This is a genomic window from uncultured Cohaesibacter sp., from assembly GCF_963556055.3.
Classification (GTDB): Bacteria; Pseudomonadota; Alphaproteobacteria; order Rhizobiales; family Cohaesibacteraceae; genus Cohaesibacter.
Window position 1 is genome coordinate 1 of record NZ_CAUVYE020000012.1, and the last position, 57,172, is coordinate 57,172.

52 protein-coding genes, 2 tRNA genes and 3 pseudogenes (1 of these 57 cut by a window edge) are annotated in these 57,172 nt (G+C 52.1%); 22 read left to right on the top strand and 35 right to left on the bottom strand.

All coding sequences use genetic code 11. From position 1 onward, the window contains the following. From ACHZB8_RS06345 to ACHZB8_RS06370, 6 genes and pseudogenes are all read right to left on the bottom strand, one after another. Positions 1-474: ATP-binding cassette domain-containing protein (locus ACHZB8_RS06345; RefSeq protein WP_316859427.1), on the bottom strand; the 474-nt coding region annotated here is incomplete at its 3' end. Beyond that, positions 471-1,506: pseudogene (locus tag ACHZB8_RS06350) on the bottom strand (Gfo/Idh/MocA family protein). The gene ACHZB8_RS06345 and the pseudogene ACHZB8_RS06350, both read right to left, overlap by 4 nt. After that, positions 1,503-2,343 (bottom strand): annotated as a pseudogene (locus tag ACHZB8_RS06355) (carbohydrate ABC transporter permease). Before ACHZB8_RS06355 ends, ACHZB8_RS06350 begins: the two co-directional pseudogenes overlap by 4 nt. 12 nt (positions 2,344-2,355) lie before the next feature. Continuing rightward, entirely contained in the window at positions 2,356-3,270 is a 915-nt protein-coding gene (locus ACHZB8_RS06360) for a sugar ABC transporter permease (RefSeq protein ID WP_316859428.1), read from the bottom strand. Positions 3,271-3,475: 205 nt separating this feature from the next. Next, on the bottom strand, positions 3,476-4,729 hold the full coding sequence (locus tag ACHZB8_RS06365) for an ABC transporter substrate-binding protein (protein WP_316859429.1): 1,254 nt from the start codon (positions 4,727-4,729) through the stop codon (positions 3,476-3,478). Positions 4,730-4,788: 59 nt separating this feature from the next. Next, a complete protein-coding gene (locus ACHZB8_RS06370) occupies positions 4,789-5,688 on the bottom strand; it encodes an N-acetylmuramic acid 6-phosphate etherase (protein ID WP_316859430.1) in 900 nt (299 codons plus the stop codon). 269 nt (positions 5,689-5,957) lie between these two features. On the opposite strand from ACHZB8_RS06370, the gene ACHZB8_RS06375 reads away from it, so the two are divergent. Genes ACHZB8_RS06375 through ACHZB8_RS06395 form a run of 5 tightly spaced genes read left to right on the top strand, consistent with a single transcriptional unit; the run spans position 5,958 to position 10,621 of the window. Next, a complete protein-coding gene (locus ACHZB8_RS06375) occupies positions 5,958-6,713 on the top strand; it encodes a GntR family transcriptional regulator (protein WP_316859431.1) in 756 nt (251 codons plus the stop codon). A gap of 13 nt (positions 6,714-6,726) precedes the next feature. Next, a complete protein-coding gene (locus tag ACHZB8_RS06380) occupies positions 6,727-7,746 on the top strand; it encodes an SIS domain-containing protein (RefSeq protein ID WP_316859432.1) in 1,020 nt (339 codons plus the stop codon). After that, positions 7,743-8,906, top strand: coding sequence for an N-acetylglucosamine-6-phosphate deacetylase (gene nagA / locus ACHZB8_RS06385; RefSeq protein WP_316859433.1), 1,164 nt, complete (start codon positions 7,743-7,745; stop codon positions 8,904-8,906). The genes ACHZB8_RS06380 and nagA overlap by 4 nt, the downstream gene beginning before the upstream one ends. 11 nt (positions 8,907-8,917) lie before the next feature. Further along, positions 8,918-9,844 carry an ROK family protein gene (locus tag ACHZB8_RS06390; RefSeq protein ID WP_316859434.1) on the top strand — a complete coding sequence of 309 codons (927 nt, stop codon included), beginning with the start codon at positions 8,918-8,920 and terminating at the stop codon, positions 9,842-9,844. Positions 9,845-9,892: 48 nt separating this feature from the next. Beyond that, positions 9,893-10,621 (top strand): copper homeostasis protein CutC, encoded by a 729-nt coding sequence (locus tag ACHZB8_RS06395; RefSeq protein WP_316859435.1) that lies wholly within the window; start codon positions 9,893-9,895, stop codon positions 10,619-10,621. A 63-nt stretch (positions 10,622-10,684) separates the two neighbouring features. On the opposite strand, the gene ACHZB8_RS06400 is transcribed toward ACHZB8_RS06395, so the two are convergent. Both ACHZB8_RS06400 and ACHZB8_RS06405 read right to left on the bottom strand, forming a co-directional pair. Then, positions 10,685-11,254 carry an inositol monophosphatase family protein gene (locus ACHZB8_RS06400; protein ID WP_316859436.1) on the bottom strand — a complete coding sequence of 190 codons (570 nt, stop codon included), beginning with the start codon at positions 11,252-11,254 and terminating at the stop codon, positions 10,685-10,687. Next, a complete protein-coding gene (locus ACHZB8_RS06405) occupies positions 11,235-11,486 on the bottom strand; it encodes an inositol monophosphatase family protein (protein ID WP_316859437.1) in 252 nt (83 codons plus the stop codon). Before ACHZB8_RS06405 ends, ACHZB8_RS06400 begins: the two co-directional genes overlap by 20 nt. A 364-nt stretch (positions 11,487-11,850) precedes the next feature. Here ACHZB8_RS06405 and ACHZB8_RS06410 point away from each other — a divergent pair, with 364 nt between their 5' ends. After that, positions 11,851-12,915, top strand: a complete 1,065-nt coding sequence (locus ACHZB8_RS06410; protein WP_316859438.1) for a four-carbon acid sugar kinase family protein — start codon at positions 11,851-11,853, stop codon at positions 12,913-12,915. Continuing rightward, complete coding sequence (locus ACHZB8_RS06415) at positions 12,912-13,664, top strand: FadR/GntR family transcriptional regulator (RefSeq protein ID WP_316859439.1); 753 nt, start codon at positions 12,912-12,914, stop codon at positions 13,662-13,664. Before ACHZB8_RS06410 ends, ACHZB8_RS06415 begins: the two co-directional genes overlap by 4 nt. A 176-nt stretch (positions 13,665-13,840) precedes the next feature. Here ACHZB8_RS06415 and pdxA read toward each other — a convergent pair whose 3' ends face one another. The 3 genes from pdxA to ACHZB8_RS06430 form a co-directional block, all read right to left on the bottom strand. Then, entirely contained in the window at positions 13,841-14,830 is a 990-nt protein-coding gene (gene pdxA / locus ACHZB8_RS06420; protein ID WP_316859440.1) for a 4-hydroxythreonine-4-phosphate dehydrogenase PdxA, read from the bottom strand. 198 nt (positions 14,831-15,028) lie between these two features. Next, a complete protein-coding gene (locus tag ACHZB8_RS06425; protein ID WP_316859441.1) occupies positions 15,029-15,910 on the bottom strand; it encodes a dihydrodipicolinate synthase family protein in 882 nt (293 codons plus the stop codon). A gap of 157 nt (positions 15,911-16,067) precedes the next feature. Beyond that, positions 16,068-16,280, bottom strand: coding sequence for a hypothetical protein (locus tag ACHZB8_RS06430; protein ID WP_316859442.1), 213 nt, complete (start codon positions 16,278-16,280; stop codon positions 16,068-16,070). Between the two features lie 390 nt (positions 16,281-16,670). Here ACHZB8_RS06430 and ACHZB8_RS06435 point away from each other — a divergent pair, with 390 nt between their 5' ends. The 3 genes from ACHZB8_RS06435 (at position 16,671) to sseA (ending at position 19,516) form a co-directional block, all read left to right on the top strand. After that, positions 16,671-17,789 (top strand): iron-containing alcohol dehydrogenase, encoded by a 1,119-nt coding sequence (locus ACHZB8_RS06435; protein ID WP_316859844.1) that lies wholly within the window; start codon positions 16,671-16,673, stop codon positions 17,787-17,789. Between the two features lie 345 nt (positions 17,790-18,134). Beyond that, on the top strand, positions 18,135-18,482 hold the full coding sequence (locus ACHZB8_RS06440; protein ID WP_316859443.1) for a carboxymuconolactone decarboxylase family protein: 348 nt from the start codon (positions 18,135-18,137) through the stop codon (positions 18,480-18,482). A gap of 182 nt (positions 18,483-18,664) precedes the next feature. Continuing rightward, positions 18,665-19,516: a 3-mercaptopyruvate sulfurtransferase gene (gene sseA, locus ACHZB8_RS06445; protein ID WP_316859444.1), complete on the top strand. Its 852-nt coding sequence runs from the start codon at positions 18,665-18,667 to the stop codon at positions 19,514-19,516. A 100-nt stretch (positions 19,517-19,616) separates the two neighbouring features. Here sseA and ACHZB8_RS06450 read toward each other — a convergent pair. The 4 genes and pseudogenes from ACHZB8_RS06450 to ACHZB8_RS06465 form a co-directional block, all read right to left on the bottom strand. Next, positions 19,617-20,367, bottom strand: a pseudogene (locus tag ACHZB8_RS06450) (amino acid ABC transporter ATP-binding protein). A 69-nt stretch (positions 20,368-20,436) separates the two neighbouring features. Next, complete coding sequence (locus ACHZB8_RS06455) at positions 20,437-21,741, bottom strand: ABC transporter permease subunit (RefSeq protein ID WP_316859445.1); 1,305 nt, start codon at positions 21,739-21,741, stop codon at positions 20,437-20,439. Positions 21,742-21,750: 9 nt separating this feature from the next. Next, the gene (locus ACHZB8_RS06460) at positions 21,751-22,944 is read right to left on the bottom strand and encodes an amino acid ABC transporter permease (protein WP_316859446.1); all 1,194 of its coding nucleotides are present in this window, start codon (positions 22,942-22,944) and stop codon (positions 21,751-21,753) included. Between the two features lie 151 nt (positions 22,945-23,095). Then, positions 23,096-24,112 (bottom strand): amino acid ABC transporter substrate-binding protein, encoded by a 1,017-nt coding sequence (locus ACHZB8_RS06465; RefSeq protein WP_316859447.1) that lies wholly within the window; start codon positions 24,110-24,112, stop codon positions 23,096-23,098. 329 nt (positions 24,113-24,441) lie between these two features. Here ACHZB8_RS06465 and metC point away from each other — a divergent pair, with 329 nt between their 5' ends. Continuing rightward, complete coding sequence (gene metC / locus ACHZB8_RS06470) at positions 24,442-25,626, top strand: cystathionine beta-lyase (protein ID WP_316859448.1); 1,185 nt, start codon at positions 24,442-24,444, stop codon at positions 25,624-25,626. A 57-nt stretch (positions 25,627-25,683) separates the two neighbouring features. Here the strand turns inward: metC and ACHZB8_RS06475 are convergent, their stop codons facing one another. From ACHZB8_RS06475 to ACHZB8_RS06490, 4 genes are all read right to left on the bottom strand, one after another. Continuing rightward, positions 25,684-26,415, bottom strand: coding sequence for a VTT domain-containing protein (locus ACHZB8_RS06475; RefSeq protein WP_316859449.1), 732 nt, complete (start codon positions 26,413-26,415; stop codon positions 25,684-25,686). 28 nt (positions 26,416-26,443) lie between these two features. Further along, entirely contained in the window at positions 26,444-27,220 is a 777-nt protein-coding gene (locus tag ACHZB8_RS06480; RefSeq protein WP_316859450.1) for a glycosyltransferase family 2 protein, read from the bottom strand. Between the two features lie 180 nt (positions 27,221-27,400). Continuing rightward, positions 27,401-28,249 carry a phosphatase PAP2 family protein gene (locus tag ACHZB8_RS06485; RefSeq protein WP_316859451.1) on the bottom strand — a complete coding sequence of 283 codons (849 nt, stop codon included), beginning with the start codon at positions 28,247-28,249 and terminating at the stop codon, positions 27,401-27,403. 37 nt (positions 28,250-28,286) lie between these two features. After that, complete coding sequence (locus ACHZB8_RS06490; RefSeq protein ID WP_316859452.1) at positions 28,287-30,053, bottom strand: glycosyltransferase family 39 protein; 1,767 nt, start codon at positions 30,051-30,053, stop codon at positions 28,287-28,289. 482 nt (positions 30,054-30,535) lie between these two features. On the opposite strand from ACHZB8_RS06490, the gene ACHZB8_RS06495 reads away from it, so the two are divergent. Then, positions 30,536-31,417: a response regulator gene (locus tag ACHZB8_RS06495; protein ID WP_316859453.1), complete on the top strand. Its 882-nt coding sequence runs from the start codon at positions 30,536-30,538 to the stop codon at positions 31,415-31,417. A 63-nt stretch (positions 31,418-31,480) separates the two neighbouring features. Then, a complete protein-coding gene (locus tag ACHZB8_RS06500; RefSeq protein ID WP_316859454.1) occupies positions 31,481-32,251 on the top strand; it encodes an aspartate/glutamate racemase family protein in 771 nt (256 codons plus the stop codon). Between the two features lie 20 nt (positions 32,252-32,271). Here ACHZB8_RS06500 and ACHZB8_RS06505 read toward each other — a convergent pair. The 6 genes from ACHZB8_RS06505 to ACHZB8_RS06530 form a co-directional block, all read right to left on the bottom strand. Further along, positions 32,272-32,348 (bottom strand) — tRNA-Arg (locus ACHZB8_RS06505). A gap of 20 nt (positions 32,349-32,368) precedes the next feature. Next, entirely contained in the window at positions 32,369-32,680 is a 312-nt protein-coding gene (locus ACHZB8_RS06510; protein ID WP_316859455.1) for an NADH dehydrogenase ubiquinone Fe-S protein 4, read from the bottom strand. A 54-nt stretch (positions 32,681-32,734) separates the two neighbouring features. After that, a tRNA-Pro gene (locus tag ACHZB8_RS06515) sits at positions 32,735-32,811 on the bottom strand. Between the two features lie 102 nt (positions 32,812-32,913). Continuing rightward, complete coding sequence (locus tag ACHZB8_RS06520; RefSeq protein WP_316859456.1) at positions 32,914-33,450, bottom strand: DUF192 domain-containing protein; 537 nt, start codon at positions 33,448-33,450, stop codon at positions 32,914-32,916. A 188-nt stretch (positions 33,451-33,638) separates the two neighbouring features. Next, positions 33,639-34,220, bottom strand: coding sequence for a cold-shock protein (locus ACHZB8_RS06525; protein ID WP_316859457.1), 582 nt, complete (start codon positions 34,218-34,220; stop codon positions 33,639-33,641). A 301-nt stretch (positions 34,221-34,521) separates the two neighbouring features. Next, on the bottom strand, positions 34,522-35,277 hold the full coding sequence (locus tag ACHZB8_RS06530) for a Sir2 family NAD-dependent protein deacetylase (protein WP_316859458.1): 756 nt from the start codon (positions 35,275-35,277) through the stop codon (positions 34,522-34,524). A 57-nt stretch (positions 35,278-35,334) separates the two neighbouring features. On the opposite strand from ACHZB8_RS06530, the gene ACHZB8_RS06535 reads away from it, so the two are divergent. Further along, positions 35,335-35,754, top strand: coding sequence for a VOC family protein (locus ACHZB8_RS06535; RefSeq protein WP_316859459.1), 420 nt, complete (start codon positions 35,335-35,337; stop codon positions 35,752-35,754). A 252-nt stretch (positions 35,755-36,006) separates the two neighbouring features. Next, on the top strand, positions 36,007-37,803 hold the full coding sequence (locus ACHZB8_RS06540; RefSeq protein ID WP_316859460.1) for a monovalent cation:proton antiporter-2 (CPA2) family protein: 1,797 nt from the start codon (positions 36,007-36,009) through the stop codon (positions 37,801-37,803). Positions 37,804-37,907: 104 nt separating this feature from the next. Here ACHZB8_RS06540 and ACHZB8_RS06545 read toward each other — a convergent pair whose 3' ends face one another. Together ACHZB8_RS06545 and ACHZB8_RS06550 are read right to left on the bottom strand one after the other, a co-directional pair. Then, a complete protein-coding gene (locus tag ACHZB8_RS06545; protein ID WP_316859461.1) occupies positions 37,908-38,849 on the bottom strand; it encodes a rhodanese-like domain-containing protein in 942 nt (313 codons plus the stop codon). Positions 38,850-38,900: 51 nt separating this feature from the next. Further along, positions 38,901-39,521, bottom strand: a complete 621-nt coding sequence (locus tag ACHZB8_RS06550) for a hypothetical protein (protein WP_316859462.1) — start codon at positions 39,519-39,521, stop codon at positions 38,901-38,903. 247 nt (positions 39,522-39,768) lie between these two features. Here ACHZB8_RS06550 and ACHZB8_RS06555 point away from each other — a divergent pair, with 247 nt between their 5' ends. Beyond that, positions 39,769-41,505: a U32 family peptidase C-terminal domain-containing protein gene (locus tag ACHZB8_RS06555; protein WP_316859463.1), complete on the top strand. Its 1,737-nt coding sequence runs from the start codon at positions 39,769-39,771 to the stop codon at positions 41,503-41,505. A gap of 84 nt (positions 41,506-41,589) precedes the next feature. Here the strand turns inward: ACHZB8_RS06555 and ACHZB8_RS06560 are convergent, their stop codons facing one another. Together ACHZB8_RS06560 and ACHZB8_RS06565 are read right to left on the bottom strand one after the other, a co-directional pair. Continuing rightward, positions 41,590-42,780, bottom strand: coding sequence for a saccharopine dehydrogenase family protein (locus tag ACHZB8_RS06560; protein ID WP_316859464.1), 1,191 nt, complete (start codon positions 42,778-42,780; stop codon positions 41,590-41,592). A gap of 426 nt (positions 42,781-43,206) precedes the next feature. Continuing rightward, complete coding sequence (locus tag ACHZB8_RS06565) at positions 43,207-44,364, bottom strand: saccharopine dehydrogenase family protein (RefSeq protein WP_316859465.1); 1,158 nt, start codon at positions 44,362-44,364, stop codon at positions 43,207-43,209. Between the two features lie 181 nt (positions 44,365-44,545). Between ACHZB8_RS06565 and ACHZB8_RS06570 the strand changes: the two genes are divergently transcribed. The 4 genes from ACHZB8_RS06570 (at position 44,546) to ACHZB8_RS06585 (ending at position 48,519) form a co-directional block, all read left to right on the top strand. Further along, positions 44,546-46,234 carry a formate--tetrahydrofolate ligase gene (locus ACHZB8_RS06570; RefSeq protein ID WP_316859466.1) on the top strand — a complete coding sequence of 563 codons (1,689 nt, stop codon included), beginning with the start codon at positions 44,546-44,548 and terminating at the stop codon, positions 46,232-46,234. 48 nt (positions 46,235-46,282) lie between these two features. Further along, a complete protein-coding gene (folD, locus tag ACHZB8_RS06575; RefSeq protein WP_394706132.1) occupies positions 46,283-47,197 on the top strand; it encodes a bifunctional methylenetetrahydrofolate dehydrogenase/methenyltetrahydrofolate cyclohydrolase FolD in 915 nt (304 codons plus the stop codon). 115 nt (positions 47,198-47,312) lie between these two features. Continuing rightward, complete coding sequence (locus ACHZB8_RS06580; protein ID WP_316859467.1) at positions 47,313-47,633, top strand: hypothetical protein; 321 nt, start codon at positions 47,313-47,315, stop codon at positions 47,631-47,633. 676 nt (positions 47,634-48,309) lie between these two features. Further along, entirely contained in the window at positions 48,310-48,519 is a 210-nt protein-coding gene (locus tag ACHZB8_RS06585; RefSeq protein ID WP_114011246.1) for a cold-shock protein, read from the top strand. Between the two features lie 200 nt (positions 48,520-48,719). On the opposite strand, the gene ACHZB8_RS06590 is transcribed toward ACHZB8_RS06585, so the two are convergent. From ACHZB8_RS06590 to ACHZB8_RS06615, 6 genes are all read right to left on the bottom strand, one after another. After that, on the bottom strand, positions 48,720-49,952 hold the full coding sequence (locus ACHZB8_RS06590) for an anaerobic sulfatase maturase (protein ID WP_316859468.1): 1,233 nt from the start codon (positions 49,950-49,952) through the stop codon (positions 48,720-48,722). 343 nt (positions 49,953-50,295) lie between these two features. Beyond that, on the bottom strand, positions 50,296-51,546 hold the full coding sequence (locus tag ACHZB8_RS06595) for an MFS transporter (RefSeq protein WP_316859469.1): 1,251 nt from the start codon (positions 51,544-51,546) through the stop codon (positions 50,296-50,298). 353 nt (positions 51,547-51,899) lie between these two features. Then, positions 51,900-52,970 (bottom strand): fumarylacetoacetate hydrolase family protein, encoded by a 1,071-nt coding sequence (locus tag ACHZB8_RS06600; protein WP_316859470.1) that lies wholly within the window; start codon positions 52,968-52,970, stop codon positions 51,900-51,902. A 51-nt stretch (positions 52,971-53,021) separates the two neighbouring features. Then, on the bottom strand, positions 53,022-53,894 hold the full coding sequence (locus ACHZB8_RS06605; RefSeq protein ID WP_316859471.1) for a hypothetical protein: 873 nt from the start codon (positions 53,892-53,894) through the stop codon (positions 53,022-53,024). A 1-nt stretch (position 53,895) separates the two neighbouring features. Then, positions 53,896-54,720 (bottom strand): enoyl-CoA hydratase/isomerase family protein, encoded by an 825-nt coding sequence (locus ACHZB8_RS06610; protein WP_316859472.1) that lies wholly within the window; start codon positions 54,718-54,720, stop codon positions 53,896-53,898. Positions 54,721-54,794: 74 nt separating this feature from the next. Continuing rightward, positions 54,795-56,072 (bottom strand): multidrug effflux MFS transporter, encoded by a 1,278-nt coding sequence (locus tag ACHZB8_RS06615; RefSeq protein ID WP_316859473.1) that lies wholly within the window; start codon positions 56,070-56,072, stop codon positions 54,795-54,797. Between the two features lie 483 nt (positions 56,073-56,555). On the opposite strand from ACHZB8_RS06615, the gene ACHZB8_RS06620 reads away from it, so the two are divergent. Together ACHZB8_RS06620 and atoD are read left to right on the top strand one after the other, a co-directional pair. Beyond that, the gene (locus tag ACHZB8_RS06620) at positions 56,556-56,690 is read left to right on the top strand and encodes a CoA-transferase (protein WP_394706134.1); all 135 of its coding nucleotides are present in this window, start codon (positions 56,556-56,558) and stop codon (positions 56,688-56,690) included. A 60-nt stretch (positions 56,691-56,750) separates the two neighbouring features. Continuing rightward, positions 56,751-57,172: the 5' portion of an acetate CoA-transferase subunit alpha gene (atoD, locus tag ACHZB8_RS06625; RefSeq protein WP_316859474.1), read on the top strand. 229 nt of this gene lie beyond the right edge of the window; only the first 422 of its 651 coding nucleotides appear in the window; its start codon is at positions 56,751-56,753; the stop codon falls past the right edge of the window.

Consider the following 57,172-nt stretch of genomic DNA (forward strand, 5'->3'; position numbering starts at 1 on the left):
ATCCAGCAGGAACAGTTTGGGTTGACGCACTACGGCTCGGCCAATGGCAACGCGCTGGCGCTGTCCGCCTGACAACTCGGACGGGAAGCGCTTGAGATAGTCGTCGAGCTGCAACATGCGGCTGGCTTCAGCGACGCGGGCCTCGATCTCCGCTTTCGGGACACCCTCCTGCTTCAAGGCAAGAGACATGTTGTTGGACACATTGAGATGCGGATAAAGCGCGTAACTCTGAAAGACCATCGCAATGCCGCGTTTGGATGGCGGAATGTTGTTGACGGTCTGCTCGCCGATTTTTACTTCACCGGCCGTTGCATCCTCAAGCCCGGCCACCACACGCAGAAGCGTTGACTTGCCGCAGCCCGAGGGGCCGACGAACACGACGAACTCGCCTTCTTGCACTTCGATATTGATGTCTTTGAGCACTTCGGTCTTGTCAAAAGACTTGCAAATATTGGTCAGGGTCAGCGCCGTCATTGCGTTGGCTCCTCTAAATAGACTGTTTTACCATTACGGATGCTTTCGTCTGCCGCAAGGCAAATTGAAAGAGAGAGAACCGCATCCTGCATGTGACGTGAAAGATCGATGTCTTCGGCGATCGCCTTGAGCATATAGGCTTGTTCGGCATCGCAAAGTTCCTGATGGCCAGGCTCGCCTGCGAGGTTGATATATTCATCTCCCCCGGACCTGTGGACCAGAATGCCGCCCACCTTAGTGTGGCCTCCGACATCTGCCGAGGCCCCCTTGTTGCCATCGACGATGGAAACGGGACCCGTTTGGCGACACGATGTCTTTGACGAAGAAGGCTGTCTCGGACATCATCGGCCCCCACCCTGCTTCGTACCATCCGACAGAACCGTCCGAAAAGGTGACCTGCAATTGTCCATAGTTATACATGTCCGGGGCGATTTCATCGGAAAGTCTCAGCCCGATGCCATTGACCATGACGGGTTTGGCGTCGGTGATCTGGCACATCACATCAACATAATGAACACCGCAATCAACAATTGGGCTCGTGGTCTGCATCAGGTTCTTATGGGTCTCCCACTCGGAACCGGTTGACTGCTGGTTGAGATTGAGACGGAAAACATAGGGACCGCCCAGATTACGGGCTTCGTCTACAAACCGCATCCAGGATGGATGGTGGCGCAGAATATAGCCAATAACCAGCTTGCGTCCCGTCTCGATTGCGGTCTGAACCACCCTCTTTGCATCTGCTACTGTGGTGGAAAGCGGCTTTTCGACGAAGACATGGCAGCCGGCCTTCATGGCCGCGATAGCAAAGTCGGTGTGACTGTCGGAGTAGGTTGCGATCACAACGAGATCCGGTTTGACCTTTCCGAGGGCTTCATGAAAATCGGTGTAGAGCGGATATTGATCCAGTTCCGACTGTGGGAAAGATTTGGAGCGATTGACGAGCGCAACAATCTGACTGTCGGGATGATTGTGATGGGCCATCGCGTGGCTGAAGCCCATATTGCCGAGACCGGCGATAAGAACCTTGATCATTTCACGGCTCCTGACGTAATGCCTCGAATGAGTTGGCGTGAGAAAATGATATAGAGAATGAGCACCGGCAGGATGGCCATGGAAAGCGCCGAAAGCACTGCGTTTCCAGTCGGTGACAAACTGCCCGATAAAGACCTGGCTGCCCAGGGTCAGGGTTTTGGTCTCTTCGGCTGGAGCCAGAATGAGCGGAAACCAGAGGTCATTCCAAATCGGGATCATGTTGAAGACCGCGACCGTTGCCATGGCTGGCCGGACCAGCGGCACGACAATGCGGGCGAAAATGGTGTATTCACTAAGGCCATCCACTCGACCGGCATTCTTGAGGTCGTCGGAGACCTGTCGCATGAACTCGCTGAGAATGAAGATCGCCAGCGGCAGACCTTGCGCCGTGTAGACAAGGATCAGGGCCCAGAGGCTGTTGACCAGCCCGGTCGCGACCATCATTTCAAGGATGGCAACGGTGCCGATGCGGATCGGGATCATGATGCCGAGTGCGAGATAGAGCCCCATGATCGTGTTGCCCTTGAAACGGTATTCGCTCAAGGCAAAGGCGGCCATGGCACCGAACAGCAAGATGAAAAACAGAGAAGCCACTGTAACAATCATCGAGTTCTGGAAATAGAGGAAGAAGTCCCCCTGCTGCATCACCGTTTCATAGCCGATCATGGAAAAGCTGTCGCTGTTTGGAAGCGACAGCGGTTCGCGGAAGATGGCCTTGCGGCTTTTGAAACTGTTGATCAGGATGACAAAGACCGGAAACATCGCGATCAGGGTGTATATGATCAGCGCACCATGCATGGCGAGGGCGCTGACAGGATTGGAGCGTGCCTTGTTCATCGTCTGGCTCTCCTATAGCTGGTAGCGGCGCATGCGCGTCTGGATGGCAAACAGGTAAAAACAGACCCCGATCAGGATGATCGCGAACATGGCGCTCGCAATGGCTGAACCCATATTGGGATCTCCGAGCTGAAGCTGGAAGCCAAAGAAGGTGCGATACATGAAGGTGCCCAGAATGTCGGTCGAGAAATCCGGTCCGGCCAAGGCCCCTTGTGCAGTATAGATCAGGTCAAACGCGTTGAAGTTGCCGACGAAGGTCAGGATCGAAATGATACCGATGGAGGGCAGGATCAGCGGCAGTTTGATTTTCCAGAAAGAGGACATGCCGGTAATGCCGTCTATCTCACCGGCTTCAAGAATTTCATCAGGAATGGATAACAGCGCCGCGTAGATCAGCATCATGGGAATGCCGACAAACTGCCAGACCGAGACCAACGACAGGGCCGTCAGTGCATAGTCTTCCTTGCCAAGCCACGGAGCGAACAGGGACCTGAGACCGACGGCCTTTAGCATGGATGGTGCGATACCCCAGATCGGAGAAAGGATCAGCTTCCAGGCAAAACCGACAATCACAAAGGACAGGATGGTCGGGATGAAAATGGCTGAGCGGTATAGGGCGGCAAAGCGAAGCCGGGGATGGCTCAACATGGCCGCAAGCGCGATACCAATGGGATTTTGCACCAGCATGTGAATGCAGAAAAACCAGAAGTTGTTACCAAGGGCATTCCAGAACTGTTTTGACCAGAGCGGATCGCCAAACAGGGATTTGAAATTATCGAGCCCCACAAAGACACGCACATTCTCGATTTCGCTGTAAAGAGCGAGGCGCAGCGTATTGAAGAGGGGGAAAATCATGACCGCCGTATAGACCAGCACGGCTGGTGCAAGAAAAACGACGATATGCCAACGAAAACGAGGGGCTTGCATCAGGATCTCCAGATAGAGAGCATTTCACGCCTCACCATGTGGGGCGGACATGTTCCATGCTTTGGTTCAAGACCAATCATAAAAAAACGGAACGATTGGCCGAACATCAAAGCCCAAAAGGCAATTCCTTACAGGATGGGCTCCAGCATCGGCCGGGCAGAGACTGCCCGGCCAAGAGACATGGGTTAGGCTTCAAACACCAGGTCTATTTCTGAGGATCGTACCAGCTGGCAAGACCGTCCTGAAGTTTTTTGCCAAGCTCTTCCGGAGTTGACGTGCCCTTGATCGCAGCAACCGAAGCGCCCCAGGTTTCGTTTTCGAGGTTTGGCGTGCCGCGAGACAGGATCTGATAGGTTGACCGGATGGTGGTTTCACACTCGCCACGCCAGCTGACGAATTCCTGAGCCAGCGGATCGGACATTTCAACTGGCGTCTTGGAAAGCGGGAAGAAGCCAGGCAAAGCGTTGCCGAAGATCGATGCGAATTCCGGAGAAGCCACCCAGCTGAGGAAGGTTTTTGCAGCTTCCGCATTTGGGGTTTTCGCATTCATGCCGATACCGATATCGGTGTGGTCGGAAATGTAGCAGGTATCGCCGGCTTTCTGTACGGGTGGTTTGAATGCACCCATTTCGAAGTCAGCCTGAGCATTGAAGCCGGAGATTTCCCAAGAGCCGGCAGGATAAATCGCAGCGCGACCAAGGGTAAAGAGGTTCTGGCTGTCAGGATAGGTCTGTGCTTCATAGCCGTCGCCAAGATAAGGAGCCCATTTTGCCAATACGGCATATGGTTCTACCCACTGAGGATCGGTCAGTTTCTGCTCACCCTTGATCAGAGCCAGACGGCCTTCTTCGCCTTTCCAGTAGGTTGGGCCGATATTCTGATAGCCCATGGTGGCAGCTTCCCACTGATCGTTGGTGCCCATTGCCATTGGGATATAGGTGCCATCTTCCTTGAATTTTTCGAGCGCTGCGAAGAATTCGTCAACAGTGGTCGGAACCTCTACGCCGACTTCATCGAAGGCGTCTTTGTTGTAGATGAAGCCGTGGATCACGGACGCCATTGGCACACAGAAGGTTGCTGCGCCATCATCGGTCTGCCATGCAGCCTTTGCAACGTCAGAGAAGTTGTCCATGGCTTCCATGTCGCTGAGGTCGGTCAGGAGACCTGCCTGATAAAGTGCAAGGGAAGCATCGAACGGACGACAAGTGATGATATCACCGGCGGAGCCCGCTTCGAGTTTGGAGTTGATGGCAGAGTTATATTCGGTTGGGGCCATCGGGGAGAATTTCAGCTTGATGCCCGGATGGTCTTTTTCAAAAGCGGGGATGATTTTTTCCTGCCACAATTTCAGGTCGTCATTCCGCCAGCTTTCGATGGTCAATGTGACATCGGCTGCATAGGCAGCACTGCTCAGCAGGGTCGCTGCGAGGATAGAAATCGAAGTAAGTGTTCTTTTCATATTAACCTCTCTGTATTGGGTTGCTTGACTTCAGGTTCTCGATGATTTTCTTTTTTTTATTATGTGTTTAAACTGGATTTTACGCGCCCGAGCGCGTTTCGCAAAAGCCCCTTTTCCTCCAGGATCAGTTCGTGCGCGAGATCTTTGCTCAGAGTTCCGGCAGCAATGAGGCTGGCGACCTTGACATTGCCCTCTGCCAGGACAAGCGCCTCTTCGGCGGCCTCCTCTGAAACGGAGGTGATCGAGCGGACCATCATGCGCGCGCGATGACGCAGCTTTGCATTGTCGGCCTTGAGATTGACCATCATGCCATCATAGACATGTCCCAAATGCACGGCCATCACGGTGGAGAGCATGTTGAGCGCGATTTTTTGCGCCGTGGCCGCTCCCATGCGGGTAGATCCTGCGATGACTTCGGCTTCTGTGGGCAGATGAATGGCCACATCGGCAATCTCGAGCAAGGGTGTCTTGTCGTTATTGGCGATGGCGATGACTTTGGCACCTGCCCGCCGGGCAATATTGGCGGCTTCAAGCGTATAGGGTGTGCGTCCGCTGGCAGAAATGGCAATCAGGGTATCCTTTGCGCCAATGGCGGCAAGGTCTGCTGAGAGAGTGCCGGTTTCATCTTCGGTATCGCCGGGCATTTCTGCCTTGCGCGGGATGCCTCCTGCCATCAAAAGCTGGATCTGCTCCGATCCGATCCCGAATGAGCCGCCCAGTTCCATCGCATCGGCCAGGGCCATCAAGGCGGAAGAGCCCGCGGCTGCATAGATCAGGGATCCGCCTTGTTCGATGCTGTTGGCCATCAATTCAGAGCCTGTGCAAATCTGCGACACCGCTCCTGCGGTCACCTGTGCCGCGGCGATCTGGTTTTGGGCGATGAGAGAGGCAATGTCACAGGGCGACCGGGTGTCCAGTTCCTTCGCCTTGCTGTGCAATTTTTCCGTTACATTGCTCACGTCAGTCTCCCTCTAAACACTCAATATAATACCTTTTAAATACCATCTGTCCAGACCAAAAAAACTCATCATCTTGGGTTACTAGCAAAGAAATTTAGGCGACAAAAATTTTTGGTATTGTTTTGGTCTCTTTTTGTGGCATATTGTAAACAAGATAGTTGCGGGAATGGAACAGTTTCGAAAGGGCCTTTGTTGCCATATGTCAGTGCCTGTCATGAATCTGACATGCAATGGCGTGAAAGACAAAGGCAATTAGACGGGATCGCCAGATGAATGTGGAAGAATTTCTTAGCCCCGGTGAATGGTTGAACAAGAAATTCGGCCCTTTGTATATCTTGCTCAGTCGACGCATCGAAATGGGAATCGCGAGTGGTGTTTTGATGCCGGAGGACTCTCTTCCCGCAGAACGCGACATCGCCGACATTACGGGCATGTCTCGTGTGACCGTCCGCAAGGCCATTCAGGAACTTGTTAAAAAGAGTGTGGTGGAACAACGGCACGGATCCGGGTCGTTCGTGCGGGCGCTGCCGAACAAGGTCGAGCAGTCCCTGTCTCATCTGACGAGTTTTACCGAGGATATGATCGCACGAGGTTACGAGACCTCCTCGATCTGGCTTGAAAGAGAGATCCGCCGCCCCTCGCCCGATGAAGTCCTCACACTTGGGTTGTCCTCCGGTGCGATGATTTCTTGCCTCATGCGCCTGCGTCAGGCCAACGGCCAACCAATGGCGCTTGAACGTGCGATGCTGCCCCTTGATATCCTGCCAAGCCCGGACATCGTGACGTCGTCTCTTTATGAGATCCTTGAAAAGGATGGCAATCGCCCGGTCAGGGCGGTGCAAAAGATATCGGCGGTCAATCTTGCCGAAAAGGAAGCCAGCCTGCTTTGCGTTCCAACCGGAATGGCTGGCCTCAGCATTCGCCGCATTTCCTATTTGCAAAGCGGCCGGGCCATTGAGCTTACCAAGTCCGTTTATCGCGGCGATGCCTATGATTTCATCGCTGAAATGAGTTTCTCCAACTAACAGGGTTACGCCTATGACACATATGCTACAAGAAACCCGGGAAATCCCCGCAGCCGTAGAGCGGCTTCTCAAGTCTGCTCCGGAGGTGATTGATCCCGTTGCATCGCGGCTGAAACAGGCCGATCCTGCACTTGTCGTTACGGTTGCTCGCGGCACATCCGACCACGCTGCGCATTTTCTGAAATATGCCATTGAACTCACTTTGGGGCTTCCGGTTGCCTCGCTTGGGCCTTCTATCGCTTCGATTTACGGGGCACCCATGAAGCTGGACAAGGCGGTGTCCTTTGCCATTTCTCAATCTGGGGCAAGTTCAGACATCGTGGCTCTGGCTGAAACCGTTCGCAGGGGTGGCGCGTTGACAACGGCGCTGGTCAATACCAATCCTTGTGCGCTCGCAGATGCGTGCGAGATGGTTGTCGACATCCAGGCCGGGGAAGAAGTGGCGGTGGCTGCGACCAAATCCTTTGTCAGTTCCATCGTTGCCGGGCTCGCGATCATTGCTCGCTGGGGAGAAGACAAGGCGCTCTTGGGAGCGCTGGACCGGTTGCCAGAGCATCTCAATGAAGCTCTTGACCTTGATTGGTCCAGTTTGATGGAACCGCTGGCAGAAACCTCGTCTCTCTATATGATCGGTCGCGGCCCTTCGATGGCGATCGCTTCGGAAGCTGCGCTAAAATGCAAGGAAACCAGTGAGTTGCATGCCGAGGCCTATTCGTCGGCAGAGATGATGCACGGGCCGGTTTCGCTCGTTGATCGCGATTTCCCCGTGATTGCCTTTGCTGCGCGCGATGCAGCAGAGCCATCAATCGTTGAAACCGTTGGTAAACTGGTTGCCAAGGATCCACGCTGCTTCATTTCATCAAAGCATGCGGGTGATGCCAATCCCCTACCCTTCGTCGCTACAGGGCATCCGCTGACAGATGCGCTTGCGCTCATCGTGCCCTTCTACAATTTTGTCGAATCGCTCTCCAGACGTCGCGGCTTTGATCCGGACAATCCTGTAGCCCTCAACAAGGTGACGGTGACGAAATGAGCAAGCCTACAGCCTATATTGCCGATCTGATTTTTGACGGGACCGTGTTCCATCAACAGTCGGCATTGCTGGTCGAAGGCGGGAAAATCGTCAGCATTGCCTCCAGAAATGACGTCCCTTCCCGGTTTGTTATTGCCGATCAGACGTCGCATTACATTGTGCCGGGATTTGTCGACTTGCAAGTCAATGGCGGAGGCGGTGCTCTGTTCAATGACAATCCGACGATTGAGGGAATCCGAATCATCTGTTCCGCTCATGCCCGATTCGGAACTACGGCTCTTTTGCCCACTCTCATCACGGACACCGCAGAAACGAGGGACAGGGCTTTGGCCGCGGGCAAGGCGGCGTTTGAGCAAAGGGTTCCCGGATATCTTGGGCTCCATTTGGAAGGTCCTCACCTTTCCATTGCGCGCAAAGGCTGTCATCTGGGTGATCTGATTCGCCCTCTGGACCAAGACGATGTCGCAGCCCTTCAAGCTGCGGTCGGGTCTTTCGGCATACCAATGATCACCTTGGCGCCGGAGAACGTCCTGCCTGAGCAGATCGCCAGCCTTGCTGACGGCGGTTGGAAAGTGAGCCTTGGCCATACCGATTGCAAGGGCGCGACAGCGCTCGACTATTTCGAAGCCGGAGCCAGTTTGGTCACACACCTGTTCAATGCGATGAGCCAGCTCGCCAATCGGGAGCCGGGTTTGGTTGGTGCGGCCCTGGCTTCCGACCCGATCCATTGTGGCATGATTGTTGACGGATTTCATGTCGATGTCACGACCATGAAGGTGGCTCTCAGTGCCAAAAAGGGTCCGGGAAAGATATTCTTCGTCACTGACGCGATGTCTCCAACAGGGACTGATGCAACACAGTTCGAGCTGTTTGGTCGCACGATTTATCGACGAGACGGGCGTCTGACGCTAGAAGACGGGACGCTTGCGGGGGCAGATATCGACATGAACACCATGGTGAAACGTGCTTGTCAGGCGTTGTCACTGTCGCTTGAAGAGGCTTTGAGAATGGCTTCCCTCTATCCTGCGCAGGCCATCGGGGCGACTGGTAAAGGACATTTGAAAGCCGGTGCGGATGCCGATTTCCTGTTTCTCGATCAAGATCTGACACTTGGTTCGACCTGGATTGCTGGCTCCTGCGCGTTTGAAACCGGTATGTAAGGGTCTGTTTCATGATCGTCTGTTTCGATATCGGCGGGACTTCTATCAAAGGTGCTTATGCACAAGATCCCAAGACTCTTTCACTCGTGCCGCGCATTCCAACTCCGGCACAGGATTATGATGCATTTGTTGCTGCCCTGAAGCGTGTCATTGATGATGCTCCGCAGAAGCCTGACTGTGTCTCTATTTCGATTGCCGGAATCCTTCATCCTGCCGATGGCAAAGCCATTGTCGCCAATATTCCGTGTCTTCATGGCACGCCGATGCGGGAGCGCCTTACCGATGATCTCGGGTTACAGGTAATTGTTGCCAATGATGCAGATTGTTTTGCATTGGCGGAGGCAGAGCTTGGAGCCGGGCGCGGTCATCGGATTGTTTTTGGCGTCATTCTTGGCACGGGTGTTGGTGGTGGGCTTGTTATCGATGGCAGGCTGATCAACGAGAATGGCGGTCCTGCCGGAGAATGGGGGCATGGCCCAGTTGCGTGTACGTCCGCCGGTAATCCTCCTATGCAAATTCCGCGCTTTCATTGTGGTTGCGGGGTCGACGGCTGCCTGGATGCAACCTGTAGCGCACGCGGCCTTGAGAAATTGCACAAGCATATTCATGGCGACGACGAAAGTGCAGAAGACATTCTGGCCTTTTGGCAAGCGGATGACGCCAAGGCTCAGCGAACGCTCGAAATCTATATTGAATTGCTGACCGGGCCCTTGGCAATGATCGTCAACATGACGGGTACTTCTGTCATTCCGGTTGGTGGCGGGTTGTCCAATGTTCCGGCTCTTATCGAGGCGATTGACAAGGCAACAAGGAGCAAAACCCTGCTACGACCGACCGAGAAGCTTGTCATTCCGGCAGTAAACAAAATCGAGCCGGGCATTATTGGGGCCGCTGTTCATGGTCACAGCGTGTTGCGCGCTCAGCGAATCAATGTTTGATCGGATATTTCATCGGTGCAAGGACAGTTTCAAAGTCAAAGACGGCCAATGCTCGAAGTTTGTGTAGACAGTCATGAAGGGCTTGATGCGGCGGTTCGTGGAGGTGCTGACCGAATAGAGCTTTGCTCCTGTTTGGCCATCGGAGGGTTGACGCCTTCAGTCGGCTTCATGAAAGACGCTGTCCAAACCTGTGCCCTTCCCGTTCATGCGCTCATCCGGCCTCGGGTCGGGGGCTTTGTTTTCAGCCATCGGGACGTCGAGATCATGCGCGAGGATATCCTTGCTGCCAAAGCAAGCGGACTGGCGGGCGTGGTGATTGGCGCACTCAATGAGGAAGCCCGACTGAATGAGAGCGTTCTTCTGTCCCTGCTGGATTGTGCGGGCGGTCTGGACGTTACTTTCCATCGGGCGTTCGACATGTCTGCCGATCCGTTTCGGACTTTGGAGCAGCTTGTCGCATTTGGCATCAAGCGGGTTTTGACTTCTGGTGGTGCATTGACCGCGCTTGATGGCATAGAGCGATTGCGTGCCCTGATCGAGATCTCGAGAGGCAGGATATCCATCATGCCGGGAAGCGGCGTAAATGCGACCAATGCGACAAGATTCCTGGCAATCGGCGCGAGGGAATTACACGCCTCCTGCTCTGCAATTTCGGGGGATTCGAATCCCGACCTGCTTCGCTATGGGTTCGATCTGAAAGGCAGAGGAGAAACAAGCGCCGAGCTGGTTAAAGACCTCAAGGCGACCATGGTTTCCTATGGGGATGAGCCACGTTGATGCAAAATGACCATCGGGCGGACGTTGATGGTCATTTGAAGATTTCACGCCCGACAGACAGGCCTATTTCAGATTTTTGTCACCCATGGCGATGAAGCCGGGATTTTTGAATGGCTTGTCAGAATGATGTTGCTTTCCATATTGCAACGGGTTCCCATCTTGAGAAACAACAATTCCACCGGCGGCTGACAGAATGGCATTGCCTGCGGCTGTGTCCCATTCCATTGTCGGGCTAAAGCGTGGATAGAGATCCGCTTCCCCTGCCGCCAGAAGGCAGAATTTGAGCGACGATCCGATGGGCTTTTTTTCTCCGATTTCAAAACGGTTCAAGAAATTCTCGGCTTCTACGGTGTAATGGGAGCGAGATGTGCAGACATCGATAGTTTCAGGAGCCGGACGCGTCGATATTCTTCTTTTATTTGTCATTTGATGAGAAACGCGAGGGTCGCCTATCTCCGCGCGCCATGCGCCCATTGCAAGCTCTCCTGCAAAGACCCACCCCATGACCGGAGCAACGATGACCCCGAGTGTCGGAATTCTATTTCTCATAAGCGCGATATTGACTGTGAATTCGCCGTTGCGGCCAACAAATTCCTTGGTGCCATCGAGCGGATCAACCAAAAAAAAAGTCATCCCCGACCTGTGGCAGATCTCCGGCCGCAGTTGATTCTTCCGCAACGACAGGAATGTCCGGTGCCAGCTGCGACAGATGCGCAAGTATGATTTCTTCTGCCTTCTGATCTGCGAGTGTAACCGGAGAATTGTCGGTTTTCATCTCGACATCGAACTCGGTTTCATAGATGTCGAGAATAATCTCGGAAGCGCATAGTGCTGCTTCAACGATGCCATCAAGGAGGTCTGTCACGAATTTTGGCCTTCATTTATTCTGTTTGATCATTCCACTCTCGGCCGGTCTCTTTCGAATCCGCGGCCGATCTATGATGATTATGTTTTTTGTTTGTGGCCCTTTTCAAGCATTCAAGTGTAACCGATTATGTCAGCCGCAAATTGCAGGTGCCGGATGTGGGCCTTCGGATTTTCTTGCCAATCCAAAACTCAGATCAAAAGGGGTGGTTTTGCCAAATCGTAAATTTGTAAAACACTATTGCCGCAATTCTTCACTTGCGTTTCCATCTGAGGTTCCAAATTGCTCATAATTACGATAAGATAGCGAAAGTTGGCTCGCTTGAAACATCTTGAATGGTAATTGACAAATATTGGAATCATACATGAAGTTGGCCATAATTGCGGATGACCTGACCGGAGCGCTTGATAGTGCTGTCCATTTCGCGGAGCGCGGGCTCAAAGTTTTACGCATATTTGATGCGGGAATGGTGTCAAAGGCTGTTGCGAGTGATGCTGATGTCCTGGCTGTCTCTACCGGATCGCGGGAGCTTCATGAAGATGAAGCGGCCAAACGCGTAAGGGACGTGCTCGATGAGATCAGAAAACACTCCCACGAAACGCAATGCCTCATTTTCAAGAAGGTCGATAGCCGACTGAAAGGTCATATCGCCAGAGAAATCGAAGTGATGGGATATGAGGATGATCAGATTCTGGTTTGCCCTGCCATTCCGAAACTCGGGCGTTTCGTAAGGGACGGATTTCTTCAAGGTGTAGGTGTCGAAGACCCCATCGATGTTGCTGCGACAATCCCGGTTTCCAGAGGCTGTTGTTTTGATGCCAGCAGTCAGGCGGACATCGATGCCGCTTTGAAACATTTCCCAAATAATGGGCTTCTTGTCGGTGCTGCGGGTTTGGCCGAGGGCATGGCGAAAAAGATGGTTCCCACTCAAGTCAAAAGACCCGGGCTCACAATGCCGGCGCCTTGTCTCTTTGCCATTGGATCCCGAGACCCGGTAACCCTGGCTCAGCTGGAGGCATTTTACCCGATCAAGGCTCCGAATGGTGATGTTCCTGATCCATTTCCATTCCCGGAGAAGGTGAAGGTCATTCAAATGACTCAAGGCTCAGAGGTGGTCTCGGGGAAGGTTGCAGGTAGCGCTTTTTCATGCGGAGTCGCGCGATGGATCAAGGAGCTAGAGTTGCCAAGTTTTCTTGCCTGCGGCGGCGAAAGCGCAGCGGAAATTTGTGCCAATCTCGACATCGATCTTTTGCAGATATTGGGAGAGATCATGCCCGGGTTGCCCCTTTCGAGAGCCACTACGGGGGGGCGCGATTTGCTGATTGCGACGAAGTCCGGCGGGTTTGGCAATCCGGACACGCTTGAATATCTTGCTCAAAACCTTGTAATAGAATGTGACAACGCGAACAGACGGGACCCAAGCAAGTGACGCAGAATGATGAAGCCAGTGAGACGCGAAGTCGACCACGGCGCCTTTTGGCCGACAAGGTTTATCACACTCTCTTTAGCAGAATCACGAATGGTGACTATCCGGTCAATCAGCGCATGCCTTCCGAAAACCAGTTGGCCGAGGATCTTGGCGTATCTCGTCCTGTCTTGCGCAACGCATTGGAAAAGCTCCGCAAGGAAGGCCTTATTTATGCACGTCAAGGGGCTGGTAATTTCGTGCGGGCGCCGTTGGTTTCTCCTGTCGGATTTGCTCGTGTCGAGACACTTTCTGACATCCAGCGTTGCTATGAGTTCCGACTTAACCTTGAAACCACAGCCGCAGTTCTTGCGGCTGAACGGCACAATCACGCGATGCTGAAGGAAATGGAAGATGCCCTCGATCTGATGCGCACGGCGACGGGAAGCCAGGTGCACCGCGAAGACGCCGATTTCTCATTTCACATCGCAATCGCCAAAGCCAGCAACAATCACTATTTTGAAACGGCGATGCGTGCTCTGCGCGAACATATTTATGTCGGCATGCAGATGCACGGCCAATCATTGCTCAATGAAGGAGGGGCCGCGCTTACCCATGTTTTCGAGGAACATGATCGTATTTTTGAAGCCATTCGAAATCACGATGGTGCGTTGGCGTCTTCCCTGATGCGGTCGCATCTGGAACATTCACGCGATCGCCTGTTTGGCGGTGGGCTGATTGATTTGAGAATGCTCGACGACACCGCGTCCTGAGGAGTGGTTCGTTAGGAAGGCAGATTGTTTCGGCCTGCTCATTTTGTGATTTTGGCAAAGACCGCAGGACCTTAAGCCTATTGGCCCGAAGGGCGATCAGGCCTTCGCAGGAATACAAAAAGGGGAGCATTATTGCTCCCCTTCCCTGTTCTACAGGTGAAGCCGACACCTGGTTGTCATTCTTGGCGTGTTTTGGAGTTTGCCAGCTTGCCGGCATAAGTCAGCGCGCAGAGCATGTTTTCATGATTGGCCTTGCCTGTCCCGGCAATATCGAAGGCGGTGCCGTGATCGACAGAGCAACGGTCAATCGGCAGTCCGAGAGAAACATTCACTGCCGTGTCAAACGCAATCAGCTTGATCGGGATGTGGCCTTGATCGTGATATTGTGCGATCACCAGATCAAAGGCCCCCGTGTTGGCGCGGTGATATACTGTATCTGCCGGGATCGGTCCAACGACATTGATGCCTTCTTTTTGCGCCATTTCAACGCCCGGCAGCGTCTGGACATCATCCTCATTGCCAAACAATCCCCCTTCCCCGCAATGCGGGTTGATGCCGGCAACGGCGATACGAGGATTGTCATACCCCATCCGTTTGAAATGGGTGTGCCCCATCTTGATGGTTTCGTAAATGCGCTGCGGGGTTGCCCTTTCGATGGCGTCTTTCAGAGATACGTGCGTTGAAATATGCAATACGTTGAGCGTCTCCGAGGCGAGCAGCATCCATGAGCTGCGGGAACCGGTCAAATGCGCCAGCATTCCGGTATGACCGTCATAATGATGACCTGCCGCATTAAGAGCAGCCTTGTTGATCGGCGCTGTTACGATGCCCACAGCGTTGCCAGATTCTACCATTTCGACGGCCCGTTTGATGAACTGGAAAGAGGCTTCACCGCAAGCCGGAGACAGAATGCCAAACTCTTCAGGCAATCCGTCCACGTCGATATTGACCACAGCCAGCGATCCTGACGGCCCTTCAGTGCCATGCTCATGCAGCGGAAGGTCAAGATTGCAGACTGCCTTTGCTCGCTCCAGTGTCTTCATGTTTCCGATGACGGCATAACGAGACCTCTCGCTGGCAGACAATGCCGCCATGGCTTTGATGGTCACTTCGGCACCAACGCCAGATGGATCGCCCATCGTAATGACTACGGGATTGTTCGACATTTCAGTCTCCTAAGTGAAGGGAGAGCCAATGCTTGCTCCCGATTAACGTGTTTCTGGCGCATGGTGGGCGCAGCGATGCGCCCCAGGTTGTTCATGCGGCAACGCGCTGGATATCAGCAATTTGCCACCATTTGTCAGGCCATCATGGCGCGCGGTCGGCGTCATGAAGGCGGATCTATCGTGTGTTTACTTTGACCGTCAAATCAGGTCGTATTTTTTAAGAAGAGCCTCAACCTGTTTGTCCTGTTTCGGATCGGGCAGCAATGCTGGCTGCCGAGAGGCTCCGACTGAATGATCCATCACCCACAATGCCCGTTTCACCATGGCGGGAGCGAAGCCAAGGCCATACAGATCCTTGCGGAAATTGCCATAGATTTCCTGCGCTGCTGCCGCCCCGTCTTCGTCGCCATTATTGAAGCAGTTCACAATGGTGGCCAGGACATTCGGCATGACGTTGCCAAGGCCGGAAATGCAGCCTGCTGCGCCATTTTTAAAGGCCCAATGAACCAGATGATCTGGTCCGGAATAGACGTCGAAGCCCTCCACTTCATTGCCAATCTGCATATAGGCTTCGAGAGTGTCCTGTTGGCCGCCGGAATCCTTGATGCCTGCAATGTTTGGATGGGCGGATAATTTGCGGGCTGTTTCCGGCTCGATGTGATTTTGGGTGCGGGCCGGAATATCATACATATAAATCGGCGTGTTAACGCTGTCGGCCACGCTGAGATAATGTCGTTCGAGGCCATCCTGAGTACAGGAAATGAAGAATGGCGTGATAACGGCAATGCCGTCCACCCCGATGCGGTCAAATTCCTTGGCGAGCAGCTTCGTTTCGAACGTTGCGGGCATGCCAGCATTGACAATCACCTTGCTTCGCCCGGCCACTTCGGAAACGACTTCTTCCGTCAAGCGCACCTTTTCATCAAACGTCAGGGCGGAGAAATCACCATTTGTTCCGGCGCAAAGGATGTTGTTGCCCGCCTCTAGCTGACGGCGTACCTGGGCGCGGGTTGCTTCGTAATTGAGTGTTTCATCTTCATTGAAACATGTGACGAGCGCAACATAAGCCTCTTTGGTCATGATTATCTCCGATTTGGGTGGGGCTTGCGAAGACATCTCTTTCGACAAGACCGTGGTAACAAGAGCCACGACAGGATATCACCATCATGGCTGGCAAAAGGAATGTGTTCTTCCGGTTTGTGGGGAGGATATGGGATCGCCGGTCGGCTATCATTCGTCACATGAGGCCTCCCGCATCTTCAATCTTGCGGTTCGGGCGATAGAGAATGCCACGAGCCAAGGGCTGTATGAAGGGCTGTTTGGTTGACAGGCGGAAAAACCGCAAATGGCGACCGACAATGCCGACAATGCACCACGCGGCCTTGTTGCAGACAACCAAAGAGTCTCTGCCAATCCAGGCGTTGTTGCTGAGAGATGAAACAGTCGACATCCCTTCCTCCACTCCGGGATCGATTCTACTTCTCTGGTGCTTGATCAAGCTCTTGGTTCAAAGCATGCTCAGGATCTGGCAATTTGTCAATATATTTCAATCAATTCTCCATCCTGGAATTTGTGAAGTGAATATCTTTAAGGCATTGCTATTGCTCTCTGCGTCTTGAAAATTTCTTATATTGTACTGAAATTACAATGTTATTTTATCTGGCGAACGGTCGTATCTGTTTTGTTGTGAGTTTGACATTATGCGAATTGTCATGTTTTACATGTCGATACAATATTGACAAATTTGATTTTGTGGCCGTATTTTTATGCACACTTGGTTTTAGAATAACGGCCTTCAGTTTGCCAGATAGGGCCACGTTACCCATTGGGAGAAAAGATGATGCTATCCCTCACCTCACCGATTGAAATTCAGTTTCCTCCCATCGTGCGCTTCGGTGACGGAACCATTGGAAAACTGGCCGACTGGGTAAAGGACAAGGGGTTCAAGAAACCGTTTGTCGTGGCTGATAGCGTCAATGCCAGTCGTCTGGATCTGTTGGGTCTGGGTGACGTCGCCTGTTTTAGCAAGGTCGTGCCCGAGCCGGACATTCCCAATCTCATTAATGCGGTCGCTGCGTCCGACGGTTGTGATCTGGTCATCGGGTTCGGAGGCGGATCGGCCATGGATCTTGCCAAGCTGGTCTCAGTCTTGTCAGGGCAGCCGGTCAGTTTCGAGGATATTTCCGGGCCTCACCGTGTCAAGCGGCGTTCGGTTGGGCTTGTTCAGATCCCGACAACGGCTGGAACAGGCTCCGAGGTCGGCACAAGGGCGCTGGTAACCGATCCTGCAACTCTGAGCAAAGTTGCGACGGAAAGCGTTCACATGCTTGCCGATATGGCAATCATCGACCCAGTGATGACCATGACTGTCCCCCCCATGGTTACCGCGGCTACAGGGGTTGATGCGATGGCCCATTGCGTTGAGGCCTTTACGTCAAAAAGGTCTCATCCGATTATCGACAACTATGCGATTCAGGGTATTGAACTTGTCGGCAAGTATCTCAAGCGTGCCGTTGATGACGGTTCGGATGCAGAGGCTCGCACAGGGTTGGCTCTTGCCGCTTTTTACGGCGGTGTTTGTCTTGGCCCGGTCAATACAACATCTGGCCATGCGGTGTCCTATCCGCTTGGCACACGTCACAAGTTGGCCCATGGCATAGCCAATGCGCTCATTTTTCCACATACCTTGGCGATGAACACAAATGCTGCTCCTGAGAAAACGGCGCGAATCTGTGCAGCTCTCGGTTTTTGCGGTGAAAGCGTGGATCAGGTGCGAGAGGGGGCCATAGAGTTCTGCAAGTCTCTGGGGCTGGACATGCATCTTGAAGCCCATGGCATTCCCCAAGAAGACTTTGCTGAAATGGCCAAAGAGGCCCATGCCATTCGCCGCCTGCTCGACTGGAATCCTGTCGATCTGACGGTTGAAGATATCGAGTCAATCTATAGAAAAGCCAACTAAAAACCGACCACCTGTCGCACACCTCCCTAGCGAATGGGTTACTTGCCTTCCATTTCCTCATAAAATGGAAGGCATTTTATTGCGTCGATTTTTCGCGACCAAGATAGTTCACAACTGGATCTGGGGGCGGATTTTTTTCTTCAACAGCGTTACAATGCATATGTTTTGTTCAATGAAGGTGTGACGGTACCCGTTTGTAACGCCGATATGAGGGTCTGATTCAAAACAAGCAGTTCAAATGTCGATTTTTGTTACTGCTAATGTTTGAAACTATTGAACTAGATCCAACAAGCGAGTAATACAATAGTCTACCATCATGGTTCCCATTATCAAAAGAGGTTCGCAATGGCTTCCGACTACAAACAAATGATGAAAGACGTCTCTTCCCAGGTTGCAGTTCTGAAAAAAGATCAGCCTGACACCATCGCCGGTTTTTATGCAATGGCTGGTGGCGCAACCAAAGACGGTGCGTTGGATGAAAAAACAAAAGAACTGATCACCTTGGCAATTGCTGTTGCTCTGCGCTGTGAACCTTGCATGGCTTTCCACACTGCCGCTCTGGTTCGTCTTGGCGTCTCCAAACAGGAATTGGAAGAAACTCTTGGCTGCGCAATCTATATGGGCGGTGGCCCTGCTCTGATGTATGCCGCTCACGCAATGGAAGCATTTGATCAGCTTTCCAAAAAAGGCTGATTCAGCCTGAAGCGAATGAATTCAACGGGTCGGCAATTTGCCGGCCCTTTTTTGTTCATCGATATATTGAATCGTCGATTTGGAGCGCTGTGCATATGGCATTGACTTGCTGAATGGGGCATTGTGGCATTGGATATGCTCAGGATGGCAAAAGGGCTATCATTCCGTTTGGGAGAATAATCGTGACAGACAGATCAAAATGGCTCGTCAGTACAGAGTGGCTTGAAACAAATTTGGACAATCCCGATATCGCCATACTTGATGGGTCCTGGTATCTGGCACATATGAATCGCGATCCTGAAAAGGAATATGTCGAGGCTCACATTCCCGGTGCCCTCTTCTTTGATATCGACAAAATCGCCGATCTTTCTCACGATCTGCCGCACATGCTTCCTCCAACCGTGGTTCTTGATCAGGCCATGACGGATATGGGGGTTCGGGATGGCCAGAAAATCGTCATCTATGACGGTGCCGGTCTCATGATTGCTCCGCGCTTGTGGTGGACGTTACATGTGATGGGCGTCAAGGATGTCGTTATCCTTGATGGTGGCTTTCCAAAGTGGGTCGCAGAGAATCGCCCTACCACAAACGCAAAAACCATTCGCCCGCAAGGAAGCTTCAGCTCAACAGACGGATCCGCTTCGGTCAGCGATTTTGACGACATTCTCAAGGCAATTGATGACGAGGATATCCAGATCGTTGATGCCCGCTCGGAAGAGCGATGGCGCGGTCTTGCGCCTGAGCCGCGCCCTCATCTGTCTTCGGGCCGGATGCCCGGTTCAAGGAATGTTCCCTTTGCCGACCTCGTCGACGAAACGGGGTGTTTCAAAGACAGCGATTATATCCGTCAACGTTTCATCGATGCAGGGGTTGATCTCGACAAACCGATCATCACGACCTGTGGCTCTGGAGGGACTGCCGCAATGCTGAGCTTTGCCCTTGATATTTTGGGCTGCAAGGATGTGTCGCTTTATGATGGCGCCTGGATGGAATATGCCGCCAAAGAAGGTGTCATTATCGAGAAAGACGTCTAGACAGAGAAGGACGTCTCGTTTCTGATACCCGTTTCCAATGCCTGAAGCTAAAAAGCCCGGCCAAATAAATGACCGGGCTTTTCGTTGAGATGATAAGGGATTAGTGAAGAATCTGGCTGAGGAACAGTTTGGTGCGTTCGTGCTGAGGATTGGTGAAGAATTCCTCGGGCTCATTCTGTTCCACAATCTGGCCCGCATCCATGAAGATCACACGGTTGGCAACCTGACGGGCAAAGCCCATTTCGTGGGTCACGCAGAGCATGGTCATGCCTTCTTCTGCCAAGTTGACCATAACATCGAGCACTTCCTTGATCATTTCAGGGTCGAGGGCCGATGTCGGTTCGTCGAACAGCATGATGCGCGGGGTTCATGCAAAGCGAACGGGCGATCGCCACACGCTGTTGCTGGCCACCGGACAGCTGACCGGGATACTTCAATGCCTGCTCAGGGATCTTGACGCGCTCCAGATAATGCATGGCAATCTCTTCGGCTTCCTTCTTGGGCATATTGCGAACCCAGATCGGAGCGAGTGTGAGATTTTCCAGAATTGTCAGGTGCGGGAACAGGTTGAAATGCTGGAACACCATGCCGACCTCGCGGCGAATCTCGTCGATCTTTTTCAAATCGCTCGTCAATTCGATCCCGTCGACAACGATCTTGCCTTCCTGATGTTCTTCAAGGCGGTTGATGCAACGGATCATGGTTGATTTACCAGAACCGGATGGGCCGGCGATGACGATCCGTTCGCCGCGCATAACCTTGAGGTTGATATCACGTAGCACGTGGAAATCACCAAACCATTTGTTCATGCCTTCGATTTCGATTGCGACATCTGTATCGGAAATATGCATTTTTTTCCGATCGGCTTGGAGCTCTTTCGCGTCGACTGCATTATCAATCATAGTCATACTCCTTGCGACTTATCGTTTATGACCGGTGTGCAGCCGGTTTTCCATGAATATTGAATAGCGTGACATACCAAAGCAGAAGATCCAGAAGACCATGGCTGCAAACAGGTAGCCGGTGTGTGAGGTAACCGGAGTTGACCAGGTCGGGTCTGTGAAGGAGGACTGCACCTGTCCCAACAGATCGAACAGACCGATAATCAACACCAGCGTGGTGTCCTTGAAGAGTCCGATGAACGTATTCACGATGCCCGGAATGACCAGTTTCAATGCCTGTGGCATGATGATCAGTCCAGTTGACTGCCAGAAAGTCAGCCCAAGAGCGTCGGCACCTTCATACTGCCCTTTGGGAATGGCCTGCAAGCCACCGCGGACAACTTCCGCCATATATGCAGCAGAGAAAAGGGCAACACCGATCAAAGCCCGGAGCAACTTGTCAAAGTTGACACCCTCTGGAAGGAAAAGAGGCAGCACAACCGACGACATGAACAGCACCGTAATCAGAGGCACACCACGCCAGAACTCAATAAAGATGATACAGACCAGTCGGATAACCGGCATTTTGGAACGACGGCCAAGAGCCAGAATGATACCCAGCGGCAGGGATGCGACGATACCCGTGATCGCGATGACCAGGGTCACCAGGAACCCGCCCCAGTTTGCTGTTTCAACTGGCATCAGACCAAAATCGATGGACATGATTGCATAAATCACGCCAATGGCGACGCCAATCGCGCCGATCGTCGTCAAAACCGGTCTCATCTTGCCTTGTGTTGCATAGGTGATGAGCGCGGCAAGAGCCATAACAATCGCAAAGATGATGACGAAGGTCAGAACGTGATCCTCAAACGACAGGTTTCCACCAGTCAGAAGAATGAATGTCATAACCGGGAAGACGATCAGCATGAACAGAACATTCTCGCGTTTGAAAGGAATGGCCGGGATCAACGCTGGGATCAGGCCAAGAGCGCCAACTGCAAAGACAATATTGACCCGCCAGTATTCCTCGACCGGGTAACGGCCATAGACGAACTGATTGAAATAGGCACCGACATAGGCCCAACAGGCACCATGGGCTCCATCGCCGACTATACAGGCCTCACGGTCCTGCCCTTCCCAGACCGCATGCAGGAAAGCGAACGGAACAATGGCATGCAAGATCAGATAGATGATATAGATGCCGATCATTGTGAGAATGGTGTTGGAGACGGATGAAAACAGGTGCGTTGCCATCCAGTGCAAGGGACCATTTGCGCTGATCGGTGCCGGACGTTCCGGCTCCATGTCTTTGCGAACATAGGAGAGTGGGTATTTCGACATGATATTCTCCTATCTTTCGACCAGTGCGATGGACCGGTTGTACCAGTTCATCAGGATGGATGTTAACAGGGATATCGTCAGGTAGACGATCATCCAGACTGCAATAACTTCGATGGCCTGACCGGTCTGGTTCAAGACTGTGCCACCAACCGAAACGATGTCGGGATAGGCAATTGCCACAGCAAGTGAGGAGTTTTTGGTCAGGTTGAGATATTGGCTGGTCAATGGTGGAATGATAACCCGCATTGCCTGAGGGATGATCACAAGGCGCAAGGTCGGGCCTTGTCGAAGTCCGAGGGCGTGAGATGCTTCGGTCTGGCCGTGGTTGACCGCCAGGATCCCTGCCCTGACGATCTCGGCGATGAAGGCGCCGGTATAGATTGTCAAGGCGAGCAGAAGGCCGATAAACTCGGGGATGACTTTCATGCCACCCTTGAAGTTGAAGCCCTTGAGTTCAGCATAATCGTAACTGATCGGCATACCCGAAACGAGGTAGGCCAGAAGCGGCAGGACAATGATCAACCCGAGACCGACAAGAAATATCGGAAACCTTTGGCCGGTTGCTATCTGACGTTTTTTGGCCCAAATGCTCAATATGATCGTTGCAACAATGGCAATGACGAGCGCGATCAGAATACTGCCAGACCCATCCTCGAAGATCGGACGTGGCATATAGAGCCCACGGTTATTGAAGAAAAAGGTATCAAGTATCCCAACCGATTTCTTGGGATGAGGCAATGAACGCAAAACTGCAAAATACCAAAAGAACAATTGCAGCAACAAGGGAATGTTGCGCACGATTTCGATATAAAGGGTTGCGATTTTGGAAATGACCCAGTTGCTTGAAAGGCGTGCAATGCCCATCAAGAAGCCAACTATGGTCGCAAGAACAATACCGATGACGGCCACGAGTAACGTATTGAGCAGTCCAGCCAGCAGGGCTTGACCGTAAGAAGACGTCGCGCTGAGGTCGATCAGCGACTGGTTCGGAAGAAAACCAGCGGTATTGTCAAGAAAGCCGAAACCGGAAGCAATATTTTGCTTTTCCAGGTTGTGAGCAGCGTTCTGAACGATGCTCCAGAAGAGATAGACAAGTCCTCCTACCAGCAACAGCTGATAGATGATGCCCCTTACCGTCGGATTGTTAAATATCGATCCGCTGGAGGAACTGGTCGTGGACCCCTCGTGTGAATTAGCAGCCATTTTATCCTCGTGAGATACCGGTAGTTATAACCAGCCATTCGAGTGCGATATCCACCCGTTTTCCGGGATTAAGATTCAATTCATTATCGTGATATCGCCTACAAAAAACCCCGGCGGACGGATTTGTCCTGCCGGGGGTCTTCATTGCAGATTAGCGGATCGGAGGAGCGTACATGAAGCCGCCGTTAGACCACAGAGCGTTTACGCCGCGAGAAATTTTCAGCGGAGTTGCAGGGCCAACGTTTTTGTCGAAAGCTTCAGCGTAGTTACCAACCTGTTTGACGATGTTGTAAGCCCAGTCATTGGACAGACCAAGAGCTTCACCGAATGCACCTTCAACACCGACGAGACGACGGATGGATGGGTTGGTGCTTTCTTTCATTTCGTCAACGTTTGCAGAGGTTACGCCGAGTTCTTCAGCATTGACCATTGCGAACAGGGTCCATTTTACGATGTTGAACCACTGGTCGTCGCCCTGGCGAACAACCGGGCCGAGAGGCTCTTTGGAGATGATCTCTGGCAGAACGACATGCTCATCAGGGTTGGTGAGTTTCAGGCGCTGTGCATAAAGGCCAGAAGCGTCAGTGGTGTAAACGTCGCAACGACCGCTGTCATAGGCCTGAACAACTTCGTCAGACTTCTCGAACTGAACCAGTTCAAGATTCATGTTGTGAGAGCGGAAATAGTCGGTAACGTTCAACTCGGTGGTGGTACCGGTGTTGGTGCAGACAGATGCGCCGTCAAGCTCGAGAGCGGACGTGATGCCCAGAGATTCGCGAACCATGAAGCCCTGACCGTCATAATAGGTAACGCCAGCAAAGTTCAGGCCCAGTGAGGTGTCACGGGTCATGGTCCAGGTGGTGTTACGGGACAGAACGTCGATTTCGCTGGACTGAAGAGCAGTGAAGCGCTCTTTTGCAGACAACGGGGTGAATTTGACAGCGGTTGCATCGCCGAATACAGCGGCAGCAACAGCGCGGCAGACGTCTACGTCGATGCCGGTCCAGTTGCCCTGATCGTCAGGGTTGGAGAAGCCTGGCAGGCCCTGGCTAACACCGCACTGAACAGCGCCTTTCGCTTTGACATCATCAAGGGTGGCAGCGCTAGCAGCGGTTGCGCCGACAGCCATTGCGGAACCCATAAGTACGGAAATAAGAACTTTCTTCATTTTGCAGCCTTACGTTTGTTGCCCAAATAAGAATTCGATTGTCTCGTTAAAAACCAGTTGGCAATGGGATGCAAAAAACATGCCTTGCCCTGCTAGGATTTTTGTTGTTGGTCAAAATGGCACGATGTCGCATTTGACTTTGATATCGAAGAAAATTATTCGACTTGGGTCAAGAGGCAAAATGCATCGCAAAGCTCAATAACGTAAATTTCGCACGAAAATTGTGCAAGACACGCAAAAAACTGAAATTTTTTGTTCTTTTACGTCCTTTATTCCGCCGATAATTTTGTCTTGCAAAGTGATCAGCACCAACCTTAGGCTTAGAGAAAATGAAAAAAATAGGCAAATGCACAAAAAGTTATCACTCAGATACCCGTTTAATAGCCACCGGCCGATCACCGGCGGAAAATGATGGTTTTGTGAACCCGCCCGTTATTCATGCTTCAACAGTTATTTTTGAATCTACCGACCAATTATACTCAGGTAAAGCTAAGTATTTTTATGGACGAAGGGGAACTCCGACAACCAACGCCTTGACAGATGCCCTTACCGATCTGGAGGGAGCTAGCGGTACGGTTCTCGTGCCTTCAGGGCTTGCGGCTTGCTCTCTTGCTCTTCTGGCAGCGGCGAAAAGTGGTGATCATGTTTTGATCACGGACAGTGTTTACCAGCCGACGCGGAATTTTGCCGAGCTTGTTCTGGCTCCAATGGGCGTGGAAGTGGACTATTATGATCCCCTCATCGGCGGCGAGATCCATACGCTGTTCAAGGACAACACCACCGCGGTCTTCACGGAGTCACCCGGCTCCCAGACTTTCGAGATGCAGGATATCCCGGCCATTGCGAAGGCCGCTCACGAGAAGGATATTCTCGTTCTTCTCGACAATACCTGGGCGTCTCCGCTCTATTTTGACAGCCTCGCCAACGGTGTCGACATGACCATTCAAGCGGGTACAAAATACATTGTCGGCCATTCTGATGTCATGCTCGGTACGATTTCAGCCAGTGAAAGAGCCTGGCCACGTCTGGACGAAGTCCATGGCGCAATGGGCTATCATGTTGGCCCGGATGATGTCTATCTTGCCTTGCGGGGGCTGAGGACAATGTCCGTGCGCCTCAAGCAGCATCAGCAAAACGCCATGGAAATCGTCAAATGGCTCCTGGAGCGTCCAGAAGTTGACCGCGTGCTCTATCCGCCGCTCGAATCAGATCCGGGCCATCAAATCTGGAAACGTGATTTCACCGGTGCTTGTGGTCTTTTTGGTGTCGTCCTGAAACCTTGCCAGAAGGAACAGGTTTTCGCGATGATCGATGCTCTGGATCTGTTTGGGCTGGGCTATAGCTGGGGTGGCTTTGAAAGCCTGATTACCTATGTTGATCCGCGCGGATATCGAACTGCGACCGAGTGGACTGAACCGGGCCAGTTGATCAGGTTGCATATTGGTCTTGAAGACCCTGCCGATCTGAAAGCGGATCTTGAAAAGGGATTTGCGGCCCTTGCTTTGCAGAAGTAAACAGCTGTGTTCATTCAAGAAAAAGGCAGCTCCGGCTGCCTTTTTTGTTGCTCAAGCTTAGCGTTCCGATTGTTCCACGTCACTGTCATCGCCATGGGGCATGGCTTTTGCCTTGTTGATTCGGCGATAGAGATAGACGCCGAGCAGACCGGAGATAACGAATAATGTGATGCCGACGCCGATTTGTGAGGTCTGGTCCACCTGAACACCGCTGCCCATCAAGGCAAAAATCGCGGTTTGTGGCAAGTAGCCCACTGCCGAACCGAGAAAGAAGGGAAACGCTCCCACATGGGTGACACCGGCTACGAGATTTGTGGCGACGTTGCTCCCCACGGGCAGGAAACGGATCAGCAGAGTGGTGACAAAGGGACTGTCTGCAAGGATATTTTCAAAGCGCGCAACGCGTCTACCGAAATTTCGTTGAACAAATTCGCGTCCAAGGATCCGGGCGTAGGTGAAAGACAGAACACAGCCGCATGTTGTTGCCAACACGGAAAGAGCGGTTCCGCCGACCATGCCAAACGCATAACCACCCATGAAGGAAATGGCCTGACGTGGAAATCCGACAGCGGCAAGTAGTCCGCCCATGGCGACAAATAGCAAATAGCCAAAGCTGCCCTGCCCCTTGACCTCGGCATCGACCCAATGCTCATCGAACATTTCACTGATGCCCAAAGCCTTGAGAGAGTAACCGATTGCAACCAATGTCATGATCATGATCATGCCCTTGAGATAGGGGCGGACCATGGCAAGTTTGCCATCATTGTTCAGTTGAAGACGTTCCGTCATGTGCAATTTTTTCTGGCGAGGCCCGTATTCAGGCATCTGTTCCGTTCTGGCCGCTGAGATCGATCTCCGAAAGGATGGGTATCTTTTTGCGTCGCTTGCGCAGCCACAAGACACCGAACAGGTCAATGATGCCGACCCAAAGGCGGTCGAAGATTCCATATTTCGACATTCCATGGGATCGGCCCCGGTCAACCACATCGATATGAACGACCTTCAGGCCTTCGCGCACGACGAGGGCAGGCAGAAACCGATGCCAGGCTTCGAAAAATGGCAAGTTGAGAAAGACCTGACGTCGGATGACCTTGAGCCCGCAGCCGGAGTCCCTTGTATTGTCCTTGAGCATGGACTGGCGGATGGTGTTTGCGAGGCGAGAGCCGTATTTTTTTACGAAACCATCCGTGCGTTTCATGCGCTGGCCAGCAGCAAGGGCATAGTCCGGGCCACCTTGCTTGAGCGCGTCGATCATCTGGGGAAAGAAAGCGGGATCATTCTGACCGTCACCGTCAAGAGTGGCGATGAACTCGCCCTTCGCATAGAGCAATCCGGACCGGACTGCATTGGATTGGCCGCAGGAATATTCGTGACGCAAGTGCCGCAACCATGGACGCGTCTGGCTGGCATCCCTGAGGAGCATGTCCGTGCCGTCATCAGACCCGTCATCGACGATGATCAACTCAAATGCGCGCTCGGCCAGAGCCTCTCCAACTTCATCTATAAGGAATGCCAGATTGTCTCGTTCATTTTTACAGGGAATGACCACGCTCACTTCTAGTGTGTGTGGCAGAGGCGGCAAGTTTGAGAGCATGACGGCGTCCTGATTATGTCTCGTATCCGGCAATCCATGCCGGATGCTTCTGCTTGTCGTTTTTGTTGTGTTTCTCGAAAGATTGACCGAGCGGATCAATATCTCAGAAAATACGACAAAATGATGATATCCGGTGCGCCAATTGACGAAAACAGGAAGACGCCCATGATTGCACACTCTTTAGGCTGTTCGACGGAATAAGTGAAGCGCTTTATAAACAGAGGTGAGCGATAGTCCGCTATTTGTGGGAAGTCTGATTAACCCGTCTTGCACCCGGAACAAAAGTCGACGGTGCACGCACCATTTTGCAAACAGCCACGTCACACCCGCGCCAAATGCAAAGCCAGCCACTGTATCTGACGGGTAATGTGCCCCGACCATGATGCGGGAAAAGGCGATCATTCCCGCAAGGAAAAGCCATAGCCTCTTTTGTTTTGGAAACAGCAGCACCATGATGATGGCCATGGCGCCTGCCGTAGCCGAGTGTCCCGATGGAAAACTCTGATATCCGTGATTGATGCCCGGTGGGTCAAAGAAATAGGGTCCCAATTCGCCAAAGAATTTGGGGCGTGCTCTGCCGAACATCACTTTGATCAGATTGTTCAAGAGCCCGGAACCGGCAATCGCCACAAATATGAAAAGACCGAGCATCTGAAACCGATACAAGATCGACCTTACTGCGTATCTTGTCGCGCCTGGCGGAAGAAAGGCGATAACGATCACCAGCAAACCCGAGGGAATGAGCGTATAGTCCGATTTTCCAAATCTCGAAATGGTTCTGAATATCGAATAGAGCCATTCCGGCAACAATGGTTGCCAATGCCCTGCCATGGTATCAAAGAACAGAAAACTCAAAACAATCAGGGAAAGGGCCACAAACAGGAGTTTTTTCCATTCAGGCTCGGTCACACTGTTCAGATCGCCATATGCCTTGTGCGCCCCGGAACGGTGAGCCAGCAGGGCTTTGAAGGCTTCATATTGGCGCTTGGCCTCATTGGCACTCTGTTTCAAAACGGTGTTCGATAGCATGGGGCTGCGCTTCTTGTTCCTCGATCACTATTTGGGGCTACTGCATTTTCAATCGGTATAGGCCAAAGGACTGCCAGTCGCCGCCATTCAGTTTGTAGCCCGTGAACTGATGAATGTTCTCTACGGCCCCTTCTTTCTTGGCTATGCGTTCAAGAAATCTCTTTTCTTCAGACTTCTCTACAATTGCGACGCGGCACCCTGCTTCCAGAAGGAAGTCGGCGGTTCTTGCCGCTGTCGTCATCACGGTGTCCGTACCCATCAGAAATACGAGGCTGGGCTCGCTATATCCGGCGCTTGCCACCTCTACGCTTTCACATGGTTTTACGCGCTCCACGGCTTCGACCATCTGGTTCGAGATCCAAACAGAGCGGAATTCGGGAAAGACCGTGCCATGAAGAGAGAGATACAGCACCGGGGCGACGAGACAGGTCAGAACGAAGGACGCCATGACGCGCCCTCTTTTGAAGATCGCATAGGCGAGCAACGCAAGGCCTGTTGCGACCAGTCCGAGCCCCATGGCCGCGGGATTGATGATGCCTTCGATGACAGCGAGACCGATGGGAGCGCCAAGTCCAAGCAGGATGGCAGCTATGGGAACAAGCAACGCCAGAATTTTGCCCCAGAGACTATTCCACGATGTCGCACGCGCCTGAAGTGCATGGGCCGTCAGGATGGCCATGGCGGGCATCAAGGGCAGCACATAATGGGGTAACTTGGTCGGAACAAGTTCGAAGAGGATCCATGACGGCAAAATCCAGCACAGGGCGAAGAGAACCGCCTTGGATTTGCGCTCTTTCCAGATCCAGACAATTGAGAGAATGAAGAATACCGATGTTGGCCAGAATGTTCCGATACTGGCCCCCAGATAGGTGCCGGGAGGCGCACCGTGAGACTCCTTGCCCGTCGCGACTTTCCCCAGCATGTCCGTGCCAACCGCATCGAAATAGAAAGCCCAATCGGTGTGAATTCCGATGATGATAAACCATGGCAGTGTCAGAACGAGAAAGAGAGGGACGCCATATTTCCAGCCCGTTCCCTTCAGCCAGGCAATTGAACGCTCAAGGATTGAAAGAAGCACAATTGTCGCGCCGCTCACGATCAGGATGATGGGCCCCTTGATCAAAACGCTTAACGAGAACGCACACCACAGCAGTATGCCCTGCCCTTTGGTCAGTCCTTCCTTGCGATCATAAAGCTCCCATATGAGCCACTGAACCGCCAGAATAGTCGCCAAGAGCATGGCATCGGTTTTTGCAAGGCGTGCCTCAACGCCGAGCAGAATGGCTGCCGCCATTCCAATTCCGGCCAGAAAACCCACTCGTACCGAGCTCATTCTGAGGCCGATCAGGAATGTCAGTCCCACGCTCAAAATGGCACCTGCCAGGGACGGAAGACGATAGACCCAGATGGGAGCCTCTTCATTCATGCCCGTGGCCTTTGCGCTCAGGACTTGCAACCAATATATGCCGACCGGCTTCTTGTATCGAGTGCTGTCCTGGAAACGGATATCGATATAGTCTCCGGACTCCATCATCTGTTTGGAGGCCTGAGCAAAACGGGCTTCATCGCGATCAACTGGCGGTATGGAGTTGAAGCCAGGCAGAAAACAAACGAGCGCGAAAAGCAGAAGGGCCATCAGTGCCTTGATGCGCGAAGAGCAAAGTGCGAACAACCATGCCTCGATTGAATCACTGAGCGTGGCGATCCAGTCATGCTCCTGCGGGGAGTTGGTGCCGGAATCTGGCGCATGGGTATGACTTGCAGGGGAGTTCGGATCGACGGGATAAGGTCCAAGATCTGACATGTGCGCCTCGTTTCGGGTCAATGCTCGAGCCCCCATGCTCGAACCAGTTTTCTGTGTTCACGTCATAACGGATTTATGAAGAATTGCACAGCTCTTCGCGCAATTCTGATGTGAAAACACGAAAAGAAATGACGGTTCTGCCATTTGTCGTGCCAATTAATGAGGCTTCTTTTCAGACAGTGTTGGCAGTGGTGGCAGCCCCGCAAGTCACCCTGTGGTTGACTGGGTTTCTGATTTGTTCAGAAATGACGTTTTTATTATGACTGCGGCGCAAAAAAGTCACGTTCACGCGCAAATTTTCACCTTTTGTTATCAATCGGCTTTCATTCTCCCCTCGAGAATATTAACAATAATCCTTATACTAATTCAAAAATAAATACCCGCACCAGAACAGCTGCCATGCTGTTTACCCTTTTTACCCTTCAGAGTTGTAACCAGCTATGATTACAAAGAAATTTCAAGAAGGACGTGCACTACACAAAATGTTTCGCGTCTTGATCGCAGATGACAGTGCGCTCTTTCGCGGAATCGTGCATAAGGGAATACAAGTACATCGCGACAAGCGATATCTCGATATCAATTTTGCATCTGACGGCGCAGAAGCACTGAAGATTCTCAATCAGAAAGAGATTGATATTGCTTTCATAGACATCAACATGCCTCATCTGTCAGGTCCACAACTCGTCGCCGAACTTCCTGAAACGCGGTCCAAGAATTGTCTGGTTGTCGCTATTTCGGGGAATATGGATGTCAAGTCCGAGGCCGTCTTGCAGGAATATGGTGCTTACCATTTCATGCAGAAACCCTTTCGCGCACAAGATGCCGCCGATGTCTTCATGACATATATTGTCATGACCGAAACCTACCCGATTCTTGTGGTTGACGATTCTGCGACCATGAGAAAAATTACCCGCAAGGTTCTCGAAAAAAGCCGGTTTTCTTTCGAGATCTTTGAAGCGGATAGTGCAAGAAATGCCCTGAAATCCATTTTGGAACGTAGGCCAGATCTGGTCCTTACCGATTTTCACATGCCAGATGTCGATGGCCTGGAACTTGCCGGTTCAATCAGAAGCGTTACCAATCGTATTGGCATTTACATGATGTCGACCAGTGATACGGATCACCTGGAACGATCTGCCGCCTTTGTCGGCATTACGGGTTTTCTTAAAAAGCCCTTCAGTGCCGCAGATATCGATAGTATCATGCATAGCCGGTTGGGACTTGATACACCCAAGTTTGGCAAAACACGCGCCATGTTCAGTTTTCTTGAACGAGATTTTGATATTTCGAGCGAACTTGCGGAAGAGAGCGATCGTGAAGAAGAGGCAGAAGAAGACTGTCATTTGGAAAAAGTTCTGATCTGACTTGATGACGGCTGTCCATTGCCGAGATTTTACGATCAACTCGAACGGTATGAGAGCAACCATATGGCAGAGATTGGTCCTGCGCGCTTTCCAGCTTCAAACAGTCATGGCACGTCTCTTGACCGGCAGACAGCGCCAATTGGTGTCTTGATGCTCGATACCCATTTCAAACGGCTGCCCGGTGATATCGGCAATGGGCGCAGTTGGAAAACACCCGTTCTTTTCAAGACGGTGAAGGGAGCCAACCCGGATAGAGTCGTATTTGGTGGTGCTCAAGACCTGCTTGTTCCCTTCCTTCAAGCCGCTCAGGAGCTGATCGATGAGGGCGCAAAGGCAATCACGACAAGTTGCGGATTCCTTGCTCTTTATCAAAGAGAAATGGCGGCAGCTCTGTCTGTTCCGGTTTTCGCAAGCAGTCTGTTGCAAGCACCCGTGATCGAGCGCATTCTTCCCGCTGGCAAAAAGGTCGGCATCCTGACCTTTTCGGCTCGGTCCCTGACCAAGCGGCATCTGCTTGCGGTTGGGGCTGACCCGTCAACGGCGATATTCGGAGTTGCGCCAGACAGTGCCTTTGCGCAATATTTCGGTGATCATTCAAATGATGATGCCGATGTTGAGCTGTTGAAGAGAGATGTTCTCGATGCGGTGCGGATCATGTTGAAGGAGGATCCGTCAATCGGCGCGATCCTGTGCGAGTGCACCAATTTGCCCCCCTTCTCTGCTGCCATTGCAAGAGAGAGCGGTCTTCCGGTTTTTGACATCATGGGGTTTGTTGAATGGGTGGCCCGGAGCCTTTGTCCACTTGTCACCGACGAAGTGACAGATTTTTCGTGATAGACCACTGTTATGGAAAATGGTGACCCCTGAAGGATTCGAACCCTCGACCTGCTGATTAGAAGTCAGCTGCTCTATCCAACTGAGCTAAGGGGCCTTGTTTTTCCGGCGCAAAGGCTAGTGAGTCCAGTTCCCTTCAATTCTTGAAGTCGCAAAATTGTCGGCATACGCCTTGGTGATTTTCTTGCGATCCTTTTGAGGCATGACCTCGAAGGCAACCTTGTTTCGCGTGGCATAGTCAATTGCCATTTGCAGCGTATCAAATTGCAATCTGATTTGCTGATGCGCGTCAGACGCACCCACATGCCCTGTCAGAGGATCGATGATCCCGGGCGTTGCGGGTTCGAACACCAAATGCCAGCGATTGGACTTAGCCCGACCGGACTGCATGGCATTTTTTGCGGGTTTGAAGATGCGCGCTTTTGTCATGCTGACCTACTTGTGAGACCGCCCCCATGCGGGAGCCGTGTCAGTGTTTACAAATGGTCGGAGCGAGAGGATTCGAACCTCCGACCCCCTGATCCCAAATCAGGTGCGCTACCAGGCTGCGCTACGCTCCGATCCAATGACCCCGCTTCTGAAATACATCGAGAAGCAGAATGGCGATTGCATAGCAACAGCGCTCAGAGGGAGCAAGCTGAAATATCGTATGCCAATTATTTTCACGAATTGGGTGTGAACAATTGATGGCGCATTTTATCGCCAATCTTGATACCGAGGCTTTTCGCCGTGCCTTTTGGTGTCTCCAATACATAGCGAACCGGCCCACCAGACCCGATGACGGATTCAGACAAGGGGGTTGTTGCCGTCACGATATGGGTGATTGTCCCGGCTTCATTGATGAAAAACATGTCGAGTGAAATGTAGGTGTTTTTCATCCACATGAATACCGGTTCCGTCGCTCCGAAATCAAACAGCATGCCATGTTGAGGTGCGAGCGAAGTGCGAAACATCAGCCCCTTGTTGCGTTCCTTTTCCTCAAGCGCCAATTCGACCTTGAACAGCAGATTGTCCTTTTCGGTCTGAATGACGAGCGTTTGTGGATCGATCAACCGTTCTTCTATCTGCTCGGGCGTGATGCTCAATGCCTGAGAGCTTTGTGGCGCTTCTTGCGCATCAGCTTGCGATGATGACAGACAAAGAGAAACCATCGAGAGCGCAGCAAGCACAGGTGCGGCTATGCGAATGAAACTATTCATGGATTTACAATGTTACCTTGAGGACCAATTCATGAGAAACGAATGAAGGCGCGATTTTTTGGCAGCATCATACGTCCGTGACACGCCCATTTCAATTTCTATGTAAAGGAACGTCTGCTGCAAATAATGAAAAGCTCCCCCTATCCAGCGATAGCAGAGAGCCCGGTGTGAATTATACGCAGCTGAACTCAGTGGGAAGACGGAATATGAGCACCGCTTGACGGGCGAATTTCGGTCGCCATTTTCCCTTTTGGACTTGGGCCATAGCGCACCATGACTTCCTGATGAGGACGCAATTCGGTCAGGCCAAACAGACGCAGCGTTTCCATGTGAATGAAAATGTCAGGAGTACCCTCACCTTGCGTAAGGAAGCCGAAGCCCTTTTCGCGATTGAACCATTTGACCCATGCTTTTTCCAACTCACTCGTCGGTGTAACCTTCACATGGGTGTTGGCTGGCGGCAATTGGGAGGGATGGATCGCCGTGCTTTCATCCATGGAAAGGATGCGCAAGGCCTGGAGCCCTTTCGGCCCCTTCAGAACTTCGCATACAACGCGAGCACCCTCATAAGCGGTGCGATAGCCATCTCGGCGCAGGCAGGTAACATGCAGCAGAATATCGGAACTGTTGTCGTCCGGGATGATAAAGCCAAACCCCTTGGCCACATCAAACCATTTGATCTTTCCGGCAACTTGTGTGACGTCCAGAGACGCATCATCAGCAGCACCTGCATCAAGAGGTTGCAGCTCCGGGTCGATCTTCACCCCCATATCCTTGCCTCAACTTAACTCTGTAGCCTCGTTCCCGACTCAATACCATGGTCGATTCTCACGGGCAGAATATCATCTTGACCGAGGTCTGCATCAAGAAAATTTTAACTTTTTGTCTTATTTTGCTCTCTGCTTTGAATCACACTGTCAGACTTGACAGTTTGTGTGCATCAATCAAGGCAAATGCTCAGGAAAGCGACATTATGGTCGGCCATGAGCATTATTCGCGATCATGCCGCACCTTGGCTCTCATGGGTATATGCGAGGCATTGGCCAAGTGCCTTGCCACGAGCCCTCCTAATCAGACCACATGCTCCATGATCGGACCAATTTCATCGTGAATGCACAAGTCTGCCAGATGATCCATCGGTGTGGGGTCTCTGTTGAGTATGACGAGTTTAGCGCCATTCTGTTTGGCGATCTGTGGCAAGCCGGCTGCCGGGTAGACAACGAGCGAGGATCCCATCACAATGAAAAGATCGCAATCTGCGGCTTGATGCATGGCGCGCATCATGGCGTCTTCCGGCATGGCCTGTCCGAAATTGATGATGGCCGTTTTGACCAGTCCCCCGCATTTTGGACAGCGTGGTGACTTACCGGTGCTGTTGATGTGGGTCTGGGCCTGACGAAGGCTCATTTCGGCATCGCAATCAAGGCAGGTTGCGAATGTTCCGTTGCCATGAATCTCGATGACATGATCGGGATCAAGTCCGCTGCGCTGGTGCAGGCCGTCGATATTCTGTGTGATGGTGCAGACCAGCTTTTTGCGCTCCGACAGACGAACCAGGGCCATGTGACCCTCATTGGGCCTTGCCATGTTGAATTCTTCCACCTGAATGAAACGCCGCCGCCAGTCTTCCAGACGGGTTTCTTCACTTGAAATGAAATCATTATACATGATCGGTTCCATTTTGGCCCAGAGGCCATCTGGCGACCGGAAGTCGGGAATCCCGCTTTCGGTGCTGATTCCGGCCCCTGTAAAGGCTACTATGTGGTCGGCATGATGGATCATGTCCAGCAGTTGTTCGGTTTTTGAATTCTTGTTATTGGAATTCATGTTATAGATCCTAAATGTTCAAGGTCACCCAACTCTCATGCGCCAAGGAGACCGGCTATGAAATATCTGCATACAATGGTTCGCGTCAGCAATGTAGACGAATCGCTCGACTTCTACTGTAACAAAATGGGCCTTAAGGAAGTTCGGCGTAGCGAAAATCCGAAAGGGCGATATACCCTGATTTTTCTGTCCGTTGATGGCAGTTCCGAAAATTGCGTCGAGTTGACCTACAACTGGGATCCAGAGGATTATGATGAGGGGCGCAATTTCGGGCATCTGGCTTATGAAGTTGATAACATCTACGCGTTTTGTCAAAAGCTGATGGATTCCGGCGTTGTTATCAATCGCCCACCTAGAGACGGAAATATGGCGTTTGTTCGGTCACCGGACAATATTTCCATCGAACTCTTGCAGAAGGGCGATCCTCTCCCGGCGCAGGAGCCCTGGCTTTCCATGCCGAATACAGGCAAATGGTGACGCTCAGTTCGCGTCTTGATTGACTTCAGGCTCGCAATTCCGGCTCTTGCATGAAATTTGCAAGAGCCTTTTTCTTGACCAGAATTCGCGTGGTGTTGATCACCCCACTCTATCACTTGGTATGATCATGCAGTTCTCGGAAAGATCCGGTTTTGCACCAAGCCCGCCGCGTTCTATAATCTGGACAGAATCCATGTTTATGCGTTTCCAGAACCCAAACCTGCAAAATGAATGGAAGGAAATGATACCTCTATGGCCGCTCCGTCTGATGCTCTGTTTTTCTCTGAGGCAATTGTCTATCTGGGAGCCGCTGTGATTGCTGTTCCGATTGCCAAGAAACTTGGTGTCGGAGCGATCATCGGATATCTGGTCGCGGGGATCATTATTGGTCCTTATGCGCTAGGCGCGATCAAGTCGGTCGAGACTGTAACCCCCATCGCGGAACTCGGCGTTGTCCTGCTTCTGTTCGTTTTGGGGCTGGAGCTGAACCCGAACCGGCTTTGGCGCATGAAGAGCGACATTTTCGGGCTTGGTTCAAGTCAGATTCTGCTCACCGGCTTTGTTCTGTCCGGAATCTTGACAAGCTTTGGTCTTTCAAGGGATGTCGCAATGGTTGGTGGCTTTGGCATGGCGCTATCGTCAACGGCGTTTGCGGTTCAGATCCTGAAAGACAGGGGGGATTTTTCTTCTGCCTACGGCCAGAGGGCATTTGGCATATTGCTCATGCAGGATATCGCGGTCGTGCCTCTGTTGGCTATGGTCGACATTCTTTCACCAGCCGGGCCCAAACAAAGCGATGTTTCTGTGATGGAGCAAATCGGCATTACCATTGCCGCTGTTTTGCTGGTGATCGTTGTTGGTCGGTATCTGCTTTCCCATCTCTTCTCGATTCTGGTGAGTACGCAAGCCCGCGAAATCATGTTGGCGGCGGCTCTGCTGGTCGCGCTTGGTAGCGCCGCCCTCATGCACTGGGCAGGCCTTTCGATGGCACTCGGAGCCTTTCTGGCCGGGATCATGCTGGCAGAATCGAGCTATCGTCACACGCTTGAGGCCGACATTTTTCCGTTTCGTTCGTTGCTCATGGGCCTGTTCTTCATCACGGTTGGAATGACGCTCGATCTGCCTGTCACGCTGTCTCACTTGTGGCTTGTCCTGCTTGGCGTTGTCATCGTCATGGCCGTGAAAGGGCTGATCCTTTGGTTGCTTGCCAAAGTTACCGGTTCATCCAATTCCGACGCCCAAAGCATCGCGGTCGTGCTGCCTCAAGCCGGAGAGTTCGCATTCGTCATATTTGCCGCCGCGACAGCTTCTGGCATGGAAAGCAGATATTTTTCGCTGATGTCGGCGATTGTCATCCTGTCGATGGTTTTGACGCCTCTCGTAGGCAAGGCATATGGTTTCTATCTGGAACGGTATCCGCAAGCTGAGGAAGAGGGTTCCGGCACGATGATGGAAGAGTTTGACGACCAAGGGCCTCAGGTGATGGTCATCGGGTTCGGACGCTTTGGCATGGTGGTTGCCCAGATGTTGATGTCCGAGGGCTTGCGTGTTGTGGCCATCGATAATAGTCCCCGTCGGATTACCGCTGCAAGACGGCTTGGTCTGCCGGTTTTCTATGGAGATGCGACGCGCGAGGATGTTTTGCGGGCTGCCGGTGGGGATGATGCCATGCTCATCGCCCTGTGTGTCGAGAAAGAAGCGGTCATGACCCAGACGATCAATCTGGTCAAGACCTCCTTTCCAAAGGCCAAGATCTTCTGTCGCGCGACCGACCGTGCCCACGCATTGCAACTGGCCATGCAGGAAGTTGACTTTCATATCCGCGAGACTTTCGAGAGCGGCATCACCTTTGGTCGCGAGGCTCTCGATCAGTTGGGTATTTCCAATGAACGCATTGAGGAGATCGAGGAGGATGTGCGTACGCGCGACCTGGAGCGTATGGTCTATCCTTCCCAGAAGGGCAACCACAGCCCGTCGATGATGGACCCTTATCTCAAGCATCCAGACCAGAAGCAGCAAGACAAAAAGAACGATCAGCCGCCGTTGTGAATGGGCATGCGGCTTGCGCGATCTGGCTATTGAACGGCGAGCACCATGGCTGCGATCATTCGGCACGACCGAAGACATGTCGGCGTGCCGAATTCTGGTGGGGACTAGTCTTTCGGAATGTCGACCGGATAGTCCGGATACTGGGCCCACTCATTCATTGAGCCGTCATATAGCCGTACAGACTTGTTGCCGAGAATTTCGTGAGAGACGAACCAGCCCAACGAAGCTCGATGCCCGGAATTGCAAAAAGCAACCTGCTCGCCACTCGTTGGAACATCATGTTTTGCGAAGATTTCTTCGACCCTGGATTTGGGCAGGAAATGGCCGCCCTGAACAGGCTCAACCAGCAAGCTGAAAGGAAGATTCTTTGCGCCAGGAATCGTGCCGGGCCGGGTTCCGCCTGCTTTTCCATAAAATTCGGCCGGTGAGCGATAGTCGACCAGTGAGGTGCCCTTTTCCCATTCGGCCAGAACATCTTTTGCCTTTGGCGCCATGCTCAAGTCTGGTTTGGCGACATAGCTTGCCGGGCTGACGGTCACTGTCTGCTTTGACCATCTAGCGCTTTTCAGCTTGCTGAAAGCAATCAGCCCTCCGTCGAGAATTGATATATTTTCATGTCCCAAGACTTTGAAAGTCCAATAAATGCGGGTCGCAATGGCAATTTCACTGGCATTGAAACCGATGGGTGCCAGAATGACATGCGTATCATTGTCGATCCCCAAAGATCCGATCAGTCTTTCAAGATATGGCGTGTTGGGAAGGACGAGCCCTTCTTTCGGCTTTGGCTGTCGCCAGCGTGCAAATTGGGAGTTGACGGCTCCGTCTATGTGAATTTTCGCGTAGCCTTCGGGTTGTTGCAAGTCGATGACACGCAAATTTTCATCCATGAGATGATCGTTGAGCCACTGAGCCGATACCAATGGTTGTCCCGCTTGGGATGGGAAAAGTCCCCCAAACAGAAAAATGGAAAAGAGAAAAGCAACGCGCACCAGTCTGGTGGACGCAACGCTCCACCAGTTGATATGAAACCGGAAATCTGAAGTCATTAAATGGCTGCCTATTTGTTTTGAAACTGTCTTTATAAAGCAGCTTGTAACTTACCGAAAAAAGACGAGCAAGAAAACAATTACAACAGCAAGAGCGATCAGCCCCCACATTTCTGTCCCGCCAAAGACTCCACGCGCGGCGGCCTGCTCGGCCTCCTGTTCAAGTTCGACTACAGGATTTTCGGCTTCATGCAGAACGTCTTCAAATTCGGGTTTGTCATTTTTCATGCCGTTCCCTTTCTTTGTGAATTCCTTTGTGAAGTTTTCGAAATAACCGGCCACCAGTTTCGTGACAATTTCGGGATCGCTTGAAATAATTTTACCCTTCATGGTCGTGGTGACAATTGTTTCCTGTTCAAGAACAGTTTTCCTACCCACTTTTCTGAATGTGATTTTCTGCTCGCCTTTGGGCATTGCAACATTCGGATCAGTGCCTTGCCAATTGATCTCGATAGCCGGACTTGAGGCTCCGTCATCAAAGAAGTGGAAGAGATATTGTACGGATTTGCCCGGGAAAACCCTGCTGTCGATGGTTATCAAACGCGTATGGTCATCGATTGTTTCAATCGCAGTACAGTTCGGAATATTGGACTTCAGGCTATCGGGATCTTGCAACCGGCGCTTGATGGTGCGGTAATTCGCATCGATTATATAAGATCCGGTTGATTTCATGTGATTGTCCCCTAATTCTCACAAATCGAACAAGCTACGCGTCTGTTTTGGTTTGTTTCTAATTATATCATATTGAAATGATTGCGCTCAGGGTAAATTGTGCAAAAGTTACAATAGTTACAGATTGTGAGCTTCCTGGCTAACATGATCGCGTTGTCCGATCGTGATCGAAGAGGACCCCGCCGGGCTTGACGAGCCTGCACGATCACTTTGACACCCTGCGATTCCGCTCTGGAATCCCGGTGTCATGTCTGATATCACACTCGCCTTGATGCCAGAGGAGAATGATATGAGTTGTCAGCCTGACGAAATGGCCAAACCTGTCAAAGTCAGACGTCCTGACCGATCTGAACTGCTGATGCCTGCGGGCAATCTTGAAAAACTCAAGATGGCGGTGCTGTATGGCGCAGACGCGATCTATATGGGCACACCCGACATGTCCCTGCGCACCAAATCCCAGATGACGCTGGATGACGTTGTCGAGGGGATCGAGTTTGCGCACAAGCATGGCAAGCGGGTCTATCTCACGCTCAATCTCTTTTCTCACAACAAGGATATCGACAAGCTGCCGCAATATGTCGAGACCGTCCGCAAGGTGAAACCGGACGGGCTGATTGTGGCGGATCCCGGTGTCTTCATGTTCGTGAAGGCGCAGGCGCCCGAGTTGGAGCTTCATGTTTCGACCCAAGCCAATGTCTGTTCCTGGCAGTCGGTGAAGTTTTGGAAAGATCAGGGTGCGAGCCTTGTTGTCATGGGCCGCGAGGTGTCCTATCCGGAGCTTGCTGAAGTGCGCGAGAAATGCCCGGACCTCAAGCTCGAGGCTTTCATACACGGCTCTATGTGCATGACCTATTCGGGTCGATGCCTGCTGTCGAACTTCATGGCCGAGCGCGGTGCCAATCAAGGGTCCTGCGCCAATAGCTGCCGTTGGAAATACAAGGTTCACATGAAGATGCGCGACGGCACCGTGCGTGAACTCAAGCTCAGCGAAGAGAATCTCGAACTGTTCGATTTCTTTCTGGAAGAGGAACAGCGACCGGGCGAACTGATGCAGATTGTCGAAGATGAGCGCGGATCCTATATCCTCAACAGCCGTGATTTGTGTCTTATGCCGAAACTGCCGGATCTGCTGTCGATCGGCATTGATAGTCTCAAGGTCGAAGGTCGAGGCAAAAGCCCCTATTATGTGGCGATTGTTGCCCGCGCCTACCGAATGGCGATGGATGACTGGTTCGCCGATCCCGAGAATTGGGATCCCGAACTCTATATGGAAGAATTGGCGACGGTGCCGAACCGTGGCTACACACTTGCCTTCCACGAAGGCCGTCTGACCAATTACGCCCATGGCTATGAAGAGACTTCGACCTTTGCGGAATGGGAGTTTGCCGGAATGGTCAAGGAGGTTCGGGAAGATGCATTTATCGTGCTGGTCAAGAACAAGCTGGAAGCCGGGGATGTGTTCGAGTTTGTCTCCCCTCACCTCAGAGCCCCCATCGCCATTCGTCTTTACGAGTTCGAGGATGCCAAAAATGGCAAGGTGACCGATGTTGTCAATCCGGGCACCAATCCTGAAATTCGCGTGCCCTTTTTGCTCTTTGATCACGAAGACCCTTCCATTTTGCGCGAGCATGTTCCCGTCATGACAGTGGTCAGGAAGGAACGCGCCCTCACCCCCGCCCAATGGGCCCGTCTGAAGCATGACGGCGAAGCTCATGACCTGGAAATGGGCAAGGGCGACGAAGGGCTCTATCAACGCAAGAAAGAAAAATTGCAGGAAGCGGTTGACGCAGACCAGACAAAGCGCAGCAAGAAAAGCCCGCGCCTTGGAACCGAGGGCTGTTGTGGTCGGGGATGCAATGGCTGCATGGTATTCTGGCATGATCCCAAATATGAGAAAGCCCGCGCAGCGCTTGCCCGCAACGAACAAGGCAAACTGTTGACAAAACAACAGGCGCGTCAGGAAGTCATACAGAAGGATGCCTGAGGGATGCTTGTGACAGGGGGGGGCGATATCGCATTTGAGGGAAGGAACGACCTCCCCTTCCCCAGTAATGCTTGATGCCTGACGCTATTCCGCGGCGATGATGCGGGCCTGCATGCAATGGTCGGTGTGATGCACAAGATCGCCAAGTTCAGCGATTTTCTCGATCCAGCTGCGAATGACGGACGGGTCTGAGGGAGCGGCCTGAACACCGGCCTCGAGTTCGCCCTTCAAAATGGCTTCGGTCGCAAGACTGACAGTGATCGAGACGAGACGGGCCATAGCGCTGGAGTGCCTTGTTCCTAGGCTGTCGATGCTTTTCGACTTGTGCCACAAGGTAATGCCATCGCGGCTCACTTTCAGTTCAACACAAAGCACGACACGGTCAAACTCGCCCAGATCATAGGCGTGGTCGGACCATAACCGGTCGCTCAGAAGTCCAAGTTTTTCCTCGACTTCGTCGGCCTCGGTGGTATCAATCGTGTCGAAGATGTCCTTCCATGCCTCGGCCCAACCATCAAGCCGCAAGGTGCCGCGGACAAATTGTTTGACGGACCAGCTTTCATCAAAGCCATAATGGTGCATGAAGGGCAGAGAGTCCCTGTTGGGGTAGGACTGGAATTTCTCAACTGACCCGGCCGTTTCGACAAAATAGTCTTTGACTGCGTGCCACGGCTTGTCGATTTGTACGACCTTGCCATCCGAGATGGCTTGTGCGGGGCTTTTCAGTGCCTTCAGAACGCCAAGGGGTGACCAGCTGAACTTGTATTTGAAGTCATTTGCAATGGCCGGAAAGCCGCCGCAATAGGACTGGAAGTCATGGTCATTTTCAGGATCGAAATAGGGACTGTTGCGATAGTCATCAAGCAGGAGATGCGCCAGAAGATGATCTATTCCCGGATCAAGGCCAACTTCATTGATGAATGTCAGCCCCTCTTGCCGCGCTTTTGCGTCCAGGTCTGCCATTTCAGGACTGATATAGGAGGAAGACACGAAATGGGCCTTCTTGGCGAGGCAAAGCTTGGCGTATTTTACATGCATGCTTGCGGGCAGCATGGAGACAAGGATATCGCCGGGTGCGATGACGGCGGCCAGATCGTCGTCGGAGGCCATGCGGATATCGAAATTTCCCTCAAGACCCTTCGTTGCTTCTTCGGCCTTGCGAAGATCTCGCTCCCAGAGGCAAATCCGGTAGTCTTTGGCGATGATGCGGCGGATGCCGGGGACAGATGCCAATCCGGCTCCAAGCCAATGAATTGTGCGAGTGTTATCAATCATAAAAATGCTCCGACATAATGAGTTTCATTTTACAATCGTGGCTATCATCACCGGGGACATGTCACGGGTTGGCAATTTCTTCTTGAGAGGCTCGATAGTGATCCTGTGTCAGGATGCTGCACTCTGAAGAGCGCCGGTTTCGAGGGCTTCTCATACTGAAGTTTTTCGGAGCTTTACGCCAAATGGCTAATGGCGCAAGATAGTTTGCTGGCTAAATTGGCAATGTGACGAGCGTATTTGGCAAATTGATGACAGAATTGCCCCGATTGACGAAAATGCCGGAATATTATGCATGCCCATTATTTGGGCATTGTGCATATATGCCCTCACCTCCTCACTATTACGGATATGAAAAACAAAAAGCCCGGATTGCTCCGGGCCTGTTGCTCTTTTTCAATCAGATTCGCCTTGCGCGGCAGGTGTCGATCATGCCGTGTGTTCGGTCAGATGAAACGCATCGCCGTAGTTTCTCAGCTCTTCAAACCAGTGATCTATCGTAGCCGGATCGGAAGGGGCAGCCTGCACCCCAACGCTCAACACCTTGTCCAAGATCGACTCAACCGCAAGGCTTACAGTGATGGACACGAGGCGAGCCATGGCCGAGAATTCCTCATTGCCCTTGCTATCGAGAGCATAATCCTTGTGCCAGACAACTTTGCCATCCCTGCTTGCCTTGAGTTCCACAACAAGAACGACACGGTCCGGTTCTCCTGCGTCATAGGCATGATCAGTCCAGAGTTGTTCACTCATGGCGGCGAGCTTGTCGTCGCCATCGGGGCCAGCCAATTCGTGCTCTACGAAATTGAAAATATCGCTCCAGGCGTCGGACCAGCCATCAAGCCGCAAGGTTCCGCGAACGAAGGTATGCATGTTCCAGTTTTCATCCATACCGTAGGCCGTCATGAAGGGAAGCGAGTCCCTGTTCGGATAGGACTGGAAAAGCTCAGACCCGCCGGGAAGATTTGCGGAATAATCCGATATCGCATCCCACGGTTTTTCCGTCTTGATGACCTCACCGCCGAGAATAGCAGTTGCCGGGCTCTTGAGAGCCTTCAAGACGCCAAGCGGCGACCAACTGAACTTGTATTTGAAGTCATTGGCAATAGCCGGGAAGCCACCGCAGTAGGAGCGAAATTCATGGCTGTTGCCCGGATCGAAAGCAGCGCTTTGTTTGTAGTCGGACATCAATTTGTGCGCCAGCAGGTGATCAAGACCGGGATCTAGTCCGACTTCATTGACAAAAGTCAGATCGAGTGCCCTGACCTTTTCATCAAGGGCCGCCATTTCTGGACTGATATAGGAGGAAGAGACAAAGTTTGCCCCTTTTTCAAGACACAGATTGGCGACTTGCAGATGCATCGTGGCCGGTAGCATGGATACAACAATGTCTCCCTTGGAAACGTCGTCGGCAAGGGCCTGCATGGTGAATTGCTTGACCTTGAAAGCCCCTTCAAGGCCCTTTGTTGCAGCTTCAGCCTTCTCGATGGTGCGGTTCCAGAGTGTAACATTGTCGTTTTTGGTTATAAGTCGGCGAATGCCCGGAACTGATGACAGTCCGGCACCGAGCCAATGAATTTGAGGCATATTGCTGTTCCCATTTTTTGCTTGTTTGTGTCGGGTATATCAGTAAAAACGTCGGTTTTAAATCGGTAAATTGCCACAATATGGGGTAATTGCGACAGATTGCTCACCACCTTGATTTTCCAAGCCCGACTCGCAATAAAAGCGTTAAAAAGATGCTTGTGATCCTCGGATTCGCGAAGAAATGAAAGATCTGCGTTGCATGCTGACCGATATTGAAATTGCCCGAAATGCCTCCCTGAAATCGATATTTGAAATCGGCGAGAGCCTATCGATCTCCCCTGATCAACTCATTCCATTCGGACATGACAAGGCCAAGTTATCCGAAGCTCTTATTGCCGGATTGTCCGCGAAGCCCAATGGAAAGCTGGTCCTTGTTACCGCCATTTCACCCACGCCGGCGGGGGAAGGTAAAACGACCACCACGGTCGGCCTCGGGGATGCGCTCAACGCGATTGGCAAAAAGGCATCGATCTGTTTGAGAGAAGCTTCTCTCGGCCCCTGTTTTGGCATGAAAGGCGGTGCGGCTGGCGGTGGCTATGCTCAGGTTGTGCCCATGGATGAAATGAACCTTCATTTCACCGGAGATTTTCACGCTGTAACCTCGGCCCACAATCTGCTTTCGGCCATGATCGACAATCACATCCATTGGGGCAATGAATTGGGGATTGATAGTCGCCGTGTCAGCTGGCGTCGCGTGATGGATCTCAATGATCGTTCTCTGCGTCAGATCACGACAGGGCTTGGCGGAGCTGCCAACGGTTATCCTGCCGAAAGCGGGTTCGATATCACGGTCGCCTCGGAAGTCATGGCCATTCTCTGTCTCGCAGAAAATATCAGGGATCTTCAGGATCGGCTCGGTGCCATCGTGATCGGTTATCGTCATGACAAGTCCGCCGTGACCTGTCGCGATATTGGGGCTGACGGAGCCATGACCGTTTTGCTCAAGCAGGCTTTCCAGCCCAATCTTGTGCAAACGCTCGAACACAGCCCGGCCTTTGTTCACGGAGGGCCCTTTGCCAATATCGCTCATGGCTGCAATTCTGTTGTTGCTACCAAGGCTGCACTCAAGCTGTCCGATTACGTCATAACAGAAGCCGGATTCGGAGCAGATCTCGGCGCTGAGAAATTCTTCAATATCAAATGCCGCAAGGCGGGTCTTGTTCCTGACGCAGCGGTCATTGTCGCAACCGTTCGTGCTTTGAAAATGAATGGTGGTGTCGCAAAGAAAATGCTCGGAACCTGTGATGTCGATGCTGTTGTTCGGGGGTGTGCGAACCTTAAACGGCACATTGAGAATGTTGCCAAATTCGGAGTGCCTCTGGTCATCGCCATAAATCACTTCGACACCGATGACGAATTGGAAGTCGAAGCGGTGAAGCATAGTGTCGAGCAAATGGGGTATGAAGCCATTGTATGCACGCATTGGGCGGATGGGTCCAAAGGGGCCATTGAACTTGCACAGAAGGTCTCCGACCTTTGCGAGCATTCAAGAACGCAGTTTTCTCCCTTGTACAAAGACAGTCTTTCACTTCATGCCAAGATTGAAAAAATAGCGAAAGAGATCTATCGGGCGGACAGAGTGAGGCTTGAGAAAAAGGCCGAGGAAAAACTGCGGCAGCTTGAAGCGGATGGCTTTAGAGCGCTTCCCGTCTGCATGGCCAAGACACAATTCAGTTTCTCGACCGATCCGAAGCTGCTCGGGGCTCCAACAGGACACAATGTCGTCATTCGAGATATCAAGCTGGCCGCCGGGGCCGGATTCGTGATCGCTCTTTGCGGAGACATCATGACCATGCCGGGCCTTCCTCGCAAACCGGCAGCTAATTCTATCCACCTTAATGACAAAGGCGAGATTGAAGGCCTGTTCTAAGACCGTTATAGGTGGAAAAAACAATCCCTGTTTGAAAGAGAGCAACAGATGAGTGCAATGCGCATTGACGGTAAGGCTATTGCCGCTGAACTGAGGGAAAAAATCGCGCTCGAAGGCAAGAAGCTGATCGATGAAACCGGGGTGACACCCGGCATCGCAGTGGTCATTGTCGGCGAAGATCCTGCGAGCAAGGTTTATGTCGCGTCGAAAGGGAAAGCTGCGCTTGAATGCAATTTCCATTCGGTCGAACATGCGCTGCCTGCAACAACCAGCGAGGAAGAGCTTCTGTCTCTCGTTCAAAGCCTGAATGAGGATGCATCAATTCATGGCATTCTGGTGCAATTGCCCCTGCCCGATCACATTGACGAGGGCAAGGTTCTCGAGTTGATTCTGCCGGAAAAGGATGTCGACGGCTTTCATCCCATCAATGTGGGGCTGTTGACGACCGGCGCACGCGACAAGGCACTTGTTCCCTGCACGCCGTCAGGGTGCCTGATCATGGCCCGTCGCTGCCTTGGAGATCTGAACGGCAAGTCCGCGGTGGTGATTGGACGTTCCAACATCGTCGGCAAGCCCATGGCAGCCCTGCTCCTTTCGGAAAACTGCACCGTCACCATAGCTCACAGCCGCACCAAGAACTTGCCTGACGTTGTGCGCGGCGCTGATATAGTTGTTGCCGCCGTCGGCCGCCCTCAGATGGTCAAGGGTGACTGGATCAAGGAAGGTGCTGTCGTACTCGACGTGGGAATGAACCGCATCGCAGCACCGGAGCGAGGCGAAGGTAAGACCCGCCTTGTCGGGGATGTCGATTATGACAGCGCCGCCGAAAAGGCCTCTCATATCACGCCTGTACCTGGCGGTGTGGGCCCGATGACCATTGCTTTGCTCATGGCCAATACACTGACGGCGGCCCGCCGCGCAGCTGGTCTTGAAGATCTCGATTACGCCGCTTTGCTGGGCTAGTCGCACATCGACGATTGGGTATCAGCATAAGGTCTCAAGGGTCTGAGCTCATTGAAATATGTATTGTCCCGTTTTATATTTGAACAAAGACCAGATCGGTCTCATGGAGTGAATTATGGCCAAGCAAGACGTCACTGAATATCTTATTGCCAAGGTGAAGGCAGAAGGGTTGCTCGAGGGGTATAAAAGGGCACGCAAGCCCAAACCACCCAAGCAGACTGATGATACCTTCCTGAAGGCCGGTTATCGTATTCTTGAAGAAACCGGTTCTATGCCGCGTGAAATCGAACTGAAAAAGGCAATCGCCGATCAGTTTGAAAAGCTGCACGAAGCAACAACGGAAGAACAAAAAGAAGAAGAGTTTCGCAAATTGGCAGAACTGCAAATGGTTCTGAGCGTTGAGCAAGACGCGCGCCGGAAATTCTATACTGAATAGACCTTTCCAATGCATGCTTCTCGTGAAAAGACAGCCCGCCATTTCGGCGGGCTTTTTTTCGGGCAAATTAACAGGAGATCTGTTTGCGCTTCTGGACCGTAACGCATCGACAGGTGTCGTTTTGTTTCAATATTGAGTATATTTGTATAAATTCTGTTTCTTCTAATTATTTTGAATATTTGTAAGTTATATTGCCAGATAAAGAAAACTATGTCCGACTTTGTCAGCCGAAGATCAACGGATTCATCTTGAGAGTTCGGATTTTCATCAACGAAAAATGGGGAAAAGCTGCGAATAGTGTGACTAAAAAATGGCAAGCGACAAGAAAGAATGGCCTTAAAAATATGCAGCTTGTCTTTTTGAAGCGATCATAACGATCGGTAATAAAAATATTGCAAGTCTCAAAATTATATTTAATTTCATAACATTAGCGTCCGATATTGATAATATTGCAAAGACTATTTGTAACAGTGAGATGAGTTTTTTCAGGCGACGAAATTCTATTCTTTCGGTTTTGCTGGCTATGATGTAGTCTTCAGGGGTTGGTTCTTTCTCAAAGTTGGACAAGAGGGAACCCCGTGGCAGCCACGGAGCTTTCCAACACAGAGAGAAGACTATCCCCTGCCGTATATGAGGTACGCCAGGGAAAAGGCCCTAAGTCAAAAGGAAATCTAAGATGGCAACCGGAACTGTTAAGTGGTTCAATCCGACAAAAGGTTACGGCTTTATCGAGCCGGCGGAAGGCGGAAAAGACGCCTTTGTGCACATCTCCGCGGTTGAACGTTCCGGCCTAACAACCCTTACCGAAGGTCAGAAGGTTGAATATGAAATGGTCGAAGGTCGTAATGGCAAGGAAAATGCAGACAACTTGAAAGTTGTTGGATAATTGTCGACCCAACTGATCATTGAAGGCTTTAAATGAATTATGAAACCCTGATGGGAACATCGGGGTTTTTTACGTTTCAGGGCTATTCAAAACAGCCCTGCCCCACCCGACCTGCCTCAAGGATTTCCAACATGGCCGGGCATCTCTGGGTATCTTGATTGTGCCTTTTTCAAGCAGTCTCAAGCCGGGCCTTGAATCTCTCAGGTCTGAGCCCCGATAGAACGGGCAAAGCTCATCACCGAAGCGGGAGATTGCTGGCGATGAATTTGTTCCGCCATGTATCGCATATAGGGATCCATATGCGAGAATATCGCCATATATCCCTCGCAAAGATGGTTGTGCCATTTGCCCTTTATGTTATGGATCCGGTGTTTGGGACATCCGCCATGGCAGGCAAAGCGCCATGAACATTGAAGACATTTCTTCGGGAGATCCGCCTTGGCCATGCCAAATGCCTTTTGCTTGCGGTTGCTGATCATCGAGGCAAGATTGTCCCGTTTGATATTGCCGAGCCGATGTTCGGGATAAACATAGTGGTCGCAGGAATAGACGTCGCCATTCATTTCGATCACCAGCGCCGAACCGCATGTCGGTTGCATAACACATAGAGAGGCTCTCTCACCAAGCCATGTGGCGAGGGCATTGTCAAACATCTGAACGAAGACCCTGCCGACATCGCGGCGAACCCATTCATCAAAGACCCCAATCATGAATTCGCCGTAGGCTTGGCCTGAAACGGACCAGTCTGTTACCTCGGCGGTGTGGCTTTCGGTTTGGGGGGGGAGCAATGCGCCGAACATTGTGCCTTGGAGGCGTTGTTCGACGGCGGGAATGAACTGCACAAACGTGGCTCCCAGATCTTTTGTGAGATAGTCATACACCTCACGCGGATGTTGTGCGCTCGTGGCATTCACCACAGCGAGAATGTTGAACGCGACGTCGTGCTTCTTCAGCAGTTCGAGCGCGGTGACAACCTTGTCATGCACGCCTTTGCCGTTGCGAGCAACGCGATGAGTATCATGTATATCCGCCGGGCCGTCTATTGATATCCCGACAAGAAATTCGTTCTGTTTCAAGAATGAGGCCCAATTTTCATCGATAAGCAGCCCATTGGTTTGAATGATGTTGCGAACCGTCTTTCCCTTGGCAAAGCGGGTCTGAAGCGCCACGGCCTTTTCAAAGAAGCCAACACCGGCCATTGTTGGCTCGCCACCCTGCCAAACAAAGTCGACATCCGTTTCCGGGCTCGCTTCGATATAGGAGCGGACATAGGCTTCCAGGGTTTCATCATCCATGCATCGTTGTTGTGAATGGGATTTGAGAGTTCCGGCGTCCTTTTGCAAATAGAAGCAATAGTCGCAGGCGATATTGCAACGAAAGCCAGTCGGTTTGGCCATGAGATGAAAGGGACGGCGGGCTATGGAACGGGACACTCAAAACTCCTTGGTATTATCGCCGGTCCTTTCATGCGGTAAACGCGGGCTGCAAAGAAGACGGCGCGACAAGCCTAACCGATGCCATAGTATCTTGATATGAAATTTTGATTTCACTGCGAAGCCAAAGGCTCCGCTTTCGCGCCAAATGCAAGCAAAGAGATGCCTGCCGGCTGAGCCTTGATGCCGAGGCGACAATGCGGGTTTCGTCCATCTCCGAAGATTGGATCAAAGCCCTTGCATCTTCTTGATCTGCAAAGGCCCTGTGATATGAGCGCTGTAGTGATCAAATCCACCAAATCGAAAATGACTTGATGGATCTGACTCGATATGACTAAACCGCTCACGCCGTTGCGACGGAATTTCGGGACACGAAAGACAGCCGCAATCCGATGATCATTGCAACAACCATTACGCCCGTAAGAAACGCAAAGAAGCCACTGGCATTGAGCATCAACAAGGATGGCGCCCAAATTGCCATGATGGCAGCCAGAATTCTGGCAAATGCGATCAGGCTACCTTGAGCCGTTGAAAGCAGCAACACGGGGAAGAATTCCTGCGCCCAGACCTTCATCATGCCCTCGAACGCGAGAGCCGCCCCAAATCCGGACAGAGCAGAGCTGACGAAGAGTGTCGGAACCGTGACCCCGAAAACCGCAGGGACGGCAAAGCTCAAGATGAAACTCACGGCACCAGCTACAAACCATTTTCTGCGGTGTGGACCGTCGACCACGCGCATGAACAGGAACATGGCAACAAGACCGACGACCATGACACAGATATATGCCATCGAATAGGCGCGGACTGTGCTATGGGCCACATTCACAAACATGTAGCTGAGAAACTGCGCCTTGATGCTCGCCGCAATTTGAGCGAGGCCATAGAAAAGTCCCAGTCCGATGAACAGCGGCAGATATGGTTTTTGCAGAAGGCTCTTGATCTTTGAGATGCTGACCTCTTCCTTGGCGTTGCCACCACCGGACCTGACCTTGCTGCTTTCTTTCGTCCACTGTGCTGACTCCGGCAGTTTAATACGCAATAGCAATACGATAACGGAAACGATAATCAAGTGGCAGAAGAGCAATCGAGCGCCCAGGGCATCCATGTCCGAGACGATTGCGACAATAATCTGGGTGATGAGAATACCGACGTTCCAGAGGATCTGGGAAAAGGTGATCATCTTGCCGCGCGCGCCCTTGGGGGCGCATTCTCCGACCAGTGCAAGAGATGCAGGCAAATCCGCTCCTGCAAAAAAGCCAAGAACCACGGTCCCGATCAGCAGGGTTGCAAAATTCTGTGCTACCGCCATGATGACGCACCCAACGGCAAGACCGAGCATCGTTACGCTGAAGACTCTCTTGCGGCCATATTTGTCACCCAAGCGGCCGCCTAGCAACGCACCAAGTGCGATGAAGAGTGCTATCGATGAAGAAAGATAGCCGATTTTCATGCTGTCCAGATTGAGTGCATTTTGATACATGACCAAGGCCACGCTGGTAGATGCAACGGCACTGGCATCAATATAGGATGCCATTCCGGCAACCGTTGCCACAAACCAGTCTCTTCCCGAAACCTTTACAGAGACGTCATTCATCTTGTTTCCTCCCTGTCGCCGACCAGATTTTTGACACCGTTTTCCTCCGGAGATCTGTCAGGCAACAGCTTTACGACTACTCACCGTATTTGATTGTAAATCTATGGAACCTGTACAGCATGAACCCCTATCATGCGGTCGTGTTCCAGCCCTTAATGTGCTTTGTGAGACAAGCCAAATCATGGGGAACAAGCCCTTCAACCGAATTTGAAACCGGTATGGTTTGGCCGGGAAAACTGGTTCAGCGCTAGGCATGCCTGTTTCAAAACGCGCTTGATGCGCAGTGATTGAGCAAATGCATTTTTCATTGAACTTCCTTTCCCGACCAACGGGCTCACCACCCAAAGACTGACTTATGGGGCATCATGCCGAACAGCGCGCATATAGCTCTGCTGCGATTTCGGAAGAGCGACAGCTTCACCTCGCTTTCCGACCGTGTTACGCAAAATGCCGATCCCTTCCGCTTCCAGTTCCACAACGGATCCTTCAGGGAACCAACGATCCTGCTCACTGCCGCTCCCTCCGGGAACCGTTCCGCTGGTGAAGATATCTCCGGGCATGATGGTTTGAACTTGGGTGACATATTCGATCAGCTCTTCAAACGTGAATTGCAGTGCGGTCGTTGTATCGGTCCAGACCTCTCCGTTGATCCGCGCAACAAGACGCGCCTTCTCGACGTCAAATTCATCCGGGGTCGCGATACATGGGCCGAGTGAACTTGCGCAGTCCTTGCAGAGGCCCGGCCCCATATTGATGCTCATCTCCCGTTGCTGGAAATCTCGGGTACTCCAGTCCGTGTAGAGCATGAAGCCGAAAATATGGGCTTTCGCGTTCGCCTTGGAAACGTTACGTCCCCTTTTGCCGATCACGGCAGCCAGTTCCAGTTCATAGTCATATTTGGCTGTAAGATCTGGCCAGGGAACGATTTCCTCTGGTCCATACACTTCCCACAGCGTGGTTTTATAGTAGGCCGGAAGGTTATACCATTCAGGTGGAATCCGTGTCAGAGACGGCTCCATTCCTCCGATCTTTTTCTTCATTGTCTCAATGGAATCAAGCATATGCTTTTCCGACAGAGAGAAGTTACGAATTGAACGGGGAACTGGCAACGGCGTAAGCAGCGTAATTTCATCGAGGCCATACAAAACCTTGATGTCCTTGCTGGATGTCACCCCTTTCGATAGTACGAAGTCGAAGGTTTCACGCGCAGCGTCAAGCGCCCTGTCTCCACGATCCATGAAAGTGAGCAAATCGCTCGGGCAATCAAACTCAGCTTGCAAGGCCGCTTCCCGAACCCCTTTGTCACTCACGAACACTTCGCGAGCGGCGGCGAGGTCGATGACGGACGAGCCATCCCTGGTCAGAACCCCGGAGCGGCGCGCAAGGCCCAAGGGGGTTGATATTTCAAAGGTCACAAATCGCATGTCTGCTTTTCCTTTTTTTCTGCGAGCATTGTGCTCTTGTCTGTTTGAATTCTACTGTTTCAAGAGGTCAGCAAGCGTGCTGGTTCCAATGAACGTGAGTGTGACCGAAACCTGTTCCGTCGGGGGGAACGTGATGCCTAATTGACCGGAACTGTCTGCTTGTTCACGCGTTTGAGGGGGCAACGCGCTCAAGTGGGAATCCAGATCAGACACTTCGAACAGTATCCCGGTCACACCTGTTGTTTCATCGTCGGAAGGATAGACTCTGATGAAACAGTCTCTTGTGAAGACGGACCACCCTTCACCGTCTCCTTTCGCCGCTTTCCCGTGAAGCACCAGACCCAGCCATTTGGCCACTCCGGTTACGTCACAAGCCTTTATGTCGACCCCGACCATACGTTGAACGCCATGGCGATGGGTCTGAAATCCTGGAAGATGGTAGGTGGCCAAAGCCGCCGCATGGGTCGCGTTTACGGCCATCGGAACAGTGTTTGCCATCGCCAACCGGCTCGCCAGAATCGGGTGACGTGTCTTGTCAGAGGGATCAATCCAACTCCGATCGGGGACCTTGACAACATCACCATTGGCAAGGCCCAGAGAGCCGAGAACCTGGCGGGTTTCCTCCAGATCCTTTGACGCGGCAACCAATACCGGAGTGGGAGGCCCGGGCTGTGAGAGCACGATCATGTTGGCGATATCATTGGCTGGAGCCTTAAAGACAAGATGCCGGACACCGGCGACAGGAGTGTCGCTGTTCCCTTCAAGCTGAGAAGGAGCGGCAACAATGCCGTAATCGGCAAATTCGCTGACGGCCTTATCCAGATTTTCGACCGTCAGAACTACATGGTCGAGATCGATGTAACCAATGTCGGAAGGGGATAACTCCCCCTCCTTGCGGTTTTCAGATTGAAACGAACCGGACATCTTACAGGCCTTCGCCTTTCGGAATGCCCGATGGCTTGGCTTCTGCAGCATAGCATTCGTGGGCCATGCTTGCCCGGATCGCCTTGGCATAAGCCTCACGGAAGGGTTGGATCAGTCCTTCACGTGCCATGCGGCGGTGAATGCGGGGAACAGGCATGATGGTATTGCGCGCAACTTCCCAAGCACGCTCCAGAACCTTGTCGATAGGATGCACTTCGGTAAAGATCCCCAGTTCCTGTGCACGTTCAGGACCGATTTCGGTGCCCATATATAGTGCGGAACGGGCAAGGTTGTGGCCGAACAGCTCGTCATACAGAATGTTTGTCCCGTCGGTAGGCACCAGTCCGGCATCCTTGAGATGGCGGTCCACGATCACGGTCTTGTCACTTGCAATGACGATGTCTGAAAGCAGAACGATTTCCGGATGGATTGAAACCGGACCATTAATGGCGGCAACGACAGGAACCGGAATATCAATGAGGGCACCGGGCATCCGTGTCTGCACCGTCCACCACCAGTCATAGGTCACCAGTTTGGAACGGTCCGTGGCTGGCTGGGCAGTCGCTGCATCGAACTGGTTCAGGAACGAGTCGCCTGTTCCTGTGATGATGATGCATTCGTTGTCCGGATCGTGCGAGATATCGGCAAAGAAAGGGATCAACGCGCCGTGCATGGCCTCGTTCCAGCGCCAGGGGCCGTCGTTCCAGTGGAACCGGACCTCAAGGATGCCATCTTCGCGTTTCAGATAGGCCAGATCGCGCCAGCATTCTTGATAATTTTCCAAATATGTTCTGTAGGGGACGGATTTATCGAACTTGTAGGACATTCATTCCTCCAAAATATCTTTCTGGTTTGAAGAACGCTGCCCGCGCTTGGGCAGCGTTTATTGTGGTTGATGCATCAATGTGCATTCTGAGCTGGAAGCTTTGACGTATCGGCGGAAAGAGCCGCGTCGCGCTTGCGAATAACCGCCCGGCCGGCAAAGGCTGTGATGATTGCACCCAGCGTGGTCACGACCATGGCCACGCCACAAGCCTGACCAACGGAACCTGTTGCTTTGACCGTTCCAAGGAAGGAGGTGACAATCATGGAGAAGCAGTATTGTGCGAAGCCACAGAAGGCGGCAGCAGATCCCTTGATCGCACCGGATTCACTAAGAGCCAGAGACAAGCCAACCGGGATCACGATGGACGTAGTGCAGGCGATGAAGCCAAACAACACTGCGATAACGGGGATTGTTGCCTGTCCGGTTTTGAAAAGATAGATGACCGTGGCAGCGTCAATGCATTGCAGGATGAACACGGTTACAACGAAGGCAAATGGTTCGAACCGTCTTGTGAAAAAGCTGCTGACGAGCCCCCCAACGACCATCGATGCGGCAAGGCCGGAGAACAGAACCGAGAATGTACCCGGATCCATGTGCAATTCGTTCTGGAAGACGAAGGCCGATGCACCAACATAGCAGAAGAAAGTTGAAATCCCGAAACCGAATGTCATTGCAAACAATATGAAACCCGGTTGGGTAAATACAACTTTCAGGTCCTTGGCCAAAGACGAGAAGGCACCCTCACGCCCTGCTGTAGAAGAGGTTTCTTTGAGGAAAAGTGCAACGGCAACAATCAATGCAACATTCATCATCGCCATAGCCCAGAAAACCGCACGCCAATCAAAGGCAGCAGAAACGGATTGCCCCAAAAGCGGCATGATGATTGGCGTAACTGCCGAAACCACCTGCATATAGCTAAGCATGCTGGCTGAAGCTTTGCCTTTCCCAGCGTCGCCGCCTACGGCACGACCGGTGCACATCACCGCGGCACCGCCAAGCCCCTGCAACGCTCTGGCTGCAAGAAGAATTTGCATGCTCGGTGCGATCGCACAGCTTGCACTGCCTATGGCCAACAGAACCAGACCAAACAGGATCGTTTTCTTGCGACCAAAAATGTCAGAGAAGGGACCAATCGCAATATGACCGATCATCATGCCGAAGAAAAATGCGGAGACTGTATATACCGTGGCGTTCTTGGCAACACCGAGGGCCGTTGCCATGGCAGGTAGTGAAGATGCGATCGGATCGAGATGAAGAGCCCCCATCGATACGAGGAATCCCAATGTGATAATCATTGGAACAGAATAACTGCGAGGCTGATCCACCCCTCCAGTCTTTGTTTCAGTAGCCATTCTTGACCTCCCAAATTGTCAGCCCCTCTCTTGCGTTGATCGCGTCGTATCCGTTCGGGGCGAGTGTCGAAAATCGTTGCTGGACAAAAAATATATATATATATATTCTGTGTCAACAGTGTTTTGAAGCGATCTGAAAATCTGGCTGAAGTTGGCAGAAAACATAGCGAAAGAGCAGATAAAACCTCACGGATGTGAGGGGAAATCCAAAAGGAGCATTTTAGATTACCCGGCAAATTTTCCGGAAATCTTGCATCAGGGAGAGGCAGTCTGACGTTTCAGTCGCATGGATTCTTGAGTCGTTGAGGCAATCGGATTCCTGACTTCCTCCCCCCTCCTCTACCGCCACACGCTACACAGCCATTTCTGTCATGAACGCGTTTTCGAGCACTTGAACCGGGATCGGGCAAAAACCTGATTTGATCATGCGGGCTAGCGTCCATGTGATGTTCCGGAAAATGAAATCTGAATGAAAGCAGGAAAATGCAATCCAAAATCATAGAGCTAGAGAAGGTGAGCGATTACTTTCACGACGGCATGTCCATCATGTTTGGTGGATTTATGGGGGTGGGCACCCCTCCACTCCTTGAACCGGGATCGGGCAAAAACCTGATTTGATCATGCGGGCTAGCGTCCATGTGATGTTCCGGAAAATGAAATCTGAATGAAAGCAGGAAAATGCAATCCAAAATCATAGAGCTAGAGAAGGTGAGCGATTACTTTCACGACGGCATGTCCATCATGTTTGGTGGATTTATGGGGGTGGGCACCCCTCCACTCCTTGTTGAGGCACTGCTCCAAGCCGGGGTCAAAGATCTGACTTTGATCGGCAACGATACCAGCTTTCCCACCAATGGAGTGGGACCATTGATAAGCAACGGTCGGGCCAAAAAGGTGATTGCAACGCACATCGGCACCAATCCCGAAACGGGTCGACAGATGATTTCAGGCGAACTGGATGTTGAACTCGTTCCCCAAGGCACTCTGGCAGAGCAAATCCGGGCTGGTGGTTCCGGACTCGGGGGCGTCTTGACGCCAACAGGCGTTGGAACGTCGGTTGCAGAAGGCAAACAGCAGCTACAGATCAACGGCAAGACATT

Bases quoted from the DNA above. Each gene is read 5' to 3' on its own strand.
- ACHZB8_RS06525 (WP_316859457.1), bottom strand. From the start codon at position 34,220: ATGGGGGTGAAGATCGACCCGGAGCTGCAACCTCTTGATGCAGGTGCT.
- ACHZB8_RS06435 (WP_316859844.1), top strand. From the start codon at position 16,671: ATGCTATCCCTCACCTCACCGATTGAAATTCAGTTTCCTCCCATCGTG.
- ACHZB8_RS06455 (WP_316859445.1), bottom strand. From the start codon at position 21,741: ATGTCGAAATACCCACTCTCCTATGTTCGCAAAGACATGGAGCCGGAA.
- ACHZB8_RS06475 (WP_316859449.1), bottom strand. From the start codon at position 26,415: ATGACGGAACGTCTTCAACTGAACAATGATGGCAAACTTGCCATGGTC.
- ACHZB8_RS06500 (WP_316859454.1), top strand. From the start codon at position 31,481: ATGGCAGAGATTGGTCCTGCGCGCTTTCCAGCTTCAAACAGTCATGGC.
- ACHZB8_RS06375 (WP_316859431.1), top strand. From the start codon at position 5,958: ATGAATGTGGAAGAATTTCTTAGCCCCGGTGAATGGTTGAACAAGAAA.
- ACHZB8_RS06605 (WP_316859471.1), bottom strand. From the start codon at position 53,894: ATGTCCGGTTCGTTTCAATCTGAAAACCGCAAGGAGGGGGAGTTATCC.
- ACHZB8_RS06560 (WP_316859464.1), bottom strand. From the start codon at position 42,780: ATGATTGATAACACTCGCACAATTCATTGGCTTGGAGCCGGATTGGCA.
- pdxA (WP_316859440.1), bottom strand. From the start codon at position 14,830: ATGTCGAACAATCCCGTAGTCATTACGATGGGCGATCCATCTGGCGTT.
- ACHZB8_RS06495 (WP_316859453.1), top strand. From the start codon at position 30,536: ATGTTTCGCGTCTTGATCGCAGATGACAGTGCGCTCTTTCGCGGAATC.
- ACHZB8_RS06570 (WP_316859466.1), top strand. From the start codon at position 44,546: ATGAAAGATCTGCGTTGCATGCTGACCGATATTGAAATTGCCCGAAAT.
- ACHZB8_RS06530 (WP_316859458.1), bottom strand. From the start codon at position 35,277: ATGAATTCCAATAACAAGAATTCAAAAACCGAACAACTGCTGGACATG.
- ACHZB8_RS06550 (WP_316859462.1), bottom strand. From the start codon at position 39,521: ATGAAATCAACCGGATCTTATATAATCGATGCGAATTACCGCACCATC.
- ACHZB8_RS06400 (WP_316859436.1), bottom strand. From the start codon at position 11,254: ATGACTTTTTTTTTGGTTGATCCGCTCGATGGCACCAAGGAATTTGTT.
- ACHZB8_RS06425 (WP_316859441.1), bottom strand. From the start codon at position 15,910: ATGACCAAAGAGGCTTATGTTGCGCTCGTCACATGTTTCAATGAAGAT.
- metC (WP_316859448.1), top strand. From the start codon at position 24,442: ATGAAAAAAATAGGCAAATGCACAAAAAGTTATCACTCAGATACCCGT.
- ACHZB8_RS06610 (WP_316859472.1), bottom strand. From the start codon at position 54,720: ATGTCCTACAAGTTCGATAAATCCGTCCCCTACAGAACATATTTGGAA.
- folD (WP_394706132.1), top strand. From the start codon at position 46,283: ATGAGTGCAATGCGCATTGACGGTAAGGCTATTGCCGCTGAACTGAGG.
- ACHZB8_RS06480 (WP_316859450.1), bottom strand. From the start codon at position 27,220: ATGCTCTCAAACTTGCCGCCTCTGCCACACACACTAGAAGTGAGCGTG.
- ACHZB8_RS06555 (WP_316859463.1), top strand. From the start codon at position 39,769: ATGTCTGATATCACACTCGCCTTGATGCCAGAGGAGAATGATATGAGT.
- ACHZB8_RS06485 (WP_316859451.1), bottom strand. From the start codon at position 28,249: ATGCTATCGAACACCGTTTTGAAACAGAGTGCCAATGAGGCCAAGCGC.
- ACHZB8_RS06490 (WP_316859452.1), bottom strand. From the start codon at position 30,053: ATGTCAGATCTTGGACCTTATCCCGTCGATCCGAACTCCCCTGCAAGT.
- nagA (WP_316859433.1), top strand. From the start codon at position 7,743: ATGAGCAAGCCTACAGCCTATATTGCCGATCTGATTTTTGACGGGACC.
- ACHZB8_RS06360 (WP_316859428.1), bottom strand. From the start codon at position 3,270: ATGCAAGCCCCTCGTTTTCGTTGGCATATCGTCGTTTTTCTTGCACCA.
- ACHZB8_RS06545 (WP_316859461.1), bottom strand. From the start codon at position 38,849: ATGACTTCAGATTTCCGGTTTCATATCAACTGGTGGAGCGTTGCGTCC.
- ACHZB8_RS06430 (WP_316859442.1), bottom strand. From the start codon at position 16,280: ATGTCGACTGTTTCATCTCTCAGCAACAACGCCTGGATTGGCAGAGAC.
- ACHZB8_RS06460 (WP_316859446.1), bottom strand. From the start codon at position 22,944: ATGGCTGCTAATTCACACGAGGGGTCCACGACCAGTTCCTCCAGCGGA.
- ACHZB8_RS06390 (WP_316859434.1), top strand. From the start codon at position 8,918: ATGATCGTCTGTTTCGATATCGGCGGGACTTCTATCAAAGGTGCTTAT.
- ACHZB8_RS06540 (WP_316859460.1), top strand. From the start codon at position 36,007: ATGGCCGCTCCGTCTGATGCTCTGTTTTTCTCTGAGGCAATTGTCTAT.
- ACHZB8_RS06585 (WP_114011246.1), top strand. From the start codon at position 48,310: ATGGCAACCGGAACTGTTAAGTGGTTCAATCCGACAAAAGGTTACGGC.
- ACHZB8_RS06395 (WP_316859435.1), top strand. From the start codon at position 9,893: ATGCTCGAAGTTTGTGTAGACAGTCATGAAGGGCTTGATGCGGCGGTT.
- ACHZB8_RS06520 (WP_316859456.1), bottom strand. From the start codon at position 33,450: ATGAATAGTTTCATTCGCATAGCCGCACCTGTGCTTGCTGCGCTCTCG.
- ACHZB8_RS06620 (WP_394706134.1), top strand. From the start codon at position 56,556: ATGCAATCCAAAATCATAGAGCTAGAGAAGGTGAGCGATTACTTTCAC.
- ACHZB8_RS06440 (WP_316859443.1), top strand. From the start codon at position 18,135: ATGGCTTCCGACTACAAACAAATGATGAAAGACGTCTCTTCCCAGGTT.
- ACHZB8_RS06595 (WP_316859469.1), bottom strand. From the start codon at position 51,546: ATGAATGACGTCTCTGTAAAGGTTTCGGGAAGAGACTGGTTTGTGGCA.
- ACHZB8_RS06580 (WP_316859467.1), top strand. From the start codon at position 47,313: ATGGCCAAGCAAGACGTCACTGAATATCTTATTGCCAAGGTGAAGGCA.
- ACHZB8_RS06465 (WP_316859447.1), bottom strand. From the start codon at position 24,112: ATGAAGAAAGTTCTTATTTCCGTACTTATGGGTTCCGCAATGGCTGTC.
- ACHZB8_RS06365 (WP_316859429.1), bottom strand. From the start codon at position 4,729: ATGAAAAGAACACTTACTTCGATTTCTATCCTCGCAGCGACCCTGCTG.
- ACHZB8_RS06615 (WP_316859473.1), bottom strand. From the start codon at position 56,072: ATGGCTACTGAAACAAAGACTGGAGGGGTGGATCAGCCTCGCAGTTAT.
- ACHZB8_RS06535 (WP_316859459.1), top strand. From the start codon at position 35,335: ATGAAATATCTGCATACAATGGTTCGCGTCAGCAATGTAGACGAATCG.
- ACHZB8_RS06600 (WP_316859470.1), bottom strand. From the start codon at position 52,970: ATGCGATTTGTGACCTTTGAAATATCAACCCCCTTGGGCCTTGCGCGC.
- ACHZB8_RS06380 (WP_316859432.1), top strand. From the start codon at position 6,727: ATGACACATATGCTACAAGAAACCCGGGAAATCCCCGCAGCCGTAGAG.
- ACHZB8_RS06510 (WP_316859455.1), bottom strand. From the start codon at position 32,680: ATGACAAAAGCGCGCATCTTCAAACCCGCAAAAAATGCCATGCAGTCC.
- ACHZB8_RS06410 (WP_316859438.1), top strand. From the start codon at position 11,851: ATGAAGTTGGCCATAATTGCGGATGACCTGACCGGAGCGCTTGATAGT.
- ACHZB8_RS06565 (WP_316859465.1), bottom strand. From the start codon at position 44,364: ATGCCTCAAATTCATTGGCTCGGTGCCGGACTGTCATCAGTTCCGGGC.